We start from the raw sequence: 48,113 nt of genomic DNA, 5'->3' as shown, positions 1-48,113 counted from the left end.
GCGCCCATTACATCCGGCAGACCACGTCCGGCACCGCGACGCTGTTCGATCGGCTGATCGAAGGCTCGCTGTCGCGCGTCGTCACGTTTTACGCCCGCAGCTTGCGCACCGTGCTGCAATATCCGCTGCTGACGCTGCTGGTGTTCTTCGCCACCATCGGCCTCACGGTGACGCTCTACATCAAGGTCCCCAAGGGCTATTTCCCGACCGACGATTCCGGCTTCGTCATCGGCGCGACGCGCGCCTCGGCCGACATCTCGTTCCAGTCCATGCTCGGCCTGCAGCAGCGGCTCGCCGACATCGTGATGCAGGATCCGGCCGTGGCCGGCATCGGCTCGACGGTCGGCAGCGGAGGCGGGCCGGGGGGGGCGACCTCGAACCGCGGCACCATGTTCATCAGCCTGAAGCCGCCGGAGGAGCGTGACCACGTCTCGACGCAGGTCGTGATCGACCGTCTCAGGCGCGCCCTGTACCCGGTGCCCGGAATCCGTCTGTTCATGTTCGCCGCCCAGGACGTCCGCGCCGGCGGACGGCAGAGCGATTCCGACTACCAGTACACGCTGACCAGCACCGACCTCGGCCTGCTCCAGAAGTGGGCGCCGATCGTGGCCAAGCGCATGGAGAGCGTCGAGGGCATCACAGATATTTCCAGCGACCGCGATCCCGGCGGGCTTCAGCTCACGCTCTCGATCGACCGCCAGAAGGCCTCGGCGCTCGGCGTCAGGGTCCAGGACATCGACAACGCGCTCAACAACGCGTTTTCGCAGCGGCAGATCGGGATCATCTACACCCAACGCAACCAGTATATGACCGTGCTGGAGATCGACCCGAAATTCCAGGTCGACCCATCCAACCTTGATCGCATCTATGTCGCCGGTGCCAATGACGCGCAGGTGCCGCTGTCGGCCGTGGTACATGCGACGCGCGGGCTCGCTGCGCTGGCGGTCTATCATTCGCAGGGGTTTCCCTCGACCACGGTGTCGTTCAACCTGATGCCGGACGTGCCGCTCCAGACCGCGACCCAGAACGTGCAGCGCGCGATCGAGGAGCTGCACATGCCGGAAGGCATTCGCGGCAGTTTTGACGGCAATGCCGGCGATTTCGCCAGGACCAGCGGCCGCCAGCCGCTGCTGATCCTCGGCGCGCTGGTGGCGATGTATATCGTGCTCGGCGTGCTCTATGAGAGCCTCGCCCATCCGCTGACGATCATCTCGACGCTGCCGTCCGCGGGGCTCGGCGCGCTGCTCGCCTTGCAACTCACTAACACGCCGCTGACGGTGATCGCCTTCGTCGGCATCATCCTGTTGATCGGCATCGTCAAGAAGAACGGCATCATGATGGTGGACTTCGCGCTCGATGCCGAGCGCCAGCGCGGCCTGTCCTCGGCGGAGGCGATCTTCGAGGCCTGCCAGGCGCGCTTCCGCCCCATCCTGATGACGACCATGGCGGCGCTGTTCGCCGGAATTCCGCTGGTCATCGCGACCGGTCCGGGCACGGAGCTCCGCCGTCCGCTCGGTATCACCATCATCGGCGGCCTGTTCGTCTCGCAGATCCTGACGCTCTACACGACTCCCGTGATCTACCTGCTGATCGACCGCCTGCGCCGCCGCTCCGAGCCGCGCCCGCTGGCCGCACCGGCGGAATAGGCCAAGTATCGCGCACGTTCCGACACCGTCAGTCGGCTCGATCCCCTAACATTTGATGTTGTCAACTTAACATCTGTTCTCATAAAGGCTGTTACTTCTCATTTCTGTCAACAAAGCTCGTTACAGAACGGAGACGGGCGCGGCCTTCGCTCGTCGCGCCGCCCGAAGCTGTTGCATTCGAACGGAATTCCGCCCCGAGAATGTGTGACGTGCTTGGGAAACCTTGTGGGCGAGCGGAAATCGGCTGGCTCGTGTTGCTTTGGAGTGATTGGCCAAATGGCTAATACCGTCGGATCGCACTTTTTCCCGGAGATTGCGGCGGGTGGATTCTCTCGGGTCGATGGCACGATTCAGTTCTGGCAGCGGGTCGGGGCCTTGGTTGGACCGGATTCCGTCGTGCTGGACTTTGGCGCCGGGCGAGGCGCCGGCCAGAGCGAGGATTCGGTCGCCTACCGGCGCAGTCTGCGGTCGTTGAAGGGACGGGTGCGCGAGCTCGTCGGGGTGGATGTCGACCCGGCTGTCACGACCAACAAGGCGCTGGATCGGGCGTTCGTGATCACACCCGACGGAGAGCTTCCGATCGCCGATCAATCCATCGACGTGATCGTATCGGATTTCGTGTTCGAGCATCTCCAGGATCCTGCCAGAGTCGCCCGTGAACTCGACCGCGTGCTCAAGCCGGGCGGCTGGATCTGCGCGCGAACGCCCAACCGCTATGGATACATCGCACTCGCCAACCGGATGATCCCCGACCGGTTGCATGCCCGCATCATCCAGTCGGCCCAGGACGACCGCAAGGGCGAGGATGTCTTCCCGGCCGTCTATCGGCTGAACACTGCCAGCGCGTTCAAACGGCATTTTCCCGCCTCCCGATACGATCTGTATGTGATCCCGTGGGACGCGGAGCCGGCCTATTATTTCGGATCGAAGCTGCTCTATTCGCTGTTGCTAGCGGTTCAGCACTGCACGCCGGCTCCGTTCAAGACGGTGTTGACGGCGTTCATGCGCAAACGCCCCGTGCCGTGAGCCCGACAGCCAAGTCACGTCGGGCTCAAGCCGCCGTACACCTGATTGCGAAGACGAAAGAGCGCACGGGACGAAAGGCCTTCGAGCGCGGAACGTCACGCAACGCAGGCGCCTTGTAGAACGATCGTACCCTCCAAGACGTCACCAAGTCCGAGCGATAACGTCATTCGGCAGTCAACTGGACCGTGTACTACGGCCCGACCATCACACTTCATGACCATCGCCTCCCAATCCCCGCCCCAAAGCCCATGTCGACGTAGGTGCTCAGTTCTACGACACCGACCTCAGCAAGCCGATTTGGGTCGCCAACGTGGCCGCGAATGGTACTGTGGATTGGAGAGACGCTGCCGGAACGCCGGTCTAGCAGAGCGGTCGACGCGTTCGACATACCGGCGCAACGAGACCGCCTTCGGGCGGTCTTTTTGTCGTGTGCCGAGGTTCGGGGTTATGGCGGCGCCACTCCCGGCAAGAGAGTTGTTGAACCGCCGCTTCAAGCGTATAGCGGCGACCATGTCGAACCCCACAGCCGCCGCGCCGGCCGATCCGATCCCCGAATGCCCGCACTGCCAGAAGCCGATGCCGCTGTGCATCTGCGACAGTGTCACGCCCATCAAGAACCGGCTCTCGCTCCTGATCCTCCAGCATCCGCAGGAGCAGGACAGGGCGCTCGGCACCGCCCGGCTGCTTGCGAAGCACTTTGCCGATGCCACGGTGCGGGTCGGCCTGTCCTGGTCGAGCCTGTCCAAGGCGCTGGCGCGGCCGGTCGAGAACGCCTCGCACTGGGCCGTGCTCTATCTTGGCTCGGCGCGCGCGGCCGATCTGGAGGCCGAGGGCGAGATCCTGGCGCTCAACCGCAAGGGCGAAGTCGCGGAGAACCAGCGCTCGATCCTCGGCAAGCTCGAAGGCGTGGTGCTGCTCGACGGCACCTGGAGCCAGGCCAAGGCGCTGTGGTGGCGCAATCCCTGGATGCTCAAATGCCAGCGCGTGATCCTCAACCCGGCGCATCCCTCCCGATACGGACGCCTGCGCAAGGAGCCGCGGAAAGACGGGCTGTCGACCATCGAGGCGGCCGCGACCATCCTGGCCAGTCTTGAGAAGCGCCCCGATATCGCCGAGACGCTCAATGCCAGTTTTGAACGGATGTTGACGCGCTACCGCGAGGTTCAGGCCGAAATGCCGGAATTGGCGCCAAAACCGCCGGTCAAGGACCGCCGGCGCGGTGTCCGGCGCAGCAAGCGCAGCTGACTCGCGCTTAAATCCTCCGTACGGTTGATTGCCCCGCGCGAGACGGGCGGGTAGAGACGATCGGCCGATGGGCCGCGAACTGTTATCTTCGCAGAATCGGAAAGCCGGAAGCGGAAGGGGCAGTCGAATTCAGGCCGCGGCGAAGGAAATCCTTGCACAGGTGGCGCGGCCCGATCGGTGGGGCACGCTCGCGCTGATGGACATCTCGCTGCGTTACCGGCGCACCGTGATCGGCCCGCTCTGGATCACGCTGACGCTGGCAGCAACAATCGCAAGTGTCGGCACGGTCTACGCCGCACTGTTCAAGCAGGACCTCGCCGGTTTCCTGCCGCCCTTTGCCGTCGGCCTGATTGTCTGGACCCTGATCGCGACGACGCTTCAGGAGGGCTCCAGCATCTTCGTGTCGTCAGGCCATCTGATCAAGGCCGTGCCGGCGCCGCTGATCGTGCATGTGCTTCAGATGATCGCGCGCAACGTGCTCATCTTCGCGCATCATCTGGTGATCGTCGTTCTGCTCTATATCGTAATGCCCTGGCCGCTGCATGGGAGCATGCTGCTCGCGGTGCCCGGCTTTGCGATCCTGCTCATCGTTATGCTCGGCGGTTCGGTCGCGCTCGGCATGCTCTGCGCGCGCTTTCGCGATATCGGCACGGCGATCGTCAGCGGCCTGCAATTCATCTTCTTCCTGACGCCGATCATCTGGACCGAGGACGCCCTGCGCGGCACCGCGTTCCACTGGCTGATCCGGGCCAATCCGTTCGCGACGCTGCTCGACCTCGTGCGCAGGCCGCTGCTGTCGCAGCCGACCGATCCGCAGCAATGGCTGCTCGGGGCGATCTATGCGATCGTCGTAGCCGTCATCGCCTTCGGCTGCTACGCAAAATACCGCCACCGCGTGGCGTATTGGCTGTGAGGCGCGCATGAGCCTTGCTGCCCAGATCGTGCTCCGCAACGTTTCGGTCAAATTTCCGGTGCTGTCGTTCCGCGACCGTTCGCTGCGCAGCCGCTTCGTCAGCGCGGTGACGCTGCGCCGGACGCCGGCGGTGCCGCACATCGTCTCCGCGCTCAACGACGTCAGTCTCGACATCCGCGCCGGCGACCGCGTCGCCATCATCGGCGCCAACGGCGCCGGCAAGACCACGCTGCTTCGGGTGCTCGCCGGTATCTATCATCCGACCGCGGGCAGCGTGGACGTACTCGGCCGCTGCCTGTCGCTGTTCGACCTGTCGGCCGGCTTCGACGAGGAGGCCACGGGCTACGAGAACATCGTGCGCCGCGGGCTCGTAATCGGCGCGCGGCGCTCCGAGATCGATGCGCGGCGGGCGGAGATCGCCGAGTTCACCGAGCTCGGTGACAGGCTCGACCTGCCGCTGCGGACCTATTCCAGCGGCATGATGCTGCGGCTGATCTTCGCGGTCGCAACCGCCGTGGAAGGCGAGATCGTGCTGCTCGACGAATGGATCGGCGTCGGCGACCAGCAATTCCGCCGGAAGGCGCGGCAGCGGCTCGACGAGATCGTGGCCCGTGCCGGCATCCTGGTGCTGGCCTCGCACGACATCGAGCTGATCCAGAGCACCTGTAACCGCGCGATCCTGCTCGAGGAGGGGCGGATGACCGCGGTCGGCCCGACCGATGCGATTCTTGCGAAATATCTCGCCGGCCCGGGCGGGTGCAAGGCGTAAACGCCCGGTCGGGGTTGCCTAAGCCATTGATCCCCTATATTGCTCCGCCCTTACGGGGCCACGTGGCGGAGTGGTTACGCAACGGTCTGCAAAACCGTGTACACCAGTTCAATTCTGGTCGTGGCCTCCATAACAACCTCCTGATATTTCATCATAAATTTTGCTCACCGCGCGTTCCGCGGAGCACGCGATTGAGGCCTGCCAGGCCGTGCACACCGGGTTTGCCCGGGGCTTGGCGGACACCAGCGATTCAGGCCCGATGGCATAGACTTCGCATCTGCGAAGTGATGCGTCACGAACCCCTGGAGCTGAAGAGCACGTGAGCGACGTCGTCCGATTCGTCCCGAAATCCGAGCTGGAACGGGCTCGCCTCATTCGCGAGGCCCGTGCGATCTATGACAGCATCTTTCCGCCGGCCGCACCCGACCGGGTGCCGCAGGACGGCGAGGAGCGGGTCAAGACCTGATCGGAGCCGCGCCGTTCCGGCGCATGGCCGATAGCAAAACGCCCGCGGGAGCGGGCGCATCGGTTGACGTTGAAAGTGGTCTCAACAGGCCGCGTACCAGCCGTCCGGAAACGGCAGAAGGGGCCAGGCGCCCTCATTGTCATTGGCGGCTTTGGGCGTTGCGACGTACGACCACGAGCGGGGCACGAATTCCTCCTCCGGCTCGGGCGCGAAATCTTGATAGACCATGGCGTCCCGGACGGCATCCAGCAGCAAGTTGAATTCGGCTTCGCTCATCGCACCCTCGCAGAACGCGGATGGCGCAATGTCGCAAAGCCGGTTTGTTACCCGATTGAGCCGATCGTTCGCATTTTAGCGACCCGGCGATCGGGCTCCGATTGGTTAGCAATTCCTTAAAATCCCCTCGGAACCGTACGTTCCTCCCGTCCGGCCTCAGTGTGAAAGAGATCACATCCCCCGCGATTTATTTCTCCTACCCCTTGGCACGACACCGGCCAGCGAAGGCCGGGGGCGGGCAAGGCAGACGGGAGACTTGGTCATGAGGGCAAGGTTCTTACGGTTTGCGGGTGCGAAGAGCCGGGCGCGCCGCGCCTCGACGGTCGGGCTGTTCCTGGCGCTGTTCGCCTCCGCCGCCAATGCGCAGCAGGGAACGCCGGAGCAGCGCCGGGCCTGCACCCCCGACGTCTATCGGCTCTGCGCCGGCGAGATCCCCAACGTCCGCGCCATCACGGCCTGTCTGCGCCGTAACCGCTCAAGCTTGAGCGAGGCTTGCCGCACCGTCTTCGACCAGGCCGGCGGCTGACATAGCCGCCCTGTGGGTTTGTGCGCAGCAAGTGGCTCGTGCGGTCTCGCGAATCCGGCATAGTCGGCCTGTGGATATGCTGCGGACAGGCTGTGGAAAGCGGTGAGATGCTGTGGATGTCGTCCACAGATGCGTCTGCCCGGCACCTCATTTCCGCCAGTAAACGTCATATCTCCGTCAAATATCCTGACTGATTGATTCTCCGACCGTGCAGATCATTGCGTCGCGCGAGATGATTTGGTTCTCCCGAATTCGGAATTGCGTGCCGCAGGACACCTGACGCACGAACAGTTTTTGTGCAGGGTGCTGCCCAATTCGCGGGCCCCATTCATCCAATTTTTTGTACGCCCGCGGACAAGCTTTCCCGTCCGCACTCCACCTAGGCTCGTTCCCGAGATCTGGAACATGGCCAGTGCCATGACAATTCGAAGGAGCTGGAGATGGAGACACGGGTATTGCCCCACGCGCAGGGAACGGCGCGCGCATCATCACCGTGGCGCAAGGTCGCGCTCGGCGCCACCATCGCCTTCGGCCTCGTCGCAGCGGCGCCGCTGAGCGCGCAGGCCGCCGCGCCCGCCGCCTGCGCCGCACTCCAGGAGAAATATCCGGACTGGAAGGGCAAGACGCTCGTCAACGCCATCAACCCGCATACACCGGGCTATGAGACGATCGACCCGAAGGATCCCAGCAAATATATCGGCTTCGACATCGATCTTGGCGAGGCCATCGGCGAATGCCTCGGCTTCAAGCTGACCTACAAGCCGGTGACGTTCGCAGCACTCCTCACAACGCTCGCTGCCGGCCAGGCGGACATCGTCATCTCCGACATCTACGCCACCAAGGAGCGCGCCAAGGCCGCGGACTTCATCACCTACTCGAAAGTGTTCGACGGGGTGCTCGTCGCCAAGGGCAATCCGAAGGGCATCAACGGCATCAACATGTCGATGTGTGGCGCGGCCGCCGCCGAGAACACCGGCTATGTCGAGGTGCCCCTGATCCAGGCCCTGATCCCGGAATGCAAGAAGGCGGGCAAGGCCGAGCCGACCATCCAGCTCTACGACAACAACGCCAACTGCATCCAGGCGATCCTCGCCGGCCGCGCCGACACCTATGTCAATGACGTCAACACCGTCGACAGCGCGGTCAAGGCCTATCCGGACAAGCTGGAGAAGGCGATCGCGGTGACGATCCCGTATTCGGTCGGCATCGCCGTTCCCAAGGACAAGCCGAAATTCCGCGACGCCGTGCTCGCCGCGCTGATCGAGGTGCAGAAGGCCGGCACGCATATGGAGCTTCTGAAGAAGCATGGGCTCGACGTGAACAACTTCAAGGAGCCTGACATTCTGACGGCAGACTGATGTCGCTGTTCCTCCATTACCTGAGCATGCCGTATCTGCTCGAGGGCATCGAGCTCACCCTCGAGGTGACCGCCCTCGGGCTCGGCGGTGGATTGATCCTTGGATTGATCCTCGCCGGCATGCAGCTCTCGCGCTTCTGGCTCCTGGCGGCGATCGCCAGGGCCTATACCGTGATCTTTCGCGGCACGCCACTGATCCTGCAGATGGTGTTCGCCTACGACGCGCTGCCGCATATCGGTATCAAGCTGCCGGCGGTGCTTGCCGCCGGTCTCGCACTCGCCTGCAACGAGGCGCCGTTCATCGCGGAAATGTTGCGCGCCGGCGTGCTCGGCGTCGACCGCGGGCAGGTGACGGCCGGCCAGGCGCTCGGCATGACGCCGCGGATCCTGATGTGGCGGGTGATCGCGCCGCAGGCGATCCGCACCATGATCCCGGCCTTTGGCAACGAGGCGGTGAGCGCGCTGAAGAATTCCTCGCTGGCGTCCGTCGTCGCAGTCCAGGAGCTGACCTTGCGCTCGACCCAATTGGCGTCCTCGACCTTCGACTTCTTCTCGATCTTCTTCGCCTCGGGTCTTTTGTATCTCGTGCTGACCTTTGCCATCAGCGTCATCCAGTTGTTCGTCGAATGGCTGCTCGATCTCGACCGCGCCAAGGGACGGAAGCGCAAGCTCGCCGATTACCTGCCGTGGCGTCGCGTCGATCTCGGCGCCAAGCTGGAGCTTGCGGAGGCGACCGTCGCCGATCCCGAACCCGTGCAGGCAGAGCTGACCGACACGCCGCCGCTTGCTCTGACCAGAGAGGAGCGTACGCGGCGTTCCGCGACGATCGCGCGCAACAACATCGCGGTCGAGACCAAGGACCTCACCAAGAGCTACGGCACGCAAAAGGTGCTCGGCGGCCTCGATCTGACCGTTCGCGTCGGCGAAGTGGTCGCGCTGCTCGGCCCCAGCGGCTCGGGCAAGAGCACGCTGCTCCGCTGCATCAACCATCTCGAAAGCTGGGACGGAGGCACCGTGCGCGTCGGCGGCCGCCGTCTCGGCTTTGACGACGACGGCAAGTTGCTGTCACCCCGGGCGATCGCCAACGAGCGGGCAACCGTCGGCGTCGGCATGGTGTTCCAGCAGTTCAATTTGTTCGCCCATCTGTCGGCACGCGAAAACATCGCCGGGCCTTTGCGCTGGGTCCACGGTATGACCCGCATCGACGCCGACCGTCGCGCCACCGAGCTGCTCGACCGTGTCGGTCTCTCACATCGCGCCGACGCGCTGCCGCGACATCTCTCCGGCGGCCAGCAGCAGCGCGTCGCCATCGCCCGCGCGCTGGCGCCCAATCCAAGCGTGCTGCTTTTGGACGAGCCGACCTCGGCGCTCGATCCCGAGCTCGTCAACGAGGTGCTTGAAGTGATCCGGCGGCTCGCCATCGACGACGGCCTCACCATGATCATCTCGACGCACCAGATCCGCTTTGCCGATGAGGTCGCCGATCGCGTCGCTTTCCTGAGCGGCGGCGCGATCATCGAGGAGGGGCCGGCGCACGAGGTGCTCACCAACCCCCGCAATCCGCTGACGGCGCGTTTCCTCAGCGTGATGGAAGCCGACAAGACTCCGGAGGCGGTGCGATGAGCGCTGCCTTCGTAAGGTTCAAGACTCCCGAAGAGGCCACGTCATGAAGCATTTCACGCTGCCGGTTTCGCCGAAGACCGTCCACTGGGGCTATTTCTCCAAGAAGGTCACGCCGGCCCTGACGCTGCGCTCGGGAGACCGCGCCACCATCGAGACGCTGACCCATCATGCCAATGACGATTACGAGCGCATGATCCAGGGCGATCCCGGTGCCGAGAGCGTGTTCCAGTGGACGCGCGAGCACAAGGCGGTGGCGCGCCGCGGCTCGGGCCCGACCGAAGGTCCGTTCATCCGCGGCGCAGGCGAGGGGATCGGCGTGCATCTCCTCACTGGTCCCGTCGCGATTGAAGGTGCCGAGCCCGGCGATATCCTGGAAGTGCGCATCCTCGACATCCGGCCGCGACCGAGCTGCAGCGCCTGCCATTCCGGCCGCTGCTTCGGCTCCAACGTCGCGGCCAATTGGGGCTTTCACTATCACGATTTGATCGAAGAGCCGAAGCCGCGCGAGGTCGTCACCATCTTCGAGCTCGACACCTCGGGCGAGCCTTATGCGAAAGCGGTCTACAACTACGTCTGGACGCCGCAGACCGACCCCGACGGCATCGTGCATCCCACCATCGACTATCCCGGCGTGCGCGTCGATCACGCCACCGTCAGGAAGCGCGAAAACATTCTGTCGAGCGTGAGGGTGCCCGCGCGATTGCATTTCGGCACCATGGGCCTCGCGCCCTCGGAAGCTGATTTCGTCAGCTCGATCCCACCGAGCTACACCGGCGGCAACATCGACGACTGGCGCATCGGCAAGGGCGCGCGGATGTTCTATCCGGTCGCGGTCCCCGGCGCCTATTTCTCGGTCGGCGATCCCCACGCCGCGCAAGGCGACAGCGAGCTCGGCGGCACCGCAATCGAGACCTCGCTCACCGGCGATTTCGAGTTCATCCTGCACAAGAAGGCTGATCTGGCCGGCACCAATCTGGAGGGCCTCGACCATCCGATGCTGGAGACCGATCACGCCKGGTCGTTCTACGGCTTCACCTATCCGAACTATCTGGCCGCGCTCGGGGCCGATGCACAAACCGAGATTGCCAATCACTCGAGCCTCGACCGTGCGATGCGCGATGCGTTCAGAAAACTCCGGCGGTTCCTGATGACCGTGCACGGTCTCGGCGAGGACGAGGCGATCTCGCTGCTATCGGTCGGCGCCGATTTCGGCGTCACCCAGGTCGTCGACGCCAATTGGGGCGTCCACGGCACGATCCGCAAGAACATCTTTCGCTGCGACTAATGCATTGAGACACAGCGAGTTTTCGGGATGAGGGGATGAGCGGCGAACGTCATTTGCGGCCCGTTGCTGCGACGGATGACCGCGTTCGTCTGGCACAGAGGTTGCTTCGATCAACTGCAATCTGGGTTGATCCGATGAGCTTCCGGCCGTTCACGAGCGAGTCCTACGCGCAAGACGACCGCCCCGAAGYCTGGCGGGACGTGCTGGCGGCGGTTGGCCTGCAACCGGCGACCGGCCATTCCTTCTTTGACGGACATGCAACCGCATCGCATCGCCATGCCGCAGGTGTTGCGCTGACGCGCATGGCCGCTGGCGCGCAAAGCGTCGCGCCTCTTTCGCAACCGAATGAAGACCTTCCGATCGCGCTGATCCCGGTCGAGGACGGCATGGTGCTGAAGAGCGCCGGCGGCCACCGCATCGTTCCGGTCGGCCATCTCGTGCTGCTGCCGCGGAGCGGGGACTGGAGCATCGTGTTCCAGCGCGACATGCGGGCCATCGTGCTGTCGGTGACCTCGGAAGCGCTGCACGGACGCCTCTCGGGCAGGCCGCGGCTCGGCGAGCCCCGCGTCGTTCCACCCAGCGGCTTTGCCGATGTGTTCTCGCGTCTGCTGGACGCGACCGCGCGCACGCTCGACACGTTGAGCGATGCCGAGTGGAATCCGGTCGCGCAGTCGCTCGTTGATCTGCTCCTGACGCTCGCGCATCAACTGGCGGCTTCGACGTCCGATGCCGGATCGAGCGCGACGCAGGCAGCGCTGCTGCATCGGATCTGCCAGACCATCGAGCGCCGGCTCGACGATCCCGAACTGGCACCGGCGCGCGTCGCGCAGGCCGAGGGGATTTCCGAGCGCTACCTGCAAAAGCTGTTCGAGACGGTCGGCGACAATTTCACCCATTACGTCCGGGAGCGCCGCCTCCAGCGTGCCTGGGCCGATCTGTCCAATCCGACCGAGGCGCATCGTTCGATCTCGGAGATCGCCTATGCCTACGGCTTTGGCGATTCCGCTCATTTCAGCCGCGCCTTCCGTCACCGCTTCGGCCTGCCGCCGCGCGAGTTTCGCCAGCAGGAGGCGGAGCGGGCGACCTTGCAGCACGGCATTGCCGGCCAGCGCGGCTGGCCGCAGGAGGCGCTGGCGCAACTGCGCGTGCATTCGAGCGTCGAGGCACGCAGCACCGTTGCGTGTGCCGGCACTGAGGAGCGGACGACCACGGAACGCAGGCATCACCATCTCCCGGTCGAAGCCAGCCGCATCCATTGGGGCTATTTCAGCCGCTCGCTGGCGCCGCAAATCGAGATCGCCTCGGGCGACACCGTCACCATCGAGACGCTGACGCAGCACGCCTCCGACGCGCCCGAGATGATGATCGCGGGCGATGCCGGTGCTGAAAGCGTGTTCGGCTGGACACGGGACAAGAAGAACGTCGATCGTCGCGGCGCTGGTCCGATGGACGCGAGTGTGTTCGGCCGCGGCGCCGGCGAAGGATTTGGCGTGCACATCTGCACGGGGCCGGTCGCGGTGAAGGATGCCCAGCCCGGCGACGTGCTGGAGGTGCGCATCCTCGACATCGTGCCGCGCGCGAGCCGCAATCCGAACCATGCCGGCCGCGTGTTCGGCTCCTCGGTCGCGGCCTGGTGGGGCTATCACTACAACGAGTTTCTCGGCGGTCCCAAGCCGCGCGAGGTCGTCACCATCTACGAGATCTTCGACGATCCCGAGGAGCCGCACGCCCGGGCGCTCTATTCCTATCGCTGGGAGCCACAGACCGACCCCTTCGGCGTCGTGCACGCCACCTACGACTATCCCGGCGTCCCCGTCGCGCCCGCCACGGTGAAGCGCCGGCATGCCGTACTCGACGGCATCCGCATTCCCCTGAGGCCGCATTTCGGCGTGATCGCGGTGGCGCCGCGCGAGGTCGATTTCGTCGACTCCGTGCCGCCGTCCTATTTCGGCGGCAACCTCGACAATTGGCGACTGGGGAAGGGGTCGACCGTCTACCTTCCGGTCTCCGTGCCCGGCGCGCTGCTGTCGGTCGGCGATTCCCATGCCACCCAGGGGGACGGCGAACTCAGCGGCACCGCGATCGAATGTTCGATGACAGGGACGTTCGAGGTGATCCTGCACAAGAAGGCCGAACTGGCCGGCCAGCCCTTTGCCGATCTCTCTTATCCCCTGATCGAGACCGAGACCGACTGGGTGCTGACCGGGTTCAGCCATCCCAACTATCTCGCCGAGTTCGGCGCGCAGGGCCAGAGCGAGGTCTACGCAAAGTCCTCGCTCGACCTTGCCATGAAGGATGCGTTCCGGAAAATGCGGCGCTTCCTGATGAACGTGAAGGGCCTCAGCGAGGACGAGGCGATCGCGCTGATGTCGGCCGCCGTCGATTTTGGCGTCACCCAGGTCGTCGACGGCAATTGGGGCGTGCACGCCATCCTCAGCAAGCGCCTGTTTCGGGACGCGACTTAACAAGGACATCTCAAGTGAAATTCCACATGATCAGCGGCGGACCGAAGCCGGTCGCGCCCTTCAGTCACGCCGTCGAGACCGACGGGTTTCTCTTCGTCACCGGCCAGATGCCGGACACGCCGCAGGCGCCGGGTGTGCTGCCCGACGGCATAGAGGCGCAGACGCGGGCCGTGATGGAGAATTTGAAGGTGGTGCTCGCCGGCCTCGATCTCGGCCTCGAGCACGTCGTGATGACGCGGATCTATCTGACGCGTTTCAAGGAAGACTATGCCGCGATGAACGAGACCTATCGCAGCTTCTTCGCACCGGATCGTTTGCCGGCTCGCACGTGTGTCGGCGTCACTGGGCTCGCCTATGACGCACTGATCGAGATCGATCTGGTGTGCCGGCGGCCGTGAGCTCGGCTTTCGCAGCCCGGACGCTGCGGCACGAACTGATGCGCAGCAGAGCCGGGGCCCATGCCACCGTGCAAGAAGTCTTGATCGGCCGTGATCTATCGATGGTCACCAGCCTTGAACGCGTCGCCTGCGGCCGACGACTAACCCACAGAGTGCATGAGGGTCAGGGGAACGTGATCGTACTTCCTCTTCCTAAAGCACCAAAATGGTGCTTTAGTGCTTTCCATGAGCCCGTCGCCCCGAAACGCGCCGTCCGCGCTGCGTTACAGGCTTGCCCCTGACCCGGCCGCCAAGGCCGCCATGGAGGCGACGTTCAGGGCCTATGACCGCATGATGGAGATCCTGGATGACGTGGCGCGGAGCCATAACGTCGGCTCCAACGTCGTCCTGCTCCATGCCCATGCCTATGAGCCGATCCGGAAAGAAACCGCGCTGCCGTCGCGGCTGGTGACGCTGGGCCTGCGCGACCGCGCCGATTATCGCGCCGCGCAGGGCCGCCGCCTGCCGCTCGACGACAAGCTCGCCAAGATCAAGGGCCCCGCGACCATTTCGATTGCGACCGTGCAGGGGCGCTTCAGCGTGCCCTTCGACTATGCCGGCTATGCCGAGGGTTGGGGGCAGAGCGCTCCCGCGCACCTCATCCGCACCGACGACGGTTTCGAAGTTCACTACGGCGTCACGCCGAACAGTCTGCCAGAGGAGGAGAACGCCATGGATACCATCGCTGCCGCCCCCGACAACTTCCTGTCCCGGGTCGGGCGCCTGATCGCCGGGATCGCCTATGACGCGATCGAGCAGGCGGAGGGGAAGAACAAGCTGAACGTGGTTGGCCAAGCCATCCGCGAGATCGAGCGCGCGGAAAGCGAGGCGCGCGATGCGCTCGCGTCCGCGCGCGCCGAGGAATACCGTCTCAACGCGCGCCGCACCGAGATCGAGCGCGAGATGACCGATCTTGCGCCCAAGATCGAAGGTGCGATCGCTGATAGCCGCGACGATCTCGCACGCGCCGGCATTGCGCGGCAGATGGACCTGGAGGCGCAATTCGAGGTGCTCTCCCGCGCCATCGATGAGAACAACGAGAAGATCGAGCAGTGCGTGACGTCGCTGCGCGCCGTGCTGTCAGCATTGCAAGATGCCGAGCAGCGCCGCGCCGATCTCGAAAAGAGCGAGGCTCAGGCAAGCCATCAGGCTTCGACGTCGCCCCGGAAGTCCGGTGGTGCCTCGGCGGCAGCGAAGGCCTTGCGCGCGGGCAGGGCGGTGGCGCGCGCCACCGGCGTCCCGGCAGCGATCCCGTATTCAAGCGACATCGACGAGCTCAGCACGTTGCATCGCGACAAGGAGATTGCAGCGAGGCTGGCGCGGTTGAAGTCGCGCTCCTGAGTAATGTGTCATGAGCGCTCTGCTCGAACACGTGATGTCGCCGGAGGTCAGGCCGTTCGCGATCGCGGCGGCCATGATCCTCATCGTCGGCTCGATCGAGGTGGTCTCGATGCTGGTCGGGGCCTCGCTGAGCGAGATGCTCGGCACCAACATCGATTTTGGTCACCCCAGCGACAATGGCGTGATCAACGCCATCTCCTGGATCAATGTCGGCGGCGTGCCGCTCTTGATCTTCCTGCTGTTGCTGCTTGGCGCGTTCTCCATCACCGGCTTCCTGATCCAGGACATCGCGCGGATGGTGGCCGGTCCCTTGCCGGCAACGCTCGCGTCGGTCGGAGCGGTCGCCGTCTCGATTCCGCTGGTCCGCGCCGCAAGCAGGGGCATCGCGCGGGTCATTCCCAAGGATGAAAGCTATGCCGTCGGTCTCGGCGATCTCGTCGGCCGCGTCGGCGAGGTCGTGATCGGCCCGCTCGATCAGGGGCCGCCCGGCCGCGTCAGCGTCGCCGACATCCACGGCAACCGCCATTTCGTCTGGGCGGTCGCCGCACCGTCATCATCGCCCCTGCCGCAGGGAACTATGGTCCTGCTGGTCGATCGCGCCGGCACCCGCTTCGTGGCGGTGAAGGCCGACGATGAACTGAAACCTTCCAAGCCGACTCTAAGCAGCTAGCAAGCCATTTATTGGAGAAAGTCATGTTCGACATCGCAGTCCCGGCCATGATCGGCGTCGCGCTGATCGTTGTCCTCGGGATCGTCTTCACCATCCTCTACAAGCGCGCCACCCGCGACGAGGCCTTCGTGCGCACCGGCCTCGGCGGCAAGAAGGTCGTGCTCGACGGCGGCGCCATGATCCTGCCGATCTTCCACTCCTATGCCAGCGTCAATCTGAAGACGCTGCGGCTCACCGTCGAGCGCAAGGAGCGGGAGTCCCTGATCACCAAGGACCGCCTGCGCGTCGACATCGTCGCCGAGTTCTACGTGCGCGTCCGTCCTGACGATGAGAGCATTGCGCTCGCGAGCCAGACGCTGGGCGCGCTGACGAATGACGCCGAAGCCCTGCGTAACCAGGTCGAGGCAAAATTCGTCGACGGCCTGCGTTCAGTGGCGGCCACCATGTCCATCCTGGAGTTGCAGGAGAAGCGCAGCGACTTCGTCAAGCATGTGCAGGCGACCGTGGAATCGGACGTAAAATCCAACGGTCTCGAGCTTGAATCGGTGTCGCTGACCAAGCTCGACCAGACGGATGTGAAATTCTTCAATCCGGAAAACTTCTTCGACGCCGAAGGTCTGACCCAGCTGAAGACCGTTACCGAGACGCGCCGGCGCGACCGCAACTCGATCGTGCGCGACAACGAGGTGGCGATTGCGCAAAAGGACCTCGAGGCGCGGCAGCAGACCCTGACCATCGAGCGCACCAAGAAGGAGGCCGAGCTCTCCCAGGAGCGCGACATCGCCAACAAGACCGCGAGCACCCGCGCCGAGGTGGCGACCGCGACGCAGACGGCGCGCCTGACCGAGGAGAACGCCCGCATCGACACCGACCGCGCCGTTGCCGAGAAGGAGGCCGGCGCCAAGCAGGTCAAGGAAACCGCAGTCATCGAGTCGGATCTGGCGATCAACAAGCGCAAGACCGACGCGCAGCGCGAAATCCAGATCGCCACGCAGGAGAACGAGATCCAGATCGCGGCCAAGAGCAAGCAGACCTCGGAAGCCGTCGCCGACGCCAAGACCGCCGAGGCGCTCGCCGTCTCCGCGGAGGAAAAGGTCGTGACCGCCCGCGCGGTCGAGGTCGCCGACCGTGCCCGTCTCACCCAGGTGCTCGCCGCGCGCACCGAGGCCGAGCGCAAGTCGACCGAGCTGATCGTCGCGGCCGAAGCTGAAAAGAAGGCCTCGCTCGATCGTGCCGAGGCCGTCAAGACGCTGGCCACCGCGGAAGCCGAGTCCAACAAGATCAAGGCAGTCGGCGTCAGGAATATCGGCGAGGCCGAAGCCGCAATCATCACGCTCAAGAACGAGGCGCAGAACAAGCTCGGCGCCAACGTCATCGATTTCGAGCTCGCCAAGAAGCGGATCGAGACCATGCCCTCGGCGCTGGCCGAGATGGTCAGGCCGATCGGCAACCTCAAGGACGTCCGCATCCTGCACACCGGCGGCGCGTTCGGCGGCAATGGCGCCGGCGGCGGCAATGTCGGCTTTGGCGAGGGGCTCGCCGGCGAGCTTCTCAAGGTGCACGCGCTGCGTCCGATGATCGACGAGATCCTGCGCCAGAGCGGGTTTGCGCCGGGCGAGGATCCCGTGAAAGCGCTGGTCGGCGCCGTGACGGGAAAGAGCAACGGCGCCGCAGTGCCGGCGCCCGCACCGGAGAAAACAAACACCGCCGATCTATGAACGCCGGTTCATTGCTGCGGAGAATTCGAATCGATATGAACTGCCCGTGCGCGTCTCGCGTCGCGCACGCTCCGGAGCGTCGATCGATCGCGTGTTGAACCACTCGATCGCGCTCCGGGTGAATTCTTCGAGGCAACGCCATTTGTTGCCGCGGTGCCTGCGCGGATCGACGTCAGGCACCGGAGCCTCTTTCGATCGGGGGAATTTCACATGAAGTATTTTCTGTCCGGACTGATCGCGATCGGTCTTGCGATCGCCGCTGCGCCGTCGTTCGCGGCCGACGCCCGCAACGTCACCGTCGTCAACGAGACCGGCTATGCCATCAAATTCCTGGGCTTCAACGCACCGGACGACGGCCTGGACGAATGGGAGAACGAACTCGACAAGGTTTTGCAGAACCAGGCGAGCACCTATGTCGAGTTCGAGGAGGACGACGAGGGATGTGTCTGGAACATCCGCGTCGACTGGCAGAACTATGACGAGTCCGTGCTCTGGAAGAACGTCAACCTCTGCAAGATCACCGCGCTGCGGCTGCGCTACGACTCCGGAACCAAGACCACGTCCTTCGTCGCCGAATAGTTTGACCTGACTTGAGCCAGGGGAGGGGCGGCGGCCCTTCCTCGGCGCATTGTGCAAGATCGCGAATTCGTCCTTTGCAAGCGCAAGCGGCTTTGTTATACGCAGCCGCGCGCGAACGACTGGTTCGCCCTTTCCTCGGTAGCTCAGCGGTAGAGCATCCGACTGTTAATCGGATGGTCGCTGGTTCGAATCCAGCCCGGGGAGCCAAAATCCAGCAAATTCAAAGTCTTACTTGCGTTGCAATTGCGCAACACTACCCGAGGCCGCCGCGTTGGGGCCGGTGCACGGCTGAGCAGTCGGCCGGTGGAGAGGGAATCGGTCGGACCATAGCTGTCCCCCAGCACAGCCGAACCAGGCGCCTATAATTCATGCTCAGAGGGTTGAACCCTCAGGCGAGGGACAGTTCGTCCTCCCAGGGTCTGCGACGGACGTTCCCCGAACATCGCATGGTAATACTGCGAGAACCGCCCGAGCTCGTAGAAGCCCTGCTGCATGGCGACAGCGGCCACGGTCGTCGAGCCCGGCACGCTCTCATGCAAAATGGAATGAACGGCACACAGCCGCTTGTGCCTGAGGAAGCTAACCGGGCCCAAGCCGAACACCTCCTGAAACGCGCGATGGAGGGTGCGGCGCGACACCCCGAGAGCGGCGCAGATCTCCGAGACATGCACTGGGCGCGTGCCGGCCTCGTCGAGATACTCCTCGACCCGGCGGATCAGCCGCCTTGCCGAAGGCAGCCAGCCGGTGTCGTCGGGCGGTAGCGACGACATCACGTTGGCCGCCATGCATTCGACGATCGATCGCTTCCAGAAATCGGCGGTCGAGGGCGTCAGGCCGCTCCTGTAAGTGCGCAGATGTGACATGATCCGGACCAGACGATGTGCGGCGATCGCGCCGCTACCGGGGTCCGCCCGGAAATGGTCGCGCCTGCGCCAGGTGTCGGGATTGCTCAGCCTCGCTTCGCCGCCGAACAGCGATGCGACCTCGTTGATGTCGAAGCGCATGGCGGCGTAAGCGGATCCACCGTGAAAGATTCCGTCATGCTCGAGCAGCGGCGGAATCACGAGCACGTCGTTGAGGCGCATGTCGAAGGACCAGTGGGTGACGCGCTCTTCGGCCGCGAGCAGCATCCCGATGATCAGCTTGTCGTCGCTGGCGACGCGCTGCGTACGCATGCCGACGCTGAAGGTGCCGATGCTGAGCGAGAAATCGCCGATGCCGACATGGGACAGCGATCCGCGCAATCGCCCGCGCCCCAGCTGCATGACATCGACGTGCGAGCCGTGAACGGCCTGGTGAAGACCTTCGAAGCCGTCGAGCTTACGCGAATCAACCAGAAGGAATTGGCCCATGGCTGCACCCTGTTACTCAAGCGCGACAATTCTGCGGCAGGCGGCGGCTGAACACCACTACAACGCGAAGTGGGTACGAGAGCCCGAGTTCGCGCTTTGAGGTAAATTATCGCCGAATTTGACGCGAGCTGTGCGCCACATGACGCTGTGGATTGAGGAATTTGCGACATGTGTCGTTAAGCCTCACCGATCGGCGCGGCGTATTGGCACAAACTGCACATCACGGGCATCCAATCTTCGGATACCATTTGCAACCTAGGCGATATCGGCGACGATCGCTCTGCGAACCGCGGGGCGGGGCAGGCGGTATGGTGTTGCCGCGGGCTCGAAGGATGTGCGCAAAAGAGGGAGAGATGCTGACGCAAGTCTACGACACCCATCTCGCACCCTCGGCGCCAAGAAGAGGGGACCAGACAATGCGTCCAGAATGCCGGGCGATGTGCTCTCGTCGACGCCTGCTGAAATCCGCGCCATAGTACCGGGTGGAATACTCGTATCGGAGTTTCCACGATGCTGCGGGCGGATACGGATCACTGCGAGTGGTTGCCGGACGACGTGAAGACCGGCGAAATGGTCTTCATTCCCGGCGGGACCTTCCATATGGGATCCGACCATCATTATCCCGAGGAGGCGCCGAGCCACCGCGTCTCGGTCGACGGTTTCTGGATCGACCGCACCCCCGTCACCAACCGGCAGTTCAAACAATTCGTCAACGCGACCCGCCACGTCACCGAGGCGCAGATCGTTCCCGACCCCAAGGACTATCCCGGCGCCCTGAAGGAGATGCTCTACGCCGGCTCGCTGGTGTTCGAGCCGCTGCCGCGCATCACCGATCTCACCGACTGGAGCCAATGGTGGTCCTTCATGCGCGGCGCCAACTGGCGCCATCCTTACGGCCCCGGTAGCAACATCAAGGGCCTCGACGACCATCCGGTCGTGCATGTCTCCTATAGCGATGCAGCCGCCTATGCCCGCTGGGCCGGCAAGGAACTGCCGACGGAAGCGGAATGGGAGTTCGCCGCGCGCGGCGGCCTCGACGGCGAGGAGTTCGCCTGGGGCGATGCGCTGATGCCCGGCGGCAAGCACATGGCCAACATCTGGCAGGGCAATTTCCCCGTCCAGAATCTCGGCGAGGATGGGTTCAAGCGTACCTCGCCGGTCATGGCTTTCCCGCCGAACGGCTACGGCCTCCACGACATGATCGGCAATGTCTGGGAGTGGACCTCGGATTGGTGGTCGTCAAAGCATGCCGCCGACGCCGCGAAGCCCTGCTGCATTCCCAGAAATCCCCGCGGCGGCCGCGAGGAGGCGAGCTTTGATCCATGTCAACCCGACATCCGCATCCCGCGCAAAGTCTTGAAGGGCGGCTCGCATCTCTGCGCGCCGAACTATTGCCGTCGCTACCGCCCCGCGGCGCGCCACGCCGAGCCGGTCGATACTTCAACCAGCCATGTCGGCTTCCGCTGCGTGATGCGGACGCCTCTCGTTGTTCATCGCGAACAAGAAGGGTCTGCTGCAACATAGCAAGATAGGGAGTATCGCATGAGCAGCGAGTTGGAGAAGAACAGCACCCAGTCCGGGGCTGACCAGTCGATCAATCGCCGGAAACTGCTTTTGGGAACTTCGTCCATCGTCGCCGCGGCGACGCTGACATCGGAGGCACTGGCGCAAGCGCAGAAAGCGGCGCCGGGTTCAGCCGCGAGCCCGGCGGCTTCATCGGCGTCCGGCCGCAAGCCGAACATCCTCGTGATCTTCGGCGACGACATCGGACAGACCAATGTCTCCGCCTATTCCTTTGGTGTGATGGGCTATCGCACGCCGAACATCGACCGCATCGCGAAAGAAGGCATGATGTTCACGGACTATTACGCCGAGCAGAGCTGCACGGCGGGGCGGTCCTCGTTCATCACTGGCCAATGCACGCTGCGCACCGGCCTTTCAAAGGTGGGCATTCCCGGCGCGACCGTGGGTCTGCAAGCGCGAGACGCGACCATCGCAGAGTTGTTGAAGCCGCTTGGTTACGCCACCGGGCAGTTCGGCAAGAACCACCTCGGCGACCGCAATGAATATCTGCCAACCGTGCACGGCTTCGACGAATTCTTCGGCAATCTCTACCACCTCAATGCCGAGGAAGATCCGGAGAACCGCTTTTATCCGACCGGTATGCGGGACCAGATCGGCCCACGGGGCGTGCTGCGTTGCAAGGCGTCGGATCGCGACGATCCGACCGAACATCCGCGCTGGGGCAAGGTCGGCAAGCAGACCATCGAGGACACCGGCGCACTCACCAAGAAACGGATGGAAACGATCGACGACGAAACATCGGCTGCCGCCATCGATTTCATGCAACGTCAGGCGAAGGCCAACACGCCATTCTTCTGCTGGTTCAACACGACCCGAATGCACTTTCGCACGCATGTACGGGAGTCCCATCGTGGCCCGCCCGGGCTGACGGCCAGGACCGAATACGCCGACGGCATGATCGAAAACGATGCGACGATCGGAACGGTGCTCAAGGCTATCGACGATCTCGGCATCGGTAACGATACCGTCGTGATCTACACCACGGATAATGGGCCGCATCAGAACTCCTGGCCGGATGCGGGAACGACGCCGTTCCGCAGCGAAAAGAACACCAACTGGGAGGGCGCGTTCCGCGTGCCGTGCATGATCCGCTGGCCAGGACGAATTCAACCCGGCTCGATCTCGAACGAGACGATCAGCGCGCTCGACTGGATGCCGACCCTGCTGGCGGTCGCGGGCGAACCGGAAATCAAGGACAAGCTGCTGAGGGGGCACCAGGCCGGAAGCAAAACGTTCAAGGTCCATCTCGACGGATATAACCAGCTTCCCCACCTCACGGGTCAGCAGGAGCGCAGCGCGCGCAAAGAGTTTGTCTACTTCGACGACGATGGCGACGTGGTGGCTCTGCGCTACGAGAACTGGAAAGTCGTCTTCGAAGAGCAGCGTGCGCAAGGTACATTAAGAATTTGGGCCGAGCCGTTTACCAAATTGCGCGTGCCGAAAATCTTCGATCTGCGCTCGGACCCCTACGAGCGCGCGGATATCACGTCGAACACCTACTACGACTGGCTCATGACGGACGGCGCGGGTGTGTTCATTGCTGCGCCTAGAATTGTGGGGGAGTTCCTCGCCACCTTCAAGGAATTTCCCCCGAGTCAGCGGCCGTCGAGCTTCAGCATCGATCAGATCGTCGAGAAGATGCAGAGGAGTTTTCAAGTCACGCAATAGCGTGGCGTGACCGCCTGGCAGCAACGCCGAGCGGCTGACGTGAACGACCAATGAAACACAGGGAGCGTAGAAATGAGCGGCGAACTAAAGAACAAGAACAATTCCTCCGACGCTGAACAAACGATCAACCGCAGAAATCTGCTCCTTGGAACATCATCGATCGTCGCAGCAGCGACGCTGACCTCGGAAGCACTGGCGCAAGCGCAGCAAGCAGCGCCCTCTCGCGCGCCGGCGGCAGCTCAGCCAGCGGGAGGCAAGCCCAACATTCTCGTGATCTGGGGCGACGATATCGGCATCGCCAACATCAGCGCCTACTCCAACGGATTGATGGGCTACGAGACGCCCAACATCGATCGCATCGGACGCGAGGGGATCAAGTTCCTCCACTATTACGGCGAACAATCATGCACGGCGGGTCGCGCGGCGTTCCTGACCGGCCAACACGGCATTCGCAGCGGCCTGACCAAAGTCGGCTTTCCCGGTGCGCCGATGGGCATGAGCCAGCTCGACCCATCGATTGGCGGCCTCCTTAAAAATCTCGGCTATGGCACCGGACAGTTCGGCAAGAACCACGTCGGCGACCGCAACGAGTCGCTGCCGACCGTCAACGGCTTCGACGAATTCTTCGGCAATCTCTATCATCTCAACGCCGAGGAGGAGCCGGAACTACCCGACTATCCCAAAGACCCCAGCTACCTCGCCAAGTTCGGCCCCCGAGGCGTGCTGAGGTGCAAGGCTGCAGACCGCGACGATCCGACCGTAGACCCCCGCTTCGGCAAGATCGGCAAACAGACCATCGAAGATACCGGCGCGCTGACCAAGAAGCGCATGGAAACGATCGACGACGAGACGTCGGCCGCGGCCATCGACTATATGAAACGGCAACAGGCCGCCGGCAAACCGTTCTTCTGCTGGTTCAACGCCACGCGCATGCATTTGCGCACCCATGTGCGTACCGATCATCGCGGCCGCTACACGCATGGCGACAGCGAATACATCGACGGCATGCAGGAGCATGACGATACGGTAGGTACTCTGCTCAAAGCCCTCGACGATATGGGGATCGCCAACAACACCATCGTCGTCTACTCCAGCGACAACGGTCCTCACATGAACAGCTGGCCGGACGGCGCGATGACCTGGTTCCGTTCCGAGAAGAACACCAACTGGGAAGGCGCTTTCCGCGTGCCGTGCCTGGTGCGCTGGCCGGGCGTCATCAAGCCGGGCACGGTCACCAATGAGCTGATGAGCCACAACGACTGGATTCCGACGTTGTGCTCGGCGGCAGGTGAGCCCGACATCGTCAACAGGCTGAGCGCCGGGTACACCGCCAACGGCATCAACTACAAGGTCCATCTCGACGGGTTCGACCAGACCGCATTCCTGCGCAACGTCAGCGGCACGGCCGGCAACAACAACGGCACCAAGAGCGCTCGTGACAAGTTCTTCTACTCGGATGATGACGGCTTGCTCGTGGCCTTGCGCAAGGGCGACTACAAGTATGTCTACGCCGAGCAGCGTCTGCCCGGCACACTGGGCGTCTGGGCCGAGCCCTTCACCAAGCTACGCCTCCAGAAGATATTCAACCTGCTTCAGGATCCGTTCGAGAGGGCTGACATCACCTCGAACACATTCTGGGACTGGCAACTCAACCATGTCGGGCAGGTCTACGGCGCGATGGACGACGTCGGCGCCTTCGTCATGACCTTCAAGGATTTTCCGCCGCGGTCGTTCCCACCGAGTTTCGTACCGGCCACGATCCTTGAAGAGCAGCTCGATGAGATCAAGGACAACCGCGCCAGGGCGGGACAACGCGCCCAGAGCATCGACAAGATACGCTCGGGCGTCAATCAGATGATCGAACAGCAGCTCCAGCAACGCGGAGTCAAATAGCTGACACCCCATCCTCACCGGCCCGCGTCGTTGCGGGCCGGTGCCACCTTCGTAGTTACTCACTTGCGCCTGTGAGATCCAGAATGCCCGTTTCCCTCGCATCTGCCACCCGGCGTGGGTTTCTGATCGGTTTCGCCGCCATCAATGCTGTCGCGGTCTGGAGTGCGGCAGCTTTTGCTCGAACCGGACCTCTACCTTCGTGGAACGACGGGGTCACGAAGACATCAATCATCGACTTTGTTGGGCGGGTGACCTCGCCAGGCGGAGTCGATTTCGTGCCGCCGGCGGAGCGCGTTGCCGTGTTCGACAACGACGGTACACTTTGGTGCGAACAGCCAATTTATTTCCAGGCGGCCTTCGGCCTCGATAGCGTCAGGGCGATGGCGCCGCAGCATCCCGAGTGGAAGCAGCAGCAGCCCTTCAAGGCGTTCCTCTCAGGCAACAAGGACGCGCTGGCGGCGCAGGGTGAGAAGGGTCTGCTGACACTGATCGCGGCCTCCCACAGCGGCGTGACGACCGACGCTTACGCTGCCTCGGTTGCCGACTGGCTCACCCGGGCGCAGCACCCGCGCTTTCATCGCCCTTATAACGAGCTCGTCTACCAGCCGATGGTGGAGCTGCTCGCCTCCCTGCGCGCGAACGGCTTCAAGACCTTCATCGTATCAGGCGGCGGTGTCGAGTTCATGCGGGTCTGGGCCGAGAAGGCTTACGGCATTCCGCCGGAGCAGGTGGTCGGCTCCTCCGGCGTCACGCAATTCAAGATCGACGCCGATGGCAAACCCGTCCTGATGAAGCTGCCAAAGGTCGAGTTCATCGCCGACGGTCCCGGCAAGCCGTCGGGCATCAACCGCTTCATCGGCCGCCGCCCGATTCTTGCCTTCGGCAATTCGGACGGCGACCACCAGATGCTGCAATGGACTGCGGCCGGCCCCGGCGCGCGCTTCGTCGGCATCGTCCATCACACCGATGCGGCCCGCGAATATTCCTACGACAGGGAGTCCAAGATCGGAAAGCTCGACAAGGCCTGGGACGAGGCCATGCAGCTCGGCTGGACCGTCGTCGACATGACAAAGGACTGGACGACGATGTTTGCGTCCGAACGCGGCACCGCGGAAGCGTCGCAATGACGAGGACGCGTGCGGGAAGCTGCATCAATGACAGCAATAACAAAGGGAGGACAAGGATGTCTGGACATATGCGCATGTTTCGGTGGACGAACTGCCTGCTGGCGCTGGCAACCGGCGCGTCGCTTCCGGTCGGAACGGTGGCGGCGGCGCCGCTCCAGCCAGCGGCAATCCAGCAGGGCGCGACTGGACCATCCGATCTGATCGAGGTGCGTGCCGCTGTTCGCCGCGGCGGGGCCGCCATGGGGCCGCGTGGTGGGGCCGTGGTCCATCGTGGCGGCGCCGTGGTCGGCCCCCGAGGCGCCGCCTATCGCGGCCGGACCGCAGTGGTCGGACCGCGCGGCAACGTCGCCGTCCGCAGCACCACGGCCGTGGCCGGGCGCGGCGGCTGGGCGCGACCCGGCTATTACCACTGGCCGAGGGGCGGCGCGATCGCCGCCGGTGCTGCGATCGGCTTCGTGACAGCGGCCACGGCTGTGGCCTGGGCGGGTGCTGCGCCCGCGCCGGGGATGTGCTGGTACTACACCGATCCATCCCGCACGCAGGGTTTTTGGGACTACTGCCAATGAAGGCACGTCACTGACGCAATGAGGCGGCGGTCATGAGCGGCTACGACATCTTCGCCTGGATCGTGTTGGTGATCCTGCTCGCCAGCGCGATCGGCGTGGTCTGTATCGCGGGCTGGCTGCCCGGCCACATCGCGAAGTCGCGCAACCATCCTCATGCGCAGGCAGTGACTGTCGCCGGCTGGATCACGCTGTTCTTCGGCTTCGCGCTGTGGCCGATCGCGTTGATCTGGGCCTATCTCGACGTGCCCGCACGCAAGGCGGGAGATGCGTGATGGGTGTCGCGCTCTTTAATACCTATCTCGTGCTGCTGTTCCTGCTGGTGCATTTCGGGATCGTACGCTTCAACCTGTTCTGGAAGGCGTCGCCCGCGATCGTGCTGGTGCTGCTGCTGTTCGGACTGCTGATCCCGATGGGGTGGGGCGCACCGCAGGGCAATGCGCTGGTCGTGCGCAATGCAGTCTCGATCGTGCCTGATGTGGCGGGCGAGGTGACGGATGTTCCGGTTCTCGCCAACGCGCCGTTGAGGGCAGGCGATGTCCTGTTCAAGATCGACCCGACGCCTTACGCGGCGCAGGTCAAGGCGATCGACGCGCAGTTCAAGCTCGCCAAGACGCGCCTCGGCCAGATGACGCAGCTCTACGAGCGCGACGCCGGCCGCGGCTTCGATGTCGAACAGCGGCAATCGGAGGCCGACCAGCTCTCCGGCCAGCTCGAGGCCGCGCAGTGGAATCTCGACAAGACAGTGGTGCGCGCGCCGGCCGACGGCTACGTCACCAATCTCGCGCTGCGCAAGGGCGCGCGCGTGGCGAACCTGCCGCTGGCGCCGGTGATGGCGTTCATTGACGTCTCAAGCACCATCATCGGCGTCGAGATCAACCAGAACGATGCGCGCTACGTGGCGCCCGGCCAGGAGGTCGAGGCCACATTCAAATTCGCACCTGGGCAGATCTACTCCGGCAAGGTCGAGAGCGTGCTCCAGGCGATCGCGACCGGACAGGTGCAGACATCGGGCACGGCAGTCCTGCCGAAAGCCATCGAGGCCGCCCCCTTCGTCGTGCGCGTCAAGCTCGACGACGCCGATTTCGTCAAACGGTTGCCGGCCGGCAGCGCCGGAACGGCTGCGATCTACACCGATCACGTCAAACCGACCCACGTCGTGCGCCGCGTGATCCTGCGGCAGGTCGCGATCCTGAATTACGTCAATCCGTTCTAGCGAGAGGGCGCATGAAAAGAGCAGTGCTGACGGCTTCGTTCCTCATCCTCACCTCGGCCACGCAGGCGCAGTCGCCGGTCCCGGTGACGGTCGATAATTTTGGGCGCGCGGAATCCGACCTGTACTTCGGCAACGGCGTCAAGGACGCCGGTGGCATCGGCAAGCTGTTTCACCATCGCGAGCCGATGGCGATCGATAAGCAGGGCGTCATCCGGTCGAATCGTGACACGCTGTACTCCATGACCGTCGTTGATCTCGATGCGGGACCGGTAACGATCAAGTTGCCGGACGCTGGCAAGCGGTTCCGGTCGTTGATGGTGGTCAACGAGGATCACTACATCGTCGGCGACATAGAGTATCGCGCCGGAAGTTACACCTACGATCGGAAGAGGGTCGGCACACGCTATGCGCTGATCGGGCTTCGAACCCTCGTCGATCCCAACGATCCCAAGGATGTCGAGAAGGTCCGCGCAGTCCAGGACGCCGTCACGATCAGCCAGAAGGCCCCGGGCAAGTTCGAGATACCGAATTGGGATCCGGTCAGCCAGAAGAAGGTGCGGGACGCGCTCCTGGTGCTGTCCTCAACCGCAGGCGGCTTCAAGGATGCGTTTGGCGCCAAGGGGCAGGTCGATCCGATCCGGCACCTGATCGCGACCGCCGCGGGATGGGGCGGCAATCCCGACAAGGACGCCACCTATCTCAGCGTCACCCCCGAGAAGAACGACGGCAGCACCGTCTACAAGCTGACCGTCCCCGGCAATGTGCCGGTGGACGGCTTCTGGTCGATCAGTCTCTACAACGCCGAGGGCTATTTCGAGAAAAACCCCTACAACGCTTACTCGCTCAACAATCTGACGGCGACGAAATCAGCCGACGGCTCCACGGTGGTCCAGTTCGGTGGCTGTGACGGCAAGATCCCGAACTGCCTGCCGATCATGAAGGGCTGGAATTACACCGTCCGGCTCTATCGGCCGCGCCCCGAAGTCCTGAACGGCAAGTGGAAATTCCCGGAGCCGAAGCCCGTGAGCTGAACGGCGAACAGATGGAGGTTGTCATGAGACATTTGATCACCGGGGTCGTCGCCGCGATGCTGATGGCCGCAAATGTGCACGCGCAGAGCCTGTCGCCGGATGAACTTGCCGCGCGCACTATCCAGCGTCGCGCGGTCGAGGCTATGATCTGGGGCATGCCGGCGGTGAATGCCGATCTCATGCTGCAGACCATGCTTGGGACGACCAAGGCAAAGCCGAACGAGGTCATTTACTGGTCGAAGCCGGTGAACTGGAAGAACCAGACGCTGACGCCCAATCCGGACTCGATCTATCTGATGTCGTTCTGGAACGTGAAGGACGGCCCGGTCGTGATCGACATTCCCCCGGCGCAAGGCGGCTCGATCGCGGGCAACATCGTCACGGCGTGGCAGATGCCGCTGGAGGACGCAGGTCCCGAAGGCGCCGACAAGGGGCAGGGCGGCAAATATTTGATCCTGCCGCCCGGTTACAAGGGCGACGCGCCCGCGGGCTACATCTCGCTTCAGTCGGACACGTTCAGCGGCTTCGCGCTGCTGCGCTCCAATCTCGCAAGCCACGGCGATGCCGACGTGGCGAAGTCGGTCTCCTACGGCAAGCAGGTCAAGGTCTACCCCCTCGCGCAGGCGAAGGATCCGCCGCAGACCAATTTCACCGACGCCTACGACGTGCTGTTCGACTCCACGATTCCCTTCGATGCGAGCTTCTATCGCAGCCTCGACCGCGTGGTGCAGAACGAGCCGTGGCTCGATCGCGATCGCGCCATGATCGACCAGCTCGCGAGCATTGGCATCGAGAAAGGCAAGGCTTTCAATCCGGATCAGAAGACCGTTGCGCTGCTCGATCAAGCCGCCCGCGAAGCCCACGCGATACTCGAACAGCGCTACGACGCCGGCTTCGCCGTAATCAACCCGGGCATCCGCTGGTTCCCGGCTGCGGTAGCGGAGATGGTCAAGGCGGCGAGCACTGGATACGCCGATCCGAACACCTATCCGGTCGACATGCGCGGCGTCTCCTACACGCTTGGCTTCACCGGTATCAAGCGACTGGGCACCGCGCAGTTCTACCTGTTGGCCAACAAGGACAGGGATGGCCAGCCGTTCGACGGCGCCGCCACCTATCGCCTGACGGTGCCCGCCAACGCGCCGGTCAAGCAATACTGGTCCGCAACCGTCTACGACCGCGAGACGCACGCGCTGGTGCGGAACATGCCGAGCGCAAGCCGGGCTTCGATCAGCCCGGGCATCCAGAAGAATGCCGACGGTTCGGTCGATGTCTATTTCGGTCCGAAGGCGCCGGAGGGCAAGGAAGCCAATTGGGTGCCGACCGATCCGGCGCGGAAGTTCGAGTTGCTATTCCGCCTCTACGGGCCCGAGCAGCCGCTGTTCGACCACAGCTGGAAACTGCCCGATGCCGAGCGTGTCGCCACCACGATCGGGGGCGCCAAGAAGTAGTGCAATTGGACGAGCGTGATGCGTTTGGGTGGAAGACGTGACGAGAATAGGGAGACGCGACGTGACGGGACACATTCGCAAAGCCGGGCTCGGGACTGCATTGGCGCTGGCGAGCTTTACCGCTCAGCCCGCGCTTGCCGCTTCCGGCGGCGTGAGCTTCTGGCTTCCGGGCATCTTCGGCAGCTTGGCCGCCGTTCCCGTAACGCCTGGATGGGCCTACTCGACGATCTACCTTCACCTCAACGAAAAGGCCGGAGGAGGGCAGAACTTCGTCACCAGCGGCGGCATACCCGGCTCGGTGACCGCCGGCCTCAACGCACATGCCGACGCGCTCGTCATGGGCATCACCTACACCTCGCCGATGCCGGTGCTCGGCGGCCAAGCCGGCTTCACCGTGCTCACCGCGCCCGGCAACATTGGCGCCGGCATCGATGCGACGCTGACCGGTCCGCGCGGCAATACGATCTCGGGCAGTGCCACCGACAACCGCACGACGCTGACCGACGTGTTCTACCAGGGCACGCTGAAATGGAATCAGGGCGTCCACAACGAGCTGGTCTACATCACCGGCAACATCCCGAGCGGCACCTATGATTCCAGCCGGCTCGCCAATCTGAGTTTTGGCTTCCCCGCGATCGACGTCGGTGCCGGCTACACCTATCTCGATCCGAAGACCGGACACGAATTCTCGATCGTCGGCGGCCTCACCTATAGTTTCATGAACGGGGCCCTCCAGTATCAGAACGGCATGGATTTTCATGTCGACTGGGCTGCCTCGCAGTTCGTCAGCAAGAACGTTCACATCGGCATCGCCGGCTATTTCTTCCAGCAGATCACCGACGATAGCGGTCCCGGCGCCAAGCTCGGTGGCTTCCGCGGCCAGGCGGTCGGCATCGGTCCGCAGATCGGCTTCATGATCCCGATGTCCGACGGCTACCAGGGCTATCTCAATGTCCGAGGCTACAAGGACCTTGAGACCGAGAACCGGCCGAACAGCTGGTCGACCTGGGTTACTTTCTCGGTCTCGCCGGCAGCGCCCGCGCCGGCGGCGACGAAGCCCATCGTTCGAAAGTACTGATGGAGGCGTTCAGGCAGCTCCGATGACCGGAGAGAAAACCAGCAAACGCGTATTTCGCATTGGCTACCAGACATCGATCATCACGGTGTTCGTGGGCGTGGTGCTGCTTGTGGGCCTGACGCTGGTCTATCTCAGCTTCGAACGCGTGACCGCCATCACCAGGACGGCCGCCTCTGGCTTCATCGAGAAGGTGGCGCAGCTTGGCGCCGATCACATCGACGAGCAGTTCAAGAATGTCCGCGACAATCTCGACATCCTGTCCGGCCTGCCGCCGATCCAGGAGGCCGACATCGCGGACAATACGCGGCTCTACAGCCTGATGGCGGCGATGCTGCGCAACAACCCGCAGCTCTTCAACCTCTATGTCGGCTACGAGGACGGCTCGTTCATCGAGATGGACGTGATCGATCGGGCCCAGCCGTCGTTCCGGAAGGGTTTGAATGTCGATGAGGATGCAGCCTTCCGGCTGGTCGTGATCTCGCGCACGGCGGGGGCCGCGCCTGTCACGCAGTATCTTTCCGAAAACCTCATTCAGGTTGCCGAGGTCGCCGGACCCGCGAGCTACGACCCGCGGCAGCGGCCCTGGTATGTCGAGGCGTTCAAGAACGACAAGACGCTGTTGACCGGTCCTTACGTCTTCTACGCCACGGGCGAGCCGGGCTACACGCTGAGGACGCCGTTGAGGGAAGGGCGCCGCGGCGTCATTGCGGGTGATTTGCTGCTGAACCGGTTCGAGGACATGCTGGCGGAGCAGAAGCTCGGCCAATCAGGGCTGGCGTTCCTGTTCAACGATGCCGGGCGCATCGTCGGTCATCCCGAGATGAACCGCCTGATGGCGGAGATTCCGGAGCGGCAGGACGACTTGCCACAGATCGGCGCGCTCCGGCTGCCTGCGCTCGTGCCGGTCATCCGCTCCTGGCGGGACGGCGGGGCGGCCCAGCAGTTCTTTGCCGACGCGTCGGGCCGAACCTACGTTGCAGCGGTTCACAGGCTCGAGACGGCCGGCTCGGCCAATATCCGGATGGCGATGGTCGCGCCGCTCGACGAGTTCTATGCGCAGATCATCGACGAGCGCCGCACGCTGTTCGCGTTGGCGCTGGCCTTTGTCGGAGCCACGCTGCCATTTGCGTTCTGGCTGGGATCGCTGATGGCGCAGCCGCTGCGCAAACTGGCCGACGAGACCGACGCGATCCAGCGGTTCGAGATTACCGAGCGGCCGCGCGTCCATTCCGTCATCGCCGAGATCGAGGAGCTTGGCCGCTCGGTGTTCACGATGCGCAGCGTGGTCCGCAGCTTTGCGAGCTTCATCCCGCGCCAGATCGTGCGGCAGCTGATCGAGACCGGCTCTTCGCTCAGCCTCGGCGGCTCCAGGCGTGAGGTCACGGTGCTGTTCACCGACGTCGCCGACTTTACCGCCAAGACGGAGCGCGCCGACCCGTCGCAGGTGATGATCCACACCTCACGTTATTTCGCGGTGCTGTCGGATGAGATCATGCGGCACCAGGGCACGGTCGACAAATATATCGGCGACGCCGTGATGGCGTTCTGGAACGCGCCGGCCGACGATCCCGACCACACCGTCAATGCCTGCCGCGCCATCCTGGCATGCCTTGCGGCCAACGAAGCGCTCAACCAGGAGTTTCGCCGCGAGGGTTGGCCGCCCTACGACACCCGCTTTGGCCTGCATGTCGGCGATGCCGTGGTCGGCAACATCGGCTCGAGCGACCGGATGAACTACACCGCGCTGGGCGCCACCATCAACCTGGCGTCGCGGCTGGAGGGACTGAACAAGAATTACGGCACGCGCGTGCTGGTCAGTGCGGCGGTCCGCGCCAGCGTCGGCGATACATTTCTGTTCCGCAGCGTCGACAGCATCACGCCCAAGGGATTTGCCGACGCGATCGAAGTCAGTGAGCTCCGCGGCGAGCTGGCGCACGCCGATGAAGCCGAGGTTGCGATGTGTCGACGCTGGGATGAAGTCTTTGCGGCGATCGCGCAGGACGGCGCGGCCGAGACGACGCGGGTCCGGCTGTCGGCCTTCCTGCACGACTATCCCAAGGATAGCGTCGCGCTATTTCATGCCCAGCGATTTCGGTCCGCGGCCCGGAATGCGGGAGCGGCGGCATGAACATCTTCGGTGTCAATCGCCGGCAGTTGCTGCGGCACGGCGCGGCGCTGGCGGCCGCGTCAATGTACGCGGCGCCAGCCATCGCGCAGGCGCGCAGCAGAATTCGGCTCGGTTATCTCCACGTGGTCGCCGTAGACGGACACATCTGGACCGGGCTCGATCGCGGCTCGTTCGACCGCGAGGGGATCGATTTCGAATTGCACGAGTTCAACACCGGACCTGAGGTCTTCGAGGCGATGGCGCGGGGTGAGCTCGACGTCCTCTCGGCCGGCGGCGTCATCTCCAACTATCTGGCGCTCGGCCGCGGCCGGGGCTTTCTCATCAACGACATTGAGATCGCGACCGCGCAGCTCTGGGTCCGGCCGACGCTCGGCGTCAAGGGGATGGCCGATCTCAGGGGCAAGCGGATCGCGACGACGATGAAAACCACGGCGCACATTTTTCTCGATCGCGCGCTGCGGGCCAACAACGTCAATCCGTCCGAGGTCGAGATCGTCAACGGCAGCATGGCCGCCGCCGTCAAGGCGTTCATTGCCGGCGAGGTGCCGGCCGTTGCGCTCTGGGTGCCGTTCAACATTGCCGTCCGCGAGGCGTTGCCGGATGCGGTCAAGCTGGTGGACGCCTCCGCCTTCTACCCGCAATCCGCTGTGCTCGGCGGCTGGGCCGCGCGGATGGATTTTTATGCGGGGAACAGGGACGTGCTGGCCCGGATCATCCGCGCCTGGGCGGAAGCGAACGACCACATGGTGCGCAACCCGGCGGCCGCAGCGGAGGCGCTCCAGACACATTACGGGCAGTCGCGTCCCGCCGACATCGCGGAAGCCTTCAAGGCCCAGAAGCTCTATTCCTCGCGCGAATGGAAGCGGCTGTATTCCGACGGGACCGTCGTGAAATGGCTCCAGCAGGTCAGTGACTTCTTCATGACGGATGCCGGCGTCACCACACCCGTGCGGGCCGCAGACTATTTCGACACGCAGCTCTACCTTGCAACCGTCGCCTGAACTTGCAGGGGGCACAGGCTCGCACGGACACTCCCTTCGGGCCATGCATCGGCGTGCCCAGCATCCAGATCATATTTCAATGTGTTTTCAATATCCTGCGCCCGCATTCTAATGTAGCCGCGGCACCTCTTCAGGTGATATCCGCCCCAGCGCAGAATCGCACTCAAGCAGTTGTGTGTGTCGGGCGCGGTCGCGTCATGAGGGCGACGCCAATTCGACCCAATTCAAATCGAGCTTGGCAGGCGCCGGATCCTTACGGAGGTGATTCCAATGCCAGACGTCCTCGACCGTTCCGAAATGGCCCCCTCGATTCTGCCGGCGGACGTTCCCGAGCTCAGCGATGATGAATGCCTGGCCTGCCTCGCGCGCGCCGTCGAGGCGCACGATTCGGCGCGGCTCGACGAAGTCGCCGCATTGATCGGCCGCCTCGCAGTCACGATCGAATAGCTCATCGATCACCTTGACGCCTCGGGTTGCGCAGCCTGGTCCGCCGGGCCAACGGACGTGTTGCGTTTTCGCGGAGCCTGTTCCAAAGATGCCGCCAAATTTCGTCCGCGGCATCGTCCGCATTGCAGGGTCCGCAAATGTCCGGTTTCTCGACCGCGCGCCTAAAAATGGTCGATGGCCAGGTGCGCACCAATGACGTCACCGATCGCCGTATTCTCGACGCGATGCTCACAGTTCCGCGCGAGGCGTTCGTGCCGGTTGCCAGGCAGGCATTGGCCTATCTCGACCTCGATCTCGACGTGAGCGAAGGCGGGGCCAAGCGGTTCCTGATCAAGCCGCAGCTGACCGGTAAGCTGCTCCAGGCCGCCGAAATCGGCGAGGGGGACAACGTGCTGGTGGTCGGCTGCGCCACGGGCTACCTCGCCGCGCTGACGGCTACGCTCGCCCGTCAGGTCACCGCGACGGAATGTGATTCGGCCCTGGCCGCGAAGGCCAAGGATGCTTGCGCCAGCCTCGCCAACGTCACGTGCAAGGCCGCAGCCTGCGCCGAAGGGGATCCCTCTGCCGCTCCCTATGACGTCATTATCCTCAACGGCGCCTTCGAGGTGACGCCTGAGGCGCTGCTCGGGCAGCTCAAGGAGGGCGGGCGCCTCGTGGGGGTGTCGGCCCAATCCACGCCCCCCCGGGCCATGATCGTGACCCATACCCACGGTGAATTCGGCCATCGGGCGCTGTTCGATGCCGCAGCTCCGGTCCTTCCCGGGTTGGAACGGGCCGCCGCTTTCGTCTTCTGAAGTCCCGATTGAGGGCTTTGGCCCGTTAAAATCCCGTTCTGAATCAGAAGTGTGGCCCGGATGCTGCACGTGAAGAGTTTCCACCGGGAACTACCTTCAGGTGGTTCCGTTGCGCCAATTGGCGGCCTATGTTGCTGAGGGGCAACGACTCCACTCGGTAGACGGTATCCTAGCTCGCGGGCACGAGCGGGGCGTTAGAATGAACGGAATTTAAGGGATGCATGGGGTGAAGCTCTTCACCGGAGCTGCGGTTTCGGTCCTGCTGCTGGCGCTTGCCGGGCCGACGCCTGCCTTGGCGGACACGATCGAGGCCGCCTTGGTGCGCGCCTATCAGAACAATCCGCAGCTCAACGCACAGCGCGCCCAGGTGCGCTCGACCGACGAGAACGTGCCTCAGGCGTTGTCGGGCTATCGCCCCAGGGTCGCGCTGACGGCGAACGGCGGCTATCAATATCAGGATACGTTGAGTTCGCCGGGGCCGGGTAACACACCAATCAACGGGCCCAGCGTGCCGCGCAGCGTGGGTGTGACCGTCACGCAGACGCTCTATAACGGCAACATCACCGGCAACAGGACGCGCGCCGCCGAGAGCCAGGTTTCCGGCTCCCGCGAAGCGCTGCGCAGCCTGGATCAGAGCGTGCTGCTTCAGGGCGCGTCGATCTACATGGACTATCTGCGCGATGCGGCTACGCTCGAAGTCCAGCGCAGCAACGTGCGCGTGCTCGAGCAGACGCTGAAGCAGACGCGTGATCGCTTCAACGTCGGCGAAGTGACGCGCACCGACGTTGCGCAATCGGAAGCGCAGCTGGCGGCTGGCAAGACGCAGGCCCTCACGGCCGAAGCAAATCTCACCACGACGCGCGCGAACTTCCGCCGCATCATCGGCAACGAGCCGACGAACCTCGCGCCCGGTTCGCCGGTGGATCGTTTCTTGCCCGCAAGCCTCGCCGGGGCAGTCGAGCTCGGCCTGATCGAACATCCCAACGTCACGGCCGCGATGTTCGGCATCGACGTCAACTTTCTGCAGGTCAAGGTCGCCGAAGGCGCGCTGCTGCCGACGATCGCGTTGCAGGTGGGGGCCACGCAGGGGAACGAACAGTCCTTGATTCAATACAGGTCGTTCAACGCGTCCGCCATCGCGCAGGCCAATTGGCAGCTCTACGATGGCGGCAATACATATTCGCTGATCCGCCAGTCCAAGGAAAACCTGGCGCAGCAGCGTCTCAACCTCGAAACCACCCGCGACCAGACCCGCGCGACGGTCGTGCAGTGGTGGGGTTCGCTGCAGGCCGGCAAGGCCCAGGTGCAGTCCGCGCAGGCGCAGGTCACGGCGTCCGAGATCGCGCTGAACGGCGTGCGCGAAGAAGCCAAGGCTGGTCAGCGTACCACCCTCGACGTGCTCAACGCGCAGCAGGCGCTGGTCAACGCGCGCGTCGCGCTGGTGACCGCACAGCACGACCGCGTGGTCGCGTCCTATCAGGTTCTGGCCGCCATCGGCCGTCTGTCGCCGCAGGTCCTCGGCCTTGCGACCACGGTTTATGATGCGAGCGTTCACTACCATCAGGTCCGCGACAGCTGGGCCGGCGTGCGCACGCCTGACGGACGCTAAGGTCCGTAGTCATCCGGTCGGCCTCGCAAACAGCCGAGGCCGACTGGTGCTTTGCTTGCAATCATCAAAATCCCTGACATAGCCTTGCCAAGAAGATGCGGGTCGATTCGCCCGGCACCTGATGTCGTGTGCGTAAAGGCTTGAGTGCCGAGGGCAGGGGCGCACCGCCGCACGTTGAGCCGTGAACTGGGGACAAGTCGGGCCGCCGCGACGAAAATGTCGGGGCGTCCGTTGCGGAACCGGCCAATCCTGTCGTGCTTGGTGTAAAACAACGCATGCGAGGGCGTTGATGATGTGGAGTCGGAGATGACGCAGCCTGCAAAGGTCACAGAACCCTCGATGGAGGAGATTCTGGCCTCGATCCGGCGCATCATTGCCGACGATGAGGCCAAGCCGCCGCCGGCCGAAGCTGCCAAGCCAGCGCCCGCTGCAGCTGCGCCGAAGCCGTCAGCAATGAACGACATTCCGCCATCCAAGGTCGCTCCCGCGAAACCTGCTGCCGAGAAGCCCGCGCCGCCGCCGGTTGCGAAGCCGGCTCCAGCGCCGCCGCCGCCCGCACCTGCGGCGGATGCATCCAATAACCAGGACGATATTGATGCTCTGCTGGCGGGGCTGGACGCGGCTACGCCTGCGCCCGAGGTCCGTGCACCTGAGCCAGAGCCCGAACCTGAACCCGACGTGCTCGAATTGACCGACGAGATGGCGGTGGATCCGGAGCCGACGCCGCCTCCGCCGCCGCCGAGCTTCCGCAAGGTCGAGCCGCGCGACGATCTGGAATTCGCCGAATCGCCGCTGCGCCTGATGCCGTCATCGTCCTATGCGGCGGTGGACTACGATGCGCCGCCGGTACCGCCCCAACAGCCGATCCTGGCCCAATCGACGGTCTCGGCGGTCGAATCCGCCTTCAATTCCCTGGCCCACACGGTGCTCAGCAGCAATGCGCGGACGCTGGAAGATCTGGTCAAGGAGATGCTGCGTCCGATGCTGAAATCCTGGCTCGACGACAACCTGCCGGGCCTCGTTGAACGCATCGTGAAGGCCGAAATCGAGCGGGTCTCGCGCGGCGGCAGGTGAGGGCGGCTCCCGAGCCCTCATAAAGCCCCTCTTATGCGCCTGTTTGGCCCGCCGACCGGCCGGAAAGCCGTTTTTCCGCCGGGCTTTCCGTTGATCCTCTCCCGGACCTTTTCGTTGACTTGCCCCCCGCGCGCGGCTTTCTAGCAGCCCATGATCGAGAAAAATTACCAGCCCGCCGATATCGAAGCCCGCATGTCCGTCGTGTGGGAGGACAGCCTTGCCTCCAGGGCCGGCCGCCCCGACCGCCGCGACGCAGTGCCCTTTACCATCGTGATCCCGCCGCCGAACGTGACGGGCTCGCTGCATATGGGCCACGCCCTCAACAACACCCTCCAGGACATCCTGTGCCGGTTCGAGCGCATGCGCGGCCGCGACGTGCTGTGGCAGCCCGGCACCGACCATGCCGGCATCGCCACCCAGATGGTGGTCGAGCGGCAGCTGATGGAGCGCCAGCAGCCCAGCCGCCGCGAGATGGGCCGCGAGAAGTTTCTGGAGCGGGTCTGGCAGTGGAAGGCCGAGAGCGGCGACACCATCATCAACCAGCTCAAGCGCCTCGGCGCCTCCTGCGACTGGTCGCGCGAACGCTTCACCATGGACGAGGGCCTGTCGAAGGCCGTCATCAAGGTGTTCGTCGAGCTGCATCGCGACGGCCTGATCTACAAGGACAAGCGGCTGGTGAACTGGGACACCAAGCTGCTGACCGCGATCTCCGATCTCGAAGTACAGCAGACCGAGGTCAAGGGCAGCCTGTGGTATCTGCGCTATCCGATCGAGGGCAAGACGTTCAGCCCCGAGGATCCCTCGAGCTTCATCGTCGTCGCCACCACGCGGCCCGAGACCATGCTCGGCGATACCGGCGTGGCCGTGCATCCCGACGACGAGCGTTATCAGAAGCTGGTCGGCAAGAACGTGATCCTGCCGTTGGTCGGTCGCAAGATTAAGATCATCACCGACGAGTATTCCGATCCGGAGAAGGGCTCGGGCGCGGTGAAGGTGACGCCGGCGCACGACTTCAACGACTTCGAGGTCGGCAATCGCCATGGCCTGCGCCGGATCAGCGTGCTCGACAAGGAAGGTTGTCTCGATCTCCTCGACAACGAGGATTACCTGCGCGACCTGCCGGAAGGCGCTTCGCAGTTCGCCGAGGAGTTCAACAAGGTCGACCGCTTCGTGGCGCGCAAGCGCATCGTCGAGCGACTGGAATCCTTCGGCTTCGTCGAGCGGATCGAGCCGCACACCCACATGGTGCCGCACGGCGACCGCTCGAACAGCGTGATCGAGCCCTATCTGACCGACCAGTGGTACGTCGACGCCAAGACGCTGGCAAAGCCCGCGATCGCGGCGGTGCGTTCGGGCGAAACGACGTTCGTGCCGAAGAACTGGGAAAAGACCTATTTCGAGTGGATGGAGAACATCCAGCCCTGGTGCATCTCGCGCCAGCTGTGGTGGGGTCATCAGATCCCGGCGTGGTACGGCCCCGATGGCAAGGTGTTCGTCGCCGAGACCGAGGAGGAGGCCGTCAGCCACGCGCTCGGCTATTACGTCGAGCAGGAGGTCATCACGGCCGAGCAGGGCCGCGAGATGGCGCTCGACCGCAACAAGCGCGAAGGCTTCATCACGCGTGACGAGGACGTGCTCGACACCTGGTTCTCCTCGGCACTGTGGCCGTTCTCGACGCTCGGCTGGCCCGAGGACGCGCCGGAAGTGCAGCGCTATTACCCGACGAACGCGCTGGTGACCGGCTTCGACATCATCTTCTTCTGGGTCGCCCGGATGATGATGATGGGCCTGCACTTCATGAAGGAAGTGCCGTTCTCGACGATCTACATCCACGCCCTCGTCCGCGACGAGAAGGGCGCCAAGATGTCGAAGTCGAAGGGCAACGTCATCGACCCCCTCAACCTGATCGACGAATACGGCGCCGACGCGTTGCGCTTCACGCTGGCCGCCATGGCGGCGCAGGGACGCGACATCAAGCTCGCCACCAGCCGTGTCGAGGGTTACCGCAATTTCGCGACGAAGCTCTGGAATGCGTCGCGCTTCGCGGAGATGAACCACTGCGCCGTGCCCGAAGGTTTCGAGCCGGCGAAGGCCAAGGAGACGCTGAACCGCTGGATCGCGCATGAGAGCGCCCACACCACGCGCGAGGTGACCGAGGCAATCGAAGCCTATCGCTTCAACGACGCGGCCGGTGCGATCTACCGCTTCGTCTGGAACGTCTATTGCGACTGGTATGTCGAGCTCGCAAAGCCCGTACTGCTCGGTCCGGACAGCCCCGCCAAGGACGAAACCCGCGCCATGGTCGCCTGGGCGCGCGACGAGATCCTGAAGCTGCTGCACCCCTTCATGCCCTTCATCACCGAAGAGCTGTGGGAGGTGACGGCCAAGCGCGACGGCCTGCTGGCGCTGGCGCAATGGCCGCTGAAACCGTCCGAGCCGACGCCGGAGCAACTCGCGATGCTCGCCGCGGCAGCCGGGCCGACTGATCCGCTGATCTCGCCGGTCCTGATCATGCCGATCTTCGACCATGCCGACTTCACCGATCCCAAGGCGGAAGCCGAGATCGGCTGGGTGATCGACCTCGTCACGCAGATCCGCTCGGTGCGCGCCGAGATGAACATCCCGCCGGCGACGCTGACGGCGCTGGTGCTCGCGGGCGCCTCGACCGAGACGAAGGAACGCGCGCCGCGCTGGACCGACGTCATCAAGCGCATGGCACGGCTGTCCGACATCTCCTTCGCCGACCGCGCACCTGATGGTGCGGTCCAGCTCCTCGTGCGCGGCGAGGTGGCCGCGTTGCCGCTGAAGGGCGTGATCGACGTCGCCGCCGAGCGCACGCGCCTCGACAAGGAGATCGGCAAGGCCGACGCCGACATCAAGCGCGCCGAGTCCAAGCTGGCGAACGAGAAGTTCGTCGCCAATGCGGCCGAAGAGGTCGTCGAGGAGGAGCGCGAAAAGCGCGAGGCGGCGCTGGCGCGGAAGGCCAAGCTGCTGGAGGCGCAGGAGCGGCTGAAGCAGGCGTCGTAGAGCGTTTTCGAGCGAAGTGGAAACCGGTTCGCGTCAAGAAAACGCGTCAAAACTAGAATCTAGAGCCCGTTCCATCGGAACGGGTTCTAGGCCTCCTTCGGGAACGGCTTGCTCAAGAACTTCGAGCCCTTGACGCCATAGCGCCAGGGCAGCTCGACGGCCTTGGTGATGCCGATCCGGATCCCGGCCGCCACCTCGACCTCCTCTGTCCGCGCATGCAGCGCGATCGGCGGCCGGTCCAACGGCAGGGCGTTGTGCGCGATGGTGATGCCCAGCGCCTCGGTCAGCTTGCCGGGGCCCGAGCACAGCGCGTGCGCCTCCTGGAGATGGCGGCGGCGGCGCATCGCCGCCAGGCCATGCGTCGGCTCCAGTGCGCGGATCAGCACGGCGCTGGCGGAGCCTTCCTCCTCGCAGACGAAGTTCACGCACCAGTGAATGCCGTAGGAGCGGTAGACATAGGCAAAGCCGGGCGGGCCAAACATGATTTGGTTCCGCGGCGTCGGGCCATTGTAGGAGTGCGCCGCCGGCTCGGTATGATGATAGGCCTCGACCTCGACGATGAGGCCGCCGACGCCATTGACCAGCATGGTGGCCCCGATCAGGTCGGGCGCGACCTCGTGGACGCTGCGGCCGAAAAACGCACGCTTCAGGGCTTTGCCGAGCCGCGGTGGTGAGGCTTTCGATGTTGGAGCCATTCGAGGTGAGAATCGCCTGAGAACAGAGCAGGATATTGCCCATATCTGCCATGTTCCCTGAAGCGGCGCGAGCCGGGTTGCGGCAGGCAGCCAGACCGACTAGGTAGGACCTGAACAGACCGGACAGCCCATGGTCGTTATTGTCGACACCATCTCGAACCCGTTGCGCCCCCGCCACCCTGAAAAGGTGRATCGCCCTGATTCCGCTTCGCCGCCGAAGCCGGACTGGATTCGCGTGCGCGCTCCCAATACCCGCGGCTATGCCGACACCCGCAACATCGTGCGCGCCAACGGCCTTCACACGGTGTGCGAGGAGGCGGGCTGCCCGAACATCGGCGAGTGCTGGGACAAGAAGCACGCGACCTTCATGATCATGGGGGACACCTGCACCCGGGCCTGCGCGTTCTGCAACGTCAAGACCGGCATGCCCAATGCGCTGGATGCGGTCGAGCCGCAGAACGTCGCCGAAGCCGTCGCCAAGCTGGGGCTGGCCCACGTCGTCATCACTTCCGTCGACCGCGACGATCTGGCCGATGGCGGCGCCGAGCATTTTGCAGAGACCATCCGTGCGATCCGGGCCGCGTGCCCGTCGACCACGATCGAGATCCTGACGCCGGACTTCCTGCGCAAGGAGGGCGCGCTGGAGGTCGTCGTCGCGGCGAGGCCCGACGTGTTCAACCACAATCTCGAGACCGTGCCATCGCGTTACCTCACTGTGCGGCCCGGCGCGCGCTACTTCCACTCGATCCGGCTGTTGCAGCGGGTCAAGGAGCTCGATCCCACCATCTTCACCAAGTCCGGCATCATGGTCGGCCTCGGCGAGGAGCGCCACGAGGTGCAGCAGGTGATGGACGATCTGCGCTCCGCCGACGTCGACTTCCTGACCATCGGGCAATATCTCCAGCCGACCCGCAAGCACCACGCCGTGATGCGCTATGTGCCGCCCGACGAGTTTTCGTCCTACGAGAAGGTCGCCTACACCAAGGGTTTCCTGATGGTGTCGGCGAGCCCGCTCACCCGTTCGTCGCATCATGCCGGCGAGGACTTTGCGAGACTGAAGGCCGCACGGGCCGCGTCTGCCCGCTGAACCGCCATGCCCAAGTTTTCAAGCAAGCGCCGTGTCCATCACAGCGCGTCCGAGATGTTTGATCTGGTCGCCGACGTCGAGCGCTACCCGGAGTTCGTGCCCCTGTGCAGCGCGCTCAAGATCCGCCAGCGGATGGCCAAACCCGACGGCACCGAGGTGCTGGTCGCCGACATGACGGTGTCGTTCAAGCTGGTCAAGGAGTCCTTCACCAGCCGCGTGACGCTCGACCGCGCCAATCTGAATATCCGGGTCGAATATCTGCAAGGCCCGTTCAGCAACCTCGAGAACCGCTGGACGTTCGAGCCCAAGGGTGAGGGCGTCTGCGACGTCGGATTCTTCCTGGCCTACGAGTTCAAGAGCCGGATGCTGGCGATGCTGATGGGCTCGATGTTCGATGCCGCGTTCGCGCGCTTCTCCATCGCATTCGAGAAGCGGGCGGATGCGATCTACGGCCGGCCAAAGCTGGCGTCGTCGTAAGGCGTACTCTCTCCGCCGTCATTGCGAGGAGCCCTTGCGACGAAGCAATCCAGGGTCTTTCCGCGGAGGGATTCTGGATTGCTTCGCTGCGCTCGCAATGACAGTGAGGCTCAATCCACCGCCTTCACCACATCCGGCGGCTGCGAGGCGTAATAGGCCGCGGCCGCCTCGATCTCTTGCGGCGTCATCGCGCGGGCGATGTTGCGCATCTGCTGGCTGATGTCGTTGCGCCGCTCGCCGGATGCGAAGGCCTGGAGCTGCGCCTTCATGTAAGCTTCGGACTGGCCTTCGAGCCACGGACTGCCGGTCTTGTTGTCGAGGCTGCCATGGCAGGAGCCGCAGGGCGCGATCCCGCGCATCGGCGCGCCGTAGATGACGATGCTCGGTTTCGGCAGCTGCGGCGTCGGGTGATAGGCTGCCGGCCGCGGCAGATAGGCGTAATAGTTCGAGAGATCGGCGATCTCCTGGTCCGTCAGATTGACGGCGAATGGCGACATCACGGCATTGGTGCGCGCGCCGGATCGGAAATCGTGCAGCTCCTTGTAGATGACGGCCGCGTACTGGCCGGCGAGATTGGGCGAATCCGCGCGGCTGATGCCGGTCGGGCCGTGGCAGATCGCGCAGCGCTGCGCCAGCGTCGCGCCGCGGCCGATCGCTTCCTGGCTCGGACGCGACAGCGTATGCGAGGTCAGCACGACCTCCGACAGGCGTTTTGTCTGCTCGGGCGCAGTAACATTCGCCGCGCGCTGTGGCACGCCGGCGGCGCTGCAGATCGCATCCCAGACATTGGCGAACTGAACCCAGGGCTGTGCGAAGGGCAGCACGATGAAGCCGGTGATCGCCGTCACGATCAGGATCGCGGCGGTGATGCCGACGCCCATCCTGAAATGGCTGTTGCGGAAGGTGAAGAGGTCGCGCGCGCTCATCACTGCGCTCCCACATAGACGGCCGGCACCGACGTGCCCTCGGTCAGCGCCAGCGTCACGATCGGGTAGCCGTAATTGGTGAGGGTGAGGACGATCATCAGCGCCACCCACAGCGCATGCGTGTTGAGCGCGACCGGCACGGTCGCGGGCTGATGCACAGCCAGCGCAAAGCGGTACGGGCCGGCGTCAACCCGGGGCGCACGCATGCCACGTGCGAGGATGACGATGAACATGATGCCCGACGCCAGCAGGATGAAGCCGCCGATCGCGGAGAACGTGACCGAGAGCGCCTGCGGCGCGATCGCGGGATCGCCGAAGTCGAAATAGGCCATGCGGCGCGGCATGCCCAGGATGCCGACCCAGTGCCACGGGAAGGTCGTGATGWTCATACCGATGAACCAAAGCCAGAGCTGGGTGCGGATCAGGCGGATGTCGATGAGTTCGCGCCCGGTCAGATGCGGCCACAGATCATAGGCGATCGCAAAGTACATGATCACGATGGCGCCGCCGAAGATCAGGTGGAAATGGCCGGTGATCCACTGCGTGTTGTGGATCGACGCATCGAGCTGGTAGCTCATGTTGATCAGGCCGCCGGCGCCGCCGAAGCCGAGCATGACGAACGAGAACGCCAGCGCCAGCATCATCGGGTTGTCCCAGGGCAGCGCCTTGATCCAGCCGAATAGGCCGCGGCCGCCGCGCAGGCGCGCCGCGATCTCGACCGAGGCGCAGATCGTGAACACGGTCAGCAGCGTCGGCAGCGCGACCAGCGCCGTGAAGGCCGAATGGATGAACTTGAAGCCGGCGCCGACCTGCGGATCGGCGAAGGTGTGGTGCATGCCGATCGGCATCGCCACCACCAGGAACAGGATGAAGGAGATCCGCGCCATGCTGTCGGAATAAACCCGGCCGCCGATCGCGCGCGGCACGATGGTGTAATAGGCGATGTAGGTCGGCATCAGCCAGAAATAGACGATGGCGTGCAGCGTCCAGGAGAAGAACACGCGGGCAAGACCCGCGTCGATCGTGGCCTTCAGCCCGGCCGCGACGGGAATGATCTGGAGCAGCAGCTCGAGCGCGGCACCAACCGCGGTCCAGGCCCAGAGATAGGAGCCCGCAACATTGGCGAACATCGCCAGCGGCACCGGTGCACCGGGATGGGCCTTCCGCCAGACGCGCAGATTGATCGCCATCAGCGCGACCCAAATCCAGGAGCCGACCACGACCAGCACGACGCCGAGGTAGTAGAAAACGTTGCCGATCAGCGGCGGATAGAAGGTGTAGAGCACCGACGCGCGCCCCAGCGCGACCGGGATCAGCGCCATGACGCTGCCGATCACGATCAGCCAAAATCCGGTCCAGGCCCAGCGCACGCCGACCAGGCGCTGCTCCAGCGCGGACTCGCTGATGGCATAGCCAAAGCCCATCGCGACGAGCGTGGGAAAGACGTAGCCCATCACCGTGCCGTGCGCGGTCAGCGAGCGGTAATAGAGCTCGGGATTGGACAGCCAGGTGCCGATCGGGCTGCGGATGAACATCTGCCAGGCGCCGAGCGTGAGCGCGATGCCGAACACGCCGAAGGCCAGCCAGAAATGGGCGAGGATGAGTTTCCTATTCGCCAACACAGCTCAGCCTCCCGCCACCCTTCGCGCGATCGGCGAAGTCGGTCTTGTTGATCACCTTGACCTTGCCCCACATGCCCTCGTGGCCGAAGGAGCAAAACTCCTGGCAGGGCATCAGATAGTCGCCGGTCTTCGTAAAGCGCATCAATTGCTCGGAGATGTAGCCCGGCACCAGCATGGTGTTGATGTTGGTGCCCTGGATCAGGATGCCGTGGACGACGTCGGCGCTGGTGGCGCGCATCGTGATCGGCGTATCTACGGGCACCACGATGCAGGCCGGCGTGAAGGAATATTGCTGGCCGATCGCGCGCACGGTCACATTGCCATTGGCCTCCAGCACGCTGCCGAGATTGCTCTCGACGAATTCGCCGGACAGATGAATGCGCGAGGGATCGGTGGTCTCGACGCGCGGCTGCGGCATGGTGGCGCGATGGATGCCGGCGAAGGCTGCCAGAAGCGCCATGCCGACGACGATTATCACGGCAATGGTCGCCCAGCGCCGCTCGACGCGGGCCGCGACCTCGGCGCTGCCATGGGTGTCCTCTGCGCTCATTGCAGTGATCCGCGCGGCAGGAAGACGAAGAGATAGAAGGCAAGCCACATCGCGACCACGCAGGCCGTGGCGATGCCGGCCAGCACGATCGCGCCAGACGGTCCTTGCGAGACGACTTCCTCGACGGCCTGGTCGGCGGCGGCTGGGCTGGTCGGCGGATCGGAATTGAACATGACGGTTCTCTGGCGCCTCTCAGTTCAGCGGTGCGGAGCGCAGCTCGTTGGCCTCGCGCGCCGACACCGGCGTGCCGCGATTGCCCCAGGCGGTGCGGATGTAGGAGACGACGGCGGCGACCTCGTTGTCGGAGAGGAGGCCTGCGAAGGGCGGCATGCCGTAGGGCATCGGATTGCCCTTGGTGCCCGGCGGATAGCCGCCATTGAGCACCATGCGGATCGGGTTGACCGCCGACTGCATCTCGATCGACTGGTTGTTGGCGAGCGGCGGCCAGTGCGGCGGCTTGCCTTCGCCCTGGAGGCCGTGACAGCTCGCGCAATTCTTGTCGTAGACGGTCTTGCCGAGGCTGATCAGCAGGCTGCTCTCGGTGGTCGGCAGCGCCGAGCTCGGCGCCGGCGGAGGCGAGGGCTCCGCGATGCCCTTGAGGTACACCGCCATGGCGCGCGTGTCCTCGTCGTTGAGATATTGCAGGCTGTTGTGCACGACCTCGGCCATCGGGCCGTAGACCACGCCGCGCATGGAGACGCCGGTCTGGAGCAGGTCGGTGATGTCCTTGATGCTCCAGTCGCCGAGCCCCGCCTCACGGTTGGAGGTGAGGGACGGCGCGTACCAGTTCTGCATCGGGATCAGGCCGCCCTTGAAGGCGTCCGATTGCGAGGTGCCGCCAAGCGCGTTGATCGGCGAATGGCACATGCCGCAATGGCCGAGCCCCTCGACCAGATAGGCGCCACGATTCCATTCCGCCGACTTGGTGGGGTCGGACTTGAACTCACCCTCGCGGAAGAACAGCGTGCGCCAGCCGAGGATGAGCTGGCGGTTGTCATAGGGAAAGCGCAGCTCGTGCGGCTTGTTCTTCTGGTTCACCGGCTGAATCGAGCGCAGATAGGCGAAGATCGCGTCGCTGTCGGCGCGTGTCACCTTTGTGTAGGACGCGAACGGCATCGCCGGATAGATCAGCCCGCCATCCGGGAAACGGCCGTTGTGCATGGTTCTGTAGAAATCGTCCGCGCTCCACTTGCCGATGCCGGTCTCCGGATCGGGCGTGATGTTGGAGGTGTAGATCGTTCCGAACGGGGTCGGCATCGGGCGCCCGCCGGCAAACAGCCGGCCCTCAGCCGCAGTATGGCAGGCCGTGCAATCGCCGGCGCGGGCGAGATATTCACCCCGCGCAATGACGTCGCCGGCCTTGTCCTGCGC

Annotated in this window: 44 protein-coding genes and 2 tRNA genes (1 of these 46 cut by a window edge); 38 read left to right on the top strand and 8 right to left on the bottom strand. The window is 64.3% G+C overall.

Going from position 1 to position 48,113, the window contains the following annotated elements; genetic code table 11:
* From AB4Z51_RS13255 to AB4Z51_RS13225, 7 genes are all read left to right on the top strand, one after another.
* Positions 1 to 1,646 (top strand): efflux RND transporter permease subunit (locus tag AB4Z51_RS13255; RefSeq protein ID WP_441497522.1); only part of this gene is annotated, 1,646 nt, incomplete at its 5' end.
* A gap of 225 nt (positions 1,647 to 1,871) precedes the next feature.
* Positions 1,872 to 2,672, top strand: a complete 801-nt coding sequence (locus tag AB4Z51_RS13250; protein WP_135213592.1) for a class I SAM-dependent methyltransferase — start codon at positions 1,872 to 1,874, stop codon at positions 2,670 to 2,672.
* 510 nt (positions 2,673 to 3,182) lie between these two features.
* Positions 3,183 to 3,917 (top strand): tRNA-uridine aminocarboxypropyltransferase, encoded by a 735-nt coding sequence (locus AB4Z51_RS13245; RefSeq protein WP_063983412.1) that lies wholly within the window; start codon positions 3,183 to 3,185, stop codon positions 3,915 to 3,917.
* A gap of 160 nt (positions 3,918 to 4,077) precedes the next feature.
* The gene (locus AB4Z51_RS13240) at positions 4,078 to 4,830 is read left to right on the top strand and encodes an ABC transporter permease (RefSeq protein ID WP_441497521.1); all 753 of its coding nucleotides are present in this window, start codon (positions 4,078 to 4,080) and stop codon (positions 4,828 to 4,830) included.
* 7 nt (positions 4,831 to 4,837) lie between these two features.
* A complete protein-coding gene (locus AB4Z51_RS13235) occupies positions 4,838 to 5,599 on the top strand; it encodes an ABC transporter ATP-binding protein (protein ID WP_354075477.1) in 762 nt (253 codons plus the stop codon).
* A gap of 56 nt (positions 5,600 to 5,655) precedes the next feature.
* Positions 5,656 to 5,729, top strand: a tRNA-Cys gene (locus AB4Z51_RS13230).
* A 189-nt stretch (positions 5,730 to 5,918) separates the two neighbouring features.
* Complete coding sequence (locus AB4Z51_RS13225) at positions 5,919 to 6,065, top strand: hypothetical protein (RefSeq protein ID WP_167767891.1); 147 nt, start codon at positions 5,919 to 5,921, stop codon at positions 6,063 to 6,065.
* 81 nt (positions 6,066 to 6,146) lie between these two features.
* On the opposite strand, the gene AB4Z51_RS13220 is transcribed toward AB4Z51_RS13225, so the two are convergent.
* The gene (locus AB4Z51_RS13220) at positions 6,147 to 6,341 is read right to left on the bottom strand and encodes a hypothetical protein (protein WP_039148908.1); all 195 of its coding nucleotides are present in this window, start codon (positions 6,339 to 6,341) and stop codon (positions 6,147 to 6,149) included.
* Positions 6,342 to 6,603: 262 nt separating this feature from the next.
* Between AB4Z51_RS13220 and AB4Z51_RS13215 the strand changes: the two genes are divergently transcribed.
* The 11 genes from AB4Z51_RS13215 (at position 6,604) to AB4Z51_RS13165 (ending at position 18,549) form a co-directional block, all read left to right on the top strand.
* Positions 6,604 to 6,867, top strand: a complete 264-nt coding sequence (locus AB4Z51_RS13215) for a hypothetical protein (RefSeq protein ID WP_063983409.1) — start codon at positions 6,604 to 6,606, stop codon at positions 6,865 to 6,867.
* A 440-nt stretch (positions 6,868 to 7,307) separates the two neighbouring features.
* On the top strand, positions 7,308 to 8,225 hold the full coding sequence (locus AB4Z51_RS13210; RefSeq protein ID WP_135213594.1) for an ABC transporter substrate-binding protein: 918 nt from the start codon (positions 7,308 to 7,310) through the stop codon (positions 8,223 to 8,225).
* Complete coding sequence (locus AB4Z51_RS13205) at positions 8,225 to 9,847, top strand: amino acid ABC transporter permease/ATP-binding protein (RefSeq protein ID WP_441497520.1); 1,623 nt, start codon at positions 8,225 to 8,227, stop codon at positions 9,845 to 9,847. Before AB4Z51_RS13210 ends, AB4Z51_RS13205 begins: the two co-directional genes overlap by 1 nt.
* Before the next feature lie 43 nt (positions 9,848 to 9,890).
* Positions 9,891 to 11,132 (top strand): acetamidase/formamidase family protein, encoded by a 1,242-nt coding sequence (locus AB4Z51_RS13200; RefSeq protein WP_441497519.1) that lies wholly within the window; start codon positions 9,891 to 9,893, stop codon positions 11,130 to 11,132.
* Positions 11,133 to 11,266: 134 nt separating this feature from the next.
* Entirely contained in the window at positions 11,267 to 13,597 is a 2,331-nt protein-coding gene (locus AB4Z51_RS13195) for an acetamidase/formamidase family protein (RefSeq protein WP_441497518.1), read from the top strand.
* A 14-nt stretch (positions 13,598 to 13,611) separates the two neighbouring features.
* Positions 13,612 to 13,995, top strand: coding sequence for a RidA family protein (locus AB4Z51_RS13190; RefSeq protein ID WP_441497517.1), 384 nt, complete (start codon positions 13,612 to 13,614; stop codon positions 13,993 to 13,995).
* Between the two features lie 216 nt (positions 13,996 to 14,211).
* Positions 14,212 to 15,375, top strand: coding sequence for a PspA/IM30 family protein (locus tag AB4Z51_RS13185; protein WP_135213598.1), 1,164 nt, complete (start codon positions 14,212 to 14,214; stop codon positions 15,373 to 15,375).
* 10 nt (positions 15,376 to 15,385) lie between these two features.
* Complete coding sequence (locus AB4Z51_RS13180) at positions 15,386 to 16,045, top strand: OB-fold-containig protein (protein WP_014495394.1); 660 nt, start codon at positions 15,386 to 15,388, stop codon at positions 16,043 to 16,045.
* Positions 16,046 to 16,068: 23 nt separating this feature from the next.
* Positions 16,069 to 17,763, top strand: coding sequence for a flotillin family protein (locus AB4Z51_RS13175; protein WP_135213599.1), 1,695 nt, complete (start codon positions 16,069 to 16,071; stop codon positions 17,761 to 17,763).
* 210 nt (positions 17,764 to 17,973) lie between these two features.
* Complete coding sequence (locus tag AB4Z51_RS13170) at positions 17,974 to 18,342, top strand: hypothetical protein (RefSeq protein ID WP_063983400.1); 369 nt, start codon at positions 17,974 to 17,976, stop codon at positions 18,340 to 18,342.
* Between the two features lie 132 nt (positions 18,343 to 18,474).
* Positions 18,475 to 18,549: transfer RNA gene (locus AB4Z51_RS13165), tRNA-Asn, on the top strand.
* A gap of 152 nt (positions 18,550 to 18,701) precedes the next feature.
* Here the strand turns inward: AB4Z51_RS13165 and AB4Z51_RS13160 are convergent.
* Positions 18,702 to 19,586, bottom strand: a complete 885-nt coding sequence (locus AB4Z51_RS13160; RefSeq protein ID WP_244623023.1) for a helix-turn-helix domain-containing protein — start codon at positions 19,584 to 19,586, stop codon at positions 18,702 to 18,704.
* Here AB4Z51_RS13160 and AB4Z51_RS13155 point away from each other — a divergent pair.
* The 18 genes from AB4Z51_RS13155 (at position 19,566) to AB4Z51_RS13070 (ending at position 41,385) form a co-directional block, all read left to right on the top strand.
* Complete coding sequence (locus tag AB4Z51_RS13155; protein WP_244623024.1) at positions 19,566 to 19,745, top strand: hypothetical protein; 180 nt, start codon at positions 19,566 to 19,568, stop codon at positions 19,743 to 19,745. The genes AB4Z51_RS13160 and AB4Z51_RS13155 overlap by 21 nt on opposite strands.
* A 459-nt stretch (positions 19,746 to 20,204) precedes the next feature.
* On the top strand, positions 20,205 to 21,218 hold the full coding sequence (locus tag AB4Z51_RS13150; protein WP_135213601.1) for a formylglycine-generating enzyme family protein: 1,014 nt from the start codon (positions 20,205 to 20,207) through the stop codon (positions 21,216 to 21,218).
* A gap of 18 nt (positions 21,219 to 21,236) precedes the next feature.
* Positions 21,237 to 22,946, top strand: a complete 1,710-nt coding sequence (locus tag AB4Z51_RS13145; protein WP_135213602.1) for an arylsulfatase — start codon at positions 21,237 to 21,239, stop codon at positions 22,944 to 22,946.
* Between the two features lie 72 nt (positions 22,947 to 23,018).
* Positions 23,019 to 24,839 carry an arylsulfatase gene (locus tag AB4Z51_RS13140; protein WP_135213603.1) on the top strand — a complete coding sequence of 607 codons (1,821 nt, stop codon included), beginning with the start codon at positions 23,019 to 23,021 and terminating at the stop codon, positions 24,837 to 24,839.
* An 83-nt stretch (positions 24,840 to 24,922) separates the two neighbouring features.
* Positions 24,923 to 25,966, top strand: coding sequence for an HAD family hydrolase (locus AB4Z51_RS13135; protein WP_441497516.1), 1,044 nt, complete (start codon positions 24,923 to 24,925; stop codon positions 25,964 to 25,966).
* A gap of 56 nt (positions 25,967 to 26,022) precedes the next feature.
* The gene (locus AB4Z51_RS13130) at positions 26,023 to 26,532 is read left to right on the top strand and encodes a hypothetical protein (protein ID WP_085399541.1); all 510 of its coding nucleotides are present in this window, start codon (positions 26,023 to 26,025) and stop codon (positions 26,530 to 26,532) included.
* A 32-nt stretch (positions 26,533 to 26,564) separates the two neighbouring features.
* Positions 26,565 to 26,804, top strand: a complete 240-nt coding sequence (locus AB4Z51_RS13125; protein WP_014495358.1) for a DUF3302 domain-containing protein — start codon at positions 26,565 to 26,567, stop codon at positions 26,802 to 26,804.
* Entirely contained in the window at positions 26,804 to 27,745 is a 942-nt protein-coding gene (locus AB4Z51_RS13120) for an HlyD family secretion protein (RefSeq protein WP_085399542.1), read from the top strand. Before AB4Z51_RS13125 ends, AB4Z51_RS13120 begins: the two co-directional genes overlap by 1 nt.
* 11 nt (positions 27,746 to 27,756) lie before the next feature.
* Complete coding sequence (locus tag AB4Z51_RS13115) at positions 27,757 to 28,776, top strand: DUF1214 domain-containing protein (protein WP_441497515.1); 1,020 nt, start codon at positions 27,757 to 27,759, stop codon at positions 28,774 to 28,776.
* Positions 28,777 to 28,799: 23 nt separating this feature from the next.
* On the top strand, positions 28,800 to 30,227 hold the full coding sequence (locus tag AB4Z51_RS13110; RefSeq protein WP_244623026.1) for a DUF1254 domain-containing protein: 1,428 nt from the start codon (positions 28,800 to 28,802) through the stop codon (positions 30,225 to 30,227).
* Positions 30,228 to 30,288: 61 nt separating this feature from the next.
* Complete coding sequence (locus AB4Z51_RS13105; RefSeq protein WP_135213606.1) at positions 30,289 to 31,305, top strand: SphA family protein; 1,017 nt, start codon at positions 30,289 to 30,291, stop codon at positions 31,303 to 31,305.
* A gap of 22 nt (positions 31,306 to 31,327) precedes the next feature.
* Positions 31,328 to 33,433 (top strand): adenylate/guanylate cyclase domain-containing protein, encoded by a 2,106-nt coding sequence (locus AB4Z51_RS13100; protein ID WP_135213607.1) that lies wholly within the window; start codon positions 31,328 to 31,330, stop codon positions 33,431 to 33,433.
* Positions 33,430 to 34,434, top strand: coding sequence for an ABC transporter substrate-binding protein (locus tag AB4Z51_RS13095; RefSeq protein ID WP_135213608.1), 1,005 nt, complete (start codon positions 33,430 to 33,432; stop codon positions 34,432 to 34,434). Before AB4Z51_RS13100 ends, AB4Z51_RS13095 begins: the two co-directional genes overlap by 4 nt.
* Before the next feature lie 270 nt (positions 34,435 to 34,704).
* On the top strand, positions 34,705 to 34,881 hold the full coding sequence (locus AB4Z51_RS13090; protein ID WP_094183926.1) for a hypothetical protein: 177 nt from the start codon (positions 34,705 to 34,707) through the stop codon (positions 34,879 to 34,881).
* 137 nt (positions 34,882 to 35,018) lie between these two features.
* Positions 35,019 to 35,675, top strand: a complete 657-nt coding sequence (locus tag AB4Z51_RS13085; protein WP_167767893.1) for a protein-L-isoaspartate O-methyltransferase family protein — start codon at positions 35,019 to 35,021, stop codon at positions 35,673 to 35,675.
* A 217-nt stretch (positions 35,676 to 35,892) separates the two neighbouring features.
* A complete protein-coding gene (locus AB4Z51_RS13080) occupies positions 35,893 to 37,284 on the top strand; it encodes a TolC family outer membrane protein (RefSeq protein WP_071914064.1) in 1,392 nt (463 codons plus the stop codon).
* A 339-nt stretch (positions 37,285 to 37,623) separates the two neighbouring features.
* Entirely contained in the window at positions 37,624 to 38,358 is a 735-nt protein-coding gene (locus tag AB4Z51_RS13075; RefSeq protein WP_223154042.1) for a PopZ family protein, read from the top strand.
* A 150-nt stretch (positions 38,359 to 38,508) separates the two neighbouring features.
* Positions 38,509 to 41,385, top strand: a complete 2,877-nt coding sequence (locus AB4Z51_RS13070) for a valine--tRNA ligase (RefSeq protein ID WP_441497514.1) — start codon at positions 38,509 to 38,511, stop codon at positions 41,383 to 41,385.
* Positions 41,386 to 41,471: 86 nt separating this feature from the next.
* On the opposite strand, the gene AB4Z51_RS13065 is transcribed toward AB4Z51_RS13070, so the two are convergent.
* Complete coding sequence (locus tag AB4Z51_RS13065; RefSeq protein ID WP_135213610.1) at positions 41,472 to 42,080, bottom strand: DNA-3-methyladenine glycosylase; 609 nt, start codon at positions 42,078 to 42,080, stop codon at positions 41,472 to 41,474.
* Between the two features lie 130 nt (positions 42,081 to 42,210).
* Here AB4Z51_RS13065 and lipA point away from each other — a divergent pair, with 130 nt between their 5' ends.
* Together lipA and AB4Z51_RS13055 are read left to right on the top strand one after the other, a co-directional pair.
* On the top strand, positions 42,211 to 43,167 hold the full coding sequence (gene lipA / locus AB4Z51_RS13060; protein ID WP_441497513.1) for a lipoyl synthase: 957 nt from the start codon (positions 42,211 to 42,213) through the stop codon (positions 43,165 to 43,167).
* A gap of 6 nt (positions 43,168 to 43,173) precedes the next feature.
* Positions 43,174 to 43,644 carry a type II toxin-antitoxin system RatA family toxin gene (locus AB4Z51_RS13055; protein ID WP_071914058.1) on the top strand — a complete coding sequence of 157 codons (471 nt, stop codon included), beginning with the start codon at positions 43,174 to 43,176 and terminating at the stop codon, positions 43,642 to 43,644.
* Positions 43,645 to 43,754: 110 nt separating this feature from the next.
* On the opposite strand, the gene AB4Z51_RS13050 is transcribed toward AB4Z51_RS13055, so the two are convergent.
* The 5 genes in view from AB4Z51_RS13050 to AB4Z51_RS13030 are tightly spaced (at most 19 nt apart) and all read right to left on the bottom strand, a layout consistent with a single transcriptional unit that may run on beyond the window.
* Positions 43,755 to 44,570: a c-type cytochrome gene (locus AB4Z51_RS13050; RefSeq protein ID WP_166096541.1), complete on the bottom strand. Its 816-nt coding sequence runs from the start codon at positions 44,568 to 44,570 to the stop codon at positions 43,755 to 43,757.
* Positions 44,570 to 46,192, bottom strand: a complete 1,623-nt coding sequence (locus tag AB4Z51_RS13045) for a b(o/a)3-type cytochrome-c oxidase subunit 1 (protein ID WP_441497512.1) — start codon at positions 46,190 to 46,192, stop codon at positions 44,570 to 44,572. The genes AB4Z51_RS13050 and AB4Z51_RS13045 overlap by 1 nt, the downstream gene beginning before the upstream one ends.
* On the bottom strand, positions 46,179 to 46,742 hold the full coding sequence (locus AB4Z51_RS13040; RefSeq protein ID WP_135213614.1) for a cytochrome C oxidase subunit II: 564 nt from the start codon (positions 46,740 to 46,742) through the stop codon (positions 46,179 to 46,181). The genes AB4Z51_RS13045 and AB4Z51_RS13040 overlap by 14 nt, the downstream gene beginning before the upstream one ends.
* On the bottom strand, positions 46,739 to 46,915 hold the full coding sequence (locus AB4Z51_RS13035) for a hypothetical protein (protein ID WP_166096542.1): 177 nt from the start codon (positions 46,913 to 46,915) through the stop codon (positions 46,739 to 46,741). The genes AB4Z51_RS13040 and AB4Z51_RS13035 overlap by 4 nt, the downstream gene beginning before the upstream one ends.
* A gap of 19 nt (positions 46,916 to 46,934) precedes the next feature.
* On the bottom strand, positions 46,935 to 48,113 hold the 3' portion of the coding sequence (locus AB4Z51_RS13030) for a cytochrome c (RefSeq protein WP_135213615.1). It continues 78 nt past the right edge of the window; only the last 1,179 of its 1,257 coding nucleotides appear in the window; the start codon falls outside the window, past its right edge — the gene reads right to left on this strand; it ends in the stop codon at positions 46,935 to 46,937.

Origin of the sequence: Bradyrhizobium sp. 2TAF36, assembly GCF_052114925.1 — a bacterium.
In the GTDB taxonomy this organism is placed as follows: domain Bacteria; phylum Pseudomonadota; class Alphaproteobacteria; order Rhizobiales; family Xanthobacteraceae; genus Bradyrhizobium; species Bradyrhizobium barranii.
The sequence above is the reverse complement of the archived record's forward strand: the minus strand, read 5'-3'. Positions and strand labels throughout refer to the sequence as shown.

What these genes read in the sequence shown, in the direction of transcription:
- AB4Z51_RS13040 (WP_135213614.1), bottom strand. Translation starts at nt 46,742, where the DNA reads ATGAGCGCAGAGGACACCCATGGCAGCGCCGAGGTCGCGGCCCGCGTC.
- AB4Z51_RS13115 (WP_441497515.1), top strand. Translation starts at nt 27,757, where the DNA reads ATGAAAAGAGCAGTGCTGACGGCTTCGTTCCTCATCCTCACCTCGGCC.
- AB4Z51_RS13070 (WP_441497514.1), top strand. Translation starts at nt 38,509, where the DNA reads ATGATCGAGAAAAATTACCAGCCCGCCGATATCGAAGCCCGCATGTCC.
- AB4Z51_RS13210 (WP_135213594.1), top strand. Translation starts at nt 7,308, where the DNA reads ATGGAGACACGGGTATTGCCCCACGCGCAGGGAACGGCGCGCGCATCA.
- AB4Z51_RS13175 (WP_135213599.1), top strand. Translation starts at nt 16,069, where the DNA reads ATGTTCGACATCGCAGTCCCGGCCATGATCGGCGTCGCGCTGATCGTT.
- AB4Z51_RS13085 (WP_167767893.1), top strand. Translation starts at nt 35,019, where the DNA reads ATGTCCGGTTTCTCGACCGCGCGCCTAAAAATGGTCGATGGCCAGGTG.
- AB4Z51_RS13135 (WP_441497516.1), top strand. Translation starts at nt 24,923, where the DNA reads ATGCCCGTTTCCCTCGCATCTGCCACCCGGCGTGGGTTTCTGATCGGT.
- AB4Z51_RS13205 (WP_441497520.1), top strand. Translation starts at nt 8,225, where the DNA reads ATGTCGCTGTTCCTCCATTACCTGAGCATGCCGTATCTGCTCGAGGGC.
- AB4Z51_RS13090 (WP_094183926.1), top strand. Translation starts at nt 34,705, where the DNA reads ATGCCAGACGTCCTCGACCGTTCCGAAATGGCCCCCTCGATTCTGCCG.
- AB4Z51_RS13140 (WP_135213603.1), top strand. Translation starts at nt 23,019, where the DNA reads ATGAGCGGCGAACTAAAGAACAAGAACAATTCCTCCGACGCTGAACAA.
- AB4Z51_RS13035 (WP_166096542.1), bottom strand. Translation starts at nt 46,915, where the DNA reads ATGTTCAATTCCGATCCGCCGACCAGCCCAGCCGCCGCCGACCAGGCC.
- AB4Z51_RS13150 (WP_135213601.1), top strand. Translation starts at nt 20,205, where the DNA reads ATGCTGCGGGCGGATACGGATCACTGCGAGTGGTTGCCGGACGACGTG.
- AB4Z51_RS13235 (WP_354075477.1), top strand. Translation starts at nt 4,838, where the DNA reads ATGAGCCTTGCTGCCCAGATCGTGCTCCGCAACGTTTCGGTCAAATTT.
- AB4Z51_RS13145 (WP_135213602.1), top strand. Translation starts at nt 21,237, where the DNA reads ATGAGCAGCGAGTTGGAGAAGAACAGCACCCAGTCCGGGGCTGACCAG.
- AB4Z51_RS13215 (WP_063983409.1), top strand. Translation starts at nt 6,604, where the DNA reads ATGAGGGCAAGGTTCTTACGGTTTGCGGGTGCGAAGAGCCGGGCGCGC.
- AB4Z51_RS13050 (WP_166096541.1), bottom strand. Translation starts at nt 44,570, where the DNA reads ATGAGCGCGCGCGACCTCTTCACCTTCCGCAACAGCCATTTCAGGATG.
- AB4Z51_RS13055 (WP_071914058.1), top strand. Translation starts at nt 43,174, where the DNA reads ATGCCCAAGTTTTCAAGCAAGCGCCGTGTCCATCACAGCGCGTCCGAG.
- AB4Z51_RS13075 (WP_223154042.1), top strand. Translation starts at nt 37,624, where the DNA reads ATGGAGGAGATTCTGGCCTCGATCCGGCGCATCATTGCCGACGATGAG.
- AB4Z51_RS13155 (WP_244623024.1), top strand. Translation starts at nt 19,566, where the DNA reads ATGGGACAGCGATCCGCGCAATCGCCCGCGCCCCAGCTGCATGACATC.
- AB4Z51_RS13065 (WP_135213610.1), bottom strand. Translation starts at nt 42,080, where the DNA reads ATGGCTCCAACATCGAAAGCCTCACCACCGCGGCTCGGCAAAGCCCTG.
- AB4Z51_RS13080 (WP_071914064.1), top strand. Translation starts at nt 35,893, where the DNA reads ATGCATGGGGTGAAGCTCTTCACCGGAGCTGCGGTTTCGGTCCTGCTG.
- AB4Z51_RS13220 (WP_039148908.1), bottom strand. Translation starts at nt 6,341, where the DNA reads ATGAGCGAAGCCGAATTCAACTTGCTGCTGGATGCCGTCCGGGACGCC.
- AB4Z51_RS13180 (WP_014495394.1), top strand. Translation starts at nt 15,386, where the DNA reads ATGAGCGCTCTGCTCGAACACGTGATGTCGCCGGAGGTCAGGCCGTTC.
- AB4Z51_RS13130 (WP_085399541.1), top strand. Translation starts at nt 26,023, where the DNA reads ATGTCTGGACATATGCGCATGTTTCGGTGGACGAACTGCCTGCTGGCG.
- AB4Z51_RS13245 (WP_063983412.1), top strand. Translation starts at nt 3,183, where the DNA reads ATGTCGAACCCCACAGCCGCCGCGCCGGCCGATCCGATCCCCGAATGC.
- AB4Z51_RS13120 (WP_085399542.1), top strand. Translation starts at nt 26,804, where the DNA reads ATGGGTGTCGCGCTCTTTAATACCTATCTCGTGCTGCTGTTCCTGCTG.
- AB4Z51_RS13095 (WP_135213608.1), top strand. Translation starts at nt 33,430, where the DNA reads ATGAACATCTTCGGTGTCAATCGCCGGCAGTTGCTGCGGCACGGCGCG.
- AB4Z51_RS13125 (WP_014495358.1), top strand. Translation starts at nt 26,565, where the DNA reads ATGAGCGGCTACGACATCTTCGCCTGGATCGTGTTGGTGATCCTGCTC.
- AB4Z51_RS13110 (WP_244623026.1), top strand. Translation starts at nt 28,800, where the DNA reads ATGAGACATTTGATCACCGGGGTCGTCGCCGCGATGCTGATGGCCGCA.
- AB4Z51_RS13170 (WP_063983400.1), top strand. Translation starts at nt 17,974, where the DNA reads ATGAAGTATTTTCTGTCCGGACTGATCGCGATCGGTCTTGCGATCGCC.
- AB4Z51_RS13100 (WP_135213607.1), top strand. Translation starts at nt 31,328, where the DNA reads ATGACCGGAGAGAAAACCAGCAAACGCGTATTTCGCATTGGCTACCAG.